This window comes from Antarctobacter aquimaris (genome assembly GCF_900184945.1).
Classification (GTDB): Bacteria; Pseudomonadota; Alphaproteobacteria; order Rhodobacterales; family Rhodobacteraceae; genus Maliponia; species Maliponia aquimaris.
In genome coordinates this window covers 1-57,543 of the sequence record NZ_FXYF01000021.1, presented here as the reverse complement: position 1 = coordinate 57,543, position 57,543 = coordinate 1, and the positions used below count along the sequence as shown (strand labels likewise).

The window sequence follows — 57,543 nt, the reverse complement described above, 5'->3', positions numbered from 1 at the left end:
GAGGCCGACAGCGGCGGCCAGACCCATCGCGTGCCGCAAGGCATCTCGCTCTGGGGCCGGCTGTTCGACGAAGGCACGATCCTGCGCCTCGGGCTTGCGCTCGAGGCCAGCCTGGGGGTGGCGGCCGAACGCCCCGCCCTGCCCGCCTGAAACGCGCCTGAAACGCGCCTGGAAACCGAAGACCAACAAGGAGCAAAGACAATGAAACGCAGAGACTTTCTGAAGACCACGTCTGCCCTGATGGGGAGCACGCTGCTCTATTCCCTGCCCGCTTTCGCCGCCTCGCACGGCGACCCGATCACCGGCGGCACGCTGATCTGGGGCCATTCCGAGACCACGCAGAACCTCGACATGCACCAGACCGGCACCGCCTCGACCGGGCGCGTGTTGCAGAACGTGCACGATTCCATCGTGACCGTGGACAAGGAGCTTAAGGTCATCCCGAGCCTCGCCGAGAGCTTTGAACAAAGCGCGGACGGGCTGGTCTACACTTTCAGGCTGCGCCCCGGCGTGATATTCCACAATGGCAAGACCATGACCTCGGCGGACGTGAAATACTCCTTCGACCGCTGCCGCGATCCGGCGACCGGGGCGGTGAACTTCGAGGTCTTCAACAACGTGGCCAGCATCGAAACGCCCGACGACCTGACCGTGGTGATCACCCTGGACAAGGTCAACGCGCCCTTCCTGTCGCGCCTGGCCGAAAACGGCGCCGGCGTGATCATGCCCGAAGGCTCGGGCGAGGTGCAGGGCACCACCCCCACCGGCTGCGGCCCGTTCAAGTTCGTGCGCCGCGAGTTCGGCAACGAGGTCGAGCTTGAGCGGTTCGACGACTACTGGGGCGGCCCGGCCTACCTGGACCGGATCATCGCACGCGAGATCACCGAACCCACCGTGCGCCTGACCGGCCTGCGCACCGGCGAGTTGCACATGATCAACGACGTCCCCGCCGACCGTGTCGCCGAGATCGAGGCCGATCCGAACCTGCAGGTGGTGGCTTGGTTCCCGCTGAACTGGGACTTCCTGAACTTCAACCACGACTACGAGCCGTTCAAGAACCCTAAGGTGCGCGAAGCCTTCGACTACATGATCGACAAGGAGGTGCTGCTGGAAGGCGCGCTGTGGGGCCAGGGCAAGACCACGGCCTCGCCCTCTTACCCGACCTCGGCGTCCTACAACGCCGCGCTCACCCAGCGCCCGCAGGACATCGAAAAGGCCAAGGCGCTGCTGGCCGAGGCCGGTTACGGCCCGGGTCAGCTGTCGGTCGTGTTCAAGGTCACGACCAACTATCCCTACCACGTGGAGTCCGCCCAGATCATGCTGGAATGGTTCCGCATGGCCGGCGTCGATGCCTCGATCGTGCAGCTGACCTGGTCGGACTGGCTGTCGCAATGCTGGGTCGACAAGGATTTCCAGATCACCATGATGAACTTCTTCACCCTGTGGGAGCCGGATTTCCTCTACTACTCGCTCTGGAACACCGAAGGCGCGTTCAACTACCGCAAGATCTCGAACGCCCGGGTGGACGAACTGACGGCGCAGGCCCGCGTCACCGTCGATCCGGCCGCCCGCGCCGAGGTCTACAAGCAGGTCCAGCAGGTCGTCCATGACGAGACGCTGGACGTGATCCTGTGGTTCCGCAACGGCACCATCGGTGCGCAGCCCCGGGTGATCGGGCTGGACACCGTGGTGCACCCCAACGGCTCCAACCTCAACTTCCACAAGGTCTGGCTGGCCGAGGCCTGACCGGACCATGGTGGCCGCCCCTCCCTTGGGCGGCCGCCTCCCTTTCCCCAGTTTCAAAGGATGCGCGCGTGAGTTTTGTCCTGAACCGCACGCTGTCGATGCTGCTGACCCTGTTCCTGATCTCCGCGATCACCTTTGCGGTCACCAACATCCTGCCCGGCGATGTGGCCATGATGATCATGGGCACGCAGTCCAACCCCGAAGCGCTGGCCGGACTGCGCGAGTCGCTGGGCCTGAACGACCCGCTGCTGGTGCAATACGGGCGCTGGATCGGCGGGATGGTGACCGGCGACTGGGGCACCTCGCTGGTCTTCAAGGAACCGATCGCGCCGCTGCTGGCGCAGAAGATGACCGCCAGCGGGCTGATCGTGCTGTTCTCGATGTCCATCGCCCTGGCCGCCGCCATCCCGCTGGGGGTCTGGGCGGCGGTGCATGCCAACCGCTGGCAGGACACGGCGGCAAGCTCGACCGCGCTGCTGGGCGTCAGCCTGCCGGATTTCTTCTGGGGGATCATGCTGATCCTGCTCTTTGCCCGGGGCCTGGGCTGGCTGCCCTCCTCGGGCTTTGTCGATCCGGGCGAGGACCTGTTCGCCGCGGTGCGCCACGCCCTGCTGCCGTCGCTGGCGCTGGGCCTGGGGCTGATGGCGCATCTGACCCGGATGACGCGGGCCACCATGACCGGCATCCTCAACCAGGAATTCATCCGCGTCGCCCGGGCCAAGGGCCTGGGCGAAGGCACCGTGGTCTGGCGCTACGGCCTGGCCAACGCGGTCGGCCCGGTGATGACCGTGGCCGGGCTTCAGGTCGGGTATCTCTTCGGGTCCATCATCGTGGTCGAGAGCCTCTTCAACTACACCGGCATGGGCTGGCTGACCTACCAGGCGTTGCTCAACCGCGACATCCCGCTGATCCAGGCGAGCGTCTTCGTCATCGCCGCCGTGGTGATGCTGGCGAACCTGATCGTCGACCTTCTGTACGTCGTCGTCGACCCGAGGATCCGCCTGTCATGACCCAAGCCGCACACCCCCTTGGAGCCAAGGCCCGCCGCCCGAAACTCCCCGCCGCCTTTCGCCGGTCCAAGGGGCTGATCGGCGCCGGCCTGGTGCTGCTGATCTTTGCCACCGCGCTGCTGGCGCCGGTCTTCATCCCCGATGACTGGGCGACGAAAATGGACATGCGCGCGCGCCTGTCGCCGCCCAGCCTTGCGCATCCGTTGGGCACCGACCAGCTGGGGCGCGACCTGATGTTTCGCGTGCTGCTGGGCGCGCAGACCTCGGTCTACATCGCCACGGCGGCGGTGTTCCTGTCGATGGTGATCGGCCTGCCGCTGGGGTTGATCTCGGGCTATGTCGGGCGCACCACCGACAACGTGCTGATGCGCCTGGTGGACACGCTGCTGAGCTTTCCCGCCCTGCTGCTGGCGCTGACCATCTCGGCGGTGCTGGGGCCGAACCTGCAAAACACCATCATCGCCATCGGCGTCGCCTTTACGCCCTTTCTCGCCCGCATCATCCGGGGTGAGACGCTGCGCGTCGCGCAGATGCCCTATGTCGAGGCCGCCCGCACCGCCGGCAATTCCGACCTGCGGCTGATCGTGCACCACATCCTGCCCAACATCATGCCCGCGGTGATCGTGCAGTGCACGATCAGCCTCGCCTTTGCGATCCTCGCCGAGGCCGGCCTCAGCTTTCTCGGCCTGGGCACGCAGCCGCCGGACGCCTCCTGGGGGCTGATGATCCAGGCTTCGCGCGACTACCTCGACCGCGCGCCCTGGACCGCGCTGGTGCCAGGCGCCGCGGTGGCGATCACCGTGCTGGGGCTGAACATGTTCGGCGACGCGCTGCGCGACGCGCTCGACCCGCGCAGCAAGGGAGGCGCGTGATGCACGACGACCTGCGCCCGCTTGTCTCGATCGAGGACCTGCGCGTCGAGTTCCGGGGCGAGGACGGCCCCATCGTCGGCGTCGAGAACATCAGCTTTGCCATCGCGCCGGGTGAAACCGTCTGCGTGGTGGGCGAAAGCGGGTCGGGCAAGTCCGTGACCTCGCTGTCGCTGATGCGGCTGGTCGAATTCGGCGGCGGCCGGATCACCGGCGGCCGGCTGGGCTTTGCCGGAAAGCGCGGCGAGATCGACCTTGCCCGCGCGGATGACGACACGATGCGCGCCATTCGTGGCGACGAGATCGGGATGATCTTCCAGGAGCCGATGACCTCGCTCAACCCGGTCTTCACCATCGAACGGCAGATGACCGACGGGCTGCGCCTGCATCGCGGCCTGTCGGCGCAGGAGGCCCGCGCCCGCGCCCTGGACCTGTTGCGCGAGGTCCGCATCCCCGAGCCCGAGCGCCGGCTGAAACAGTATCCGCACGAACTGTCGGGTGGCATGCGGCAGCGCGTGGTGATCGCCATGGCCATGGCCTGCAAACCCCGCCTGCTGATCGCCGACGAGCCGACAACCGCGCTGGACGTGACCATCCAGGCCGAGATCCTGGCCCTGATCGACCGGCTCAAGCGGGACACCGGGATGGCGGTCCTGTTCATCACCCATGACATGGCGGTGGTGGCGCAGATGGCGGACCGCGTCGTGGTGATGTACCGGGGCAACCTGGTGGAGGAAGGCCCGGTCGAACAGATCTTTGCCGCGCCCCGGCAGGACTACACCCGCGCGCTGCTGGCGGCGGTGCCGCGGCTGGGCGAGATGCGCGGCAAACCCGCGCCCGAACCCATGCGCCTGATCGGCTCTGCCCCCGTGCCCGAGCCGGTGCCCGGCCCCGAGCCGCAAAGGGACCCGCTGTTGCAGGTCCGCAAACTGACCACGCGCTTTCCGGTGCGCGGCGGCATCCTGCGCCGCACCATTGCCAACGTGCACGCGGTCGAGGACGTCAGCTTTGACATCGCCAAGGGCGAAACCCTTGCGCTGGTGGGCGAGTCGGGCTGCGGCAAGTCCAGCTGCGGGCGGTCGATCCTGCGCCTGTCCGAACCGACCTCGGGCCGGATCCTGCTCGACCAGACCGACATCCGCGCCCTGTCGCGCCGCGACCTGCGCCATCGCGCCTGGCGCGACATGCAGATGGTGTTCCAGGACCCCTTCGCCTCGCTCAACCCGTACATGCGGCTCAGCGCGCAGGTGGCCGAACCCCTGTCGAACTTCGGCCTCGCCTCGGGCCGCGAGATCGAGGACCGCGTGGCCGACCTGTTCGACCGTGTGGAACTGCCGCGCGCCTTCATGCGGCGTTTCCCGCACGAGCTGTCGGGCGGGCAGCGCCAGCGGGTCGCCATCGCCCGCGCGCTGGCCGTGAACCCCAAGCTGATCATCGCCGACGAGGCGGTGTCGGCGCTGGACGTGTCCGTCCAGGCGCAGGTGCTGAACCTGATGATGGAGTTGCAGGGCGCGCTCGGGATCTCGTTTCTGTTCATCAGCCACGACATGGCGGTGGTGGAACGCGTCTCGCACCGGGTCGGCGTGATGTACCTGGGCCGCATCGTCGAGATCGGCAGCCGGGCACAGATCTTCGAGGACCCACGCCACCCCTACACCCATTCGCTGCTGAGCGCGGTGCCGATCGCCGATCCCGCGAAACGGGTCATCCGCGAAGACCTGAAATTCCGCCCGATCCCCTCTCCGGTCTTTCCGCTGGACCACGCCCCCGCGCCATCGCTTTATGACGAAGTCGCCCCCGGCCACCTCGTGCTGCGCGACATCGCCTGAGCCAAAGGAGATCCCATGACCCAGCTTCTCAAAGCCAGCCCGGACACCTGCGCCTGGGGCTATTTCGACGCCAGCCTGCCGCCGGTCGCCGAGGTGGACATCGGCGACACCATCGTGATCGAGACGGTTTCGGGCAGCCCGGAGCATCTGCCGCCCGAAGGCTTTCACGTGCCGCCGGAATTGCTGGAGATCCACGCGCGGTCACCGCGCCAGTTGCCCGGGCATATCCTGACCGGCCCCGTCGCGGTGCGCGGCGCGCAGCCGGGCCAGGTGCTCGAGGTGCGGATCCGCGACGTTCAGCTGCGCCAGGACTGGGGCTGGAACATCATCCGGCCGCTGGCGGGCACCCTGCCCGACGAGTTCCAGACCGCCCGCAGGACCAACATCCCGCTGGATGCCGAGGCCGGTGTCGCGACTCTGTCCTGGGGGCTGAAACTGCCGCTGCGGCCGTTCTTTGGCGTGTTGGGCGTGGCGCCGCCGCCGAACTGGGGGCGGATCTCGACGATCCAGCCGCGCGCCCACGGCGGCAACCTGGACCTCAAGGAACTGGTCGCCGGCAGCACCCTGTATCTGCCGATCCACACCCCGGGCGCGCTGTTTTCCTGCGGCGACGGGCACGGCGCGCAGGGCGACGGCGAGGTCTGCGTGACCGCCATCGAGACCGCGCTGACCGGCACCTTTACCCTGCTCCTGCGCGACGACATGAGCTTGACCACCCCGCGCGCGGAAACGCCGACCCACCTGATCACCCTGGGCCTGCACGAGGACCTGAACCGCTGCGCCGAACGCGCGCTGCGCGACATGATCGGCTGGATCTGCACGCTGACGGGTCTATCGCGCGAAGATGCCTACATGCTCTGCTCACTCGCGGGGGACCTGCGGATCACGCAAACGGTGAACGGCAACAAGGGCGTGCACATGATGATGGAAAAATCCCTGCTGGGCATGGGAGAACCGGCGTGACGGTCAGGACGGCGATCATCGGGCTGGGCATCATGGGGCGACGGATGCTGGCACAGATGCAGGCGCACGACGGATATGACCCGGCCATGCTCTGGGACCCGGACCCGGACGCCTGTGCGCAGGCGGCCGCCCTGGCCCCCGAGGCGGCGATCGCCACGGATGCCTCCGCCGCCATCGCCGCCGCCGACCTGGTCTATCTCGCCTGTCCGCCCGTGCCCCGCCGCGCGCTGACGCTGGAGGCCGCCGCCGCCGGCAAGGCGCTGTTCATCGAGAAACCGCTGGGCGTCGATCTGGCCGCCTCCGAGGCGATGGTCGCGGCGATCGAGGCCAGCGGCGTGCCTGCGGCAGTCAATTTCACCCAGGCCGCGGGGGCGGCGCTGACCGGCGTCGCGCGCGCCGCCAAGGACGGCGCGCTTGGCGACCTGGTGGGGGTCGACATCGTGGTCACCTATGCCGCCTGGCCGCGGGCCTGGCAGGTCGGGGCCGACTGGCTGCGGTTTCGCGCCGAAGGCGGCATGACCCGCGAGGTGCTGTCGCATTTCCTGTTCTTTTCCGAACGCATCCTCGGGCCGCTGTCGGTCCGCTTTGCCCATCCGACCTACCCGCCCGATCCCGCGCTGTGCGAAACGCATCTGCTCGCGCGGCTGGAGAACGCGGCGGGGCTGCCGGTCAGCATTCTGGCCTCTGTCGGCGGCGCCCAGCCGGACCGGCAGGAACTGACGATCAAGGGCCGCGCCACCAGCCGCCGGATCACGGACTTCTCCGTCGACGCGGTTTCGGATGGAGGCCCATTCACGGAACTCGCCGAGCGCCCGGCCGATCCCCGCGCCACCGGCCTGCGGGCGCAGCTTGACGCCCTGCTCCTGTGCCTCGCGGGCCGGCCGCACCCTCTGGCCACCCCGCAAGAGGCGCTGCGCGTCCAGCGATTGGTGGAGACCATGCTCACGGCGTGAGTCTTGTCGGTCGGGGGTTGGCCGCTTTGCGCAAGGCATCCCGGGCTCCGGCGAGGCGCGGCGGCGTCCGGATCGGACCCATGGGGCGCCGCTTCTACCGCATTGAAACCGTTCGAAATCTCCCCCACTCCAGCACCAGCGCCGACGGGGTCTTTTCCTGCGTAGCAAACCGACACTTTGCACCCTCCCGGTTTGTCCCCCAATTCGGCGACCCCGAAACGCGGACCGCAAACCCGGTCCCTCTTAGCGCGGTCCCCGTCGCGGGCACTCAGTCACGGGAAGTTGCCGCACGGTCCTGCGGGAGTCATCGTTGAGGCAGGCCCGAAGATCGCCCGAGGCGACCGGACCGTCGGCCAGCAGGGCCATGATGTAGCAGCCAAAGAGGAGTGTCGAAATGGCTCTCTACGAGGAAGACATGCTCGACGATCTCGCCTACGAGGAGGCGGAAGGCGCTGCGGACGCCTTCGGCGACGAGTTCGATGACGAAGCCGAATTCGACGAGTACGACGAGTTCGACGACTATGACGAATTCGACGACTACGACGAATATGACGAGTTCGGAGAAACCGCCGAATTCGACGACTATGACGAGTACGACGACGAGTACAACGATTTCGATGAGTACGACGAATTCGACGAGTTCGACGAAGACGAGATGGACACGATGCTGGCCTACGCGCTGGCGGCCGAGGACGAGGACGAGTTCTTTGGCAAGCTGTTCCGGGGCATCAAGAAGGTCGCCAAGAAGGTCGGCCGCGGGCTCAAGAAGGCCGCGCCGGTCATCGGCAAGATCGCCCGCGTCGCCTCGCCGATCCTGTCCAAGATCCCGCATCCCTATGCCCAGCTCGGCGCCAAGGCGGCCAAGCTCCTGGGACGCTTGCGGATGGAGGGGGCGAGCGAGGAAGAGGCGCTGGAGGCCTTTGCCGAACTGGCGGCCCGCGATCCGCGCGCGATGCCCATCGTCGCCGCGATCGGCGCCCGCACGATCCTGAAGAGCAAGGGCAAGCGGATGAGCCTTGCGGCGCGGAAACAGGCCGTCAAGGACGTCAAGGCCGCGGCCAAGACGCTGGTCAGGGCGCAGGGCCGTCCGGCGGTGCGTGCGCTGCCCCAGCTGGTGCGGTCGGCCAAGAAGATCGCCGCCCGCAAGGGCACCCCGACCAAGCTGCGGACAAAGGTTGTCAAGTCCGCCGCCAGGAAGGTCGCGCGCAGCCCGTCGATGACCCGCAAGTTGGCCCGGCCCAAGGCAAAGGCGGTCATGACCGTCAAGAAGAGCGGTGCGGCACGCCCGGTTGGCGGATCGCGCAGCTACACGATCCCGGGTCCCACCCGGATCACGATCTCCGCCGCCTGACCGACGCAACGACAAGAGGGGATTCCGACCATGATCGCCGTCGCAACACGCGAGTTCATCGACGCCAAGGTGCGCGCGCTCGTCGCCCGTTCCCGTCGACTGACCAAGCTGTCGCCGCAGCGCGTCGGGATCCCCGCCAGACATGCGGGCTTTGCCCCCAGTGCCGCGCATTTCGCCGTTGCGAACAGCCGGCTCGCCCAGATCGACAAACGCATCGCAAGCCGGATCGCCCACCTCCGCCGCCACGCCAGCACCGCGCATCCGCGGCACGTGCTGGTGCCGATCGCGCTGGCCGAGCGCGAGGTGGACCGCGCGCGGCGCACCTTTGGCATGCTCTTCGAGATATTCAGTCAGCGCAACGGCGGCTTTGCCCCGGCCCTGGCGGCGCATGACGCCATCGCGGCCGATTGCTACGAGGCGGTCATCGCGGCCGCGCCGATGGTGTTCGACCACCGTCTGCTGCGTCCGCTGACCTACATGGAACACGGCTACTCTCCCGCCACCATGCGGCGCGGCGTGTCGCTTGCCCGGCTCCTGGGCGACGCCAACCCGTTTCCGGTGATCCGCATTCCCTGGGATCGCGACAACCCCTGGCAGTCGGTATTCCTGCACGAGGTGGCGCACAATCTGCAGGCCGATCTCGGGATCTGGCACGAAAACCAGCAGGCGGTGACCCGGAGGCTTGCCATGCGGCGCGAAAACCCGCTTGTCGCGACGATCTACCGGCGCTGGCACAAGGAGATATTCGCCGACCTCGCCGCGGTGTGCCTGGGCGGTACGGCGGCGGCCTGGGGGATGATGGAATTCCTCGCCCATCCGGCGCCGAAGGCAAAGACCTACAAGCCCGGCGGCGCACATCCGACCGGCCTGCTCCGGGTTCCGATCCTGGCCGAGATGCTGCGCCGCAAGGGGTTCGCCGACGACGCGGCCAAGGCGCGCGAGGTCTGGCGCGACCTGTACGGCACCGGCGGCGGCGGGCGTATCCCGCGCGTGCTGATGACCTCGGCCGACACCGTGATCCCCGCCATCGTCGACGAGATCGCCTTTCAGCCGCGCCGCAACCTGGCGCAGCGCGCGCTGGTCGATGTCATCCCGTTTTCGCGCGACGACGAGGCGCGCATTCGCCGCGGCGCGCTGGTGCTGGCCCATGGCAAGGTCCCTGACCTGCCGCCGCGCCACCTGGTCAGCGCGTCGCGCTTTGCCCTGACGATCGGCGCACCGGCCGGTCCGCTTTCGAATGCCGTCATCCATCATCTGTCCAGACACGCGGCGCGCGACCGGCAACAGCCGGTCCTGCACCAGCGGCGGGCGGCTTGAGTGAAATCGAAAGGTGACTGAAATGACCCAATCCAACGGCACTGGCCCCGTCAGCCCGCTGCGGTCGTCGACCAGCGTGACTGTCGACAACATCATCCGCCGGGCACTGCGGGTCTCGGACCCCACCGATCCCGAACAGATGGCGAAGGCGCTGCTCGACCGGTTCGCCAGCGATGCCGAGGCCCTGCGGCGCGAACGGGACGGAACGCCGGTCCAGTTGCGCACCATCGTCTCGTCCATCGCGGCCACTGACGGCGCCGAGCGGGTGGAACTGGCCGAGGCGAAAAGCGACCTCGACCGGGATCTCGACGCCTTGATCCACGAAAGCCAGTTGAAGGACATCCAGGCCGAGATGCGTGGCTGGGCGACCGCGATACGCCTCGCGTCGCGCAACGGTCTTGCCTCTGCCCGCCTTGCGCTGAGTTCCGGCGAGCGCGACCGCAGCTTTGCCGCGCGCCGCACCCTGACCGATTATGCACGGCTTTCGCGCTACCTCGCCGCGCTCACCAATGCCGAGGCCGGCCTGTTCTGCCGGCTCGCCCAGAGCTGCGACATCATGGGCGGGATGATCCTGGTCACCGCGGGCGAGGCGTTGGCCGCGAGCGGCGTGCGCGGCACCTCTGTGATCCTGCAATCCTCCTCGAACGAATTGCAGGTCCGGCGCGAGGCGGTGATGGCCGCCCTGCGCGGCCTGGTCGGGTCCACCCAGGAGGCGCATGCGCCCAACGAATGGGCCAGGGGGCTGACCGCCCTGCGGCAGCTCAGCCGTGCGCTCGAGAGCGCGGGCGCCGCCGATCTGCGCGCCTTTCTCGACGAGGGCTATCTCAGCAACCTCTTCGACGAGATGATCGCGCTTGTCTCGGGTCACACGCCGGACGGGATGCGGGCGCTGGGGGCGACGTCGATCGTCACCACCGCCCAGCTGGAGCGGTTCCTGCGGATATGCCGCCAGGTCGCCGAGCCCGAAAGCCCGCAGCTGACCAACTTCCTGACCAGCATCCAGTATTTCGTCGATGCCTTCGGCGCCGCCCGTTCGGGTTATCGCCTGGTGCATATCGCCCGGCCGCCGATCCTGTTCTACGGGCTCTACGGTGCCGGCGGGCCAGACCCGACGACCGAGCGCCTGTTGCGGCTGATCACCCTGCGTGGCCGGTTCGCCCAGGCGCTGGACTGCTTCTGCTGCAATTGCGAGGCCGATGCGGCCGAGATCCTGACGGTGGGCTGCAAGGCGCTGTACGACATCGACCGCGCGGTCGATCTGCTGGTCCAGGGACCCAGCGAGGGCGGGCTGAGCGAGGCGGAAATCCACGCCGCGGCCTTCCACTTCGTCATCGACGCGGCCCGCCACACGATCGAGAACGAAATCGAGACCGACCGTTCGGTCGACGCGCTGACCGGTCCGCTGGAAAGCATCGTCGATGAACAGCTGCTGCTGCCCGGCGGCGCGGCGTTCTTTACCGACAACCAGGACGAGCGCGCGCGGCGTGCCGACACCATGCAGGGCATCCTGTGCCTGCAACGCGCCTCCGAGCGCGAATGGATCGGGCTGCTGCGCAACCTGTCGTCCAGCTGCCGGCACGAGCTGCTGCTGGGAACCGCCGTCGGCACCGAGCCGGTCGTGCAGACCCTGCTGGACGATGCCGAGGTCCGCCTGGGCGAGATGTCCGGCGTCGAGCTGGAGCCCTGCGGCGACCTGGACATCTCGATCCCCGACCAGTTCGAGGTGTCGCTGGAGACGCTCGTGCACAACATCCCGTTCAAGGGTCTGCATCGCAACCGGCTCAAGAAATCGACCTGAGGAGGTGTCATCATGGCCCGCGTGCCCGTTACCGCTCTCCACGCCCGGCTGTCCGGCATCGGAACGACGATTTCGACCTCGGTCGACGCCACGGCCAAGGCAATCGCCGAGGCCGGCGGCAACGATGACTGGCTGAGGAAGCTCAACAGCCGGATCGATGATCTGGAAAAGGACGTCCAGCACCTGAAGAAGGCCCATTACCTGCGGATCTACCGATTGCTGGTTGTAGGAATCGACGCAAGGGACCGGAAATTCGTACAGGACGAACCGCTTGCGGCCTCCCTGATCGCGGCCGGCTACCCGGACGTCAAATCGGTCGCGATGATCTCGGCTGGCCGCGGCAAGAGACCCTCGCAGAAGCTGTCGGAGGATCTCGAGAAGATCCACAAGACGGATCCCGGCAAATACGGCCCGCCGCCAGCGCCCAACGACCTGGAACTGCTCTACGACATCTGCGCCGAAACCGAGAAATCGGCGACCTGACTGCCCCGCGGCTCGAACAACCTGAGGTTCCGCCATGCTACCTTTTGAAACAAACGAAACCCTGAAGCGGCTGTTCCAGCGGTTCTATCGCGAGGAACTGAACAACCTCAGCGCAGACGAGCGCGCCGCCTTCGAGCGCCAGTTCGAAGAGAGGTTCCAGGCGCTGCTGGAGGAAACCGGCGGTGAAAGCTTCGGCTTTGCCGATCTGATCGGCTTTGGCGGTGAAGGCGTCAAACCCTTCGGCGATCTGCCCTACCACCGGATCAAGCCCGATTTCGACGCCGCCGTCATTCCCAGCCAGCTGCATGCCACGGCCGAACTCTATTACATCTATCAGCACGAACGCATGAAGGTGTTCGAGGTGATCGACGTGCTGCGCAAGCTGTTCCAGTTGGGCCGCCTGCGGATTCAGCAGGGTCCGGGCGCGCGCAGCCTGTATATCCTGGAGAAATGGAAGCCGCTGCGCTATTCGCGCCGCGACCGGATGATCGCCTATCGGCGCGTGTTCAACTACGGCGCGGGGCCAGCCCCGGCCGGCGCCGTCGTCAACAAGAACTTTCACTACCAGTTCGTCGCCTTCATGTCCTCGATGGCGCAGTACACCCGGGACCTGACGGTCAGCGAGGTGATCAAGGGTTCGCAGCAGATCGACGACCGCCCCTACGGCAACATCGCGTCGATCCAGCGGCTCGGGACCGATCTGCGCTATGCCCTCGACCGGTCGAGCTATGGCAACATCCTGGCGCTGACCCACGAGGTCGGCCAGTACCTTCAGACCACGCTGGATCTGCTGGCGTCGCCGGACATCCTGAAAAGTTTTGACGCCAACAACAAATGGGACGTGATCGAACAGATCTCGCAGCGTCACCTGAAGGGTCATGCCCCGCTGTCGCAACGCTCGAAAATGGCCGAGGCCGGCCGGCGCGCCCTGGAATTCATCGCCGGCAACGATTTCAACACCTCCATCGACATCGAGGTGTTCCGCTCCGAAATCCGGCCGATCGCCGCCTTTGCCGAAGCCTGGATCGCGGCCTACCGGATGACCGCCGAAGGCCGGAGGTTCCCCGGCGTCACCGATCAGCTGCGCTGGTCGCAAGGGTTGCCCAAGCGCAGCGCGGCGCGGATCCCGGCATGAGGTTGACCGATGACACATTTGCCTTCGGCACGCAGCAGGCGATCCGCGACATCCCCTGACCTGATCATCGACGGGCGTCTTGCGTTTTCCGAGCACGGGCTGATGCTGTCGCTCGCCCTGGCCAGGGTGCGGCGGGTGTGGCTGGTCCAGGGGCTTTGGGCCCTGTTGCAACGGTTCGAGGTCATCGATTACCCCGAATTCGCCGATGAGGGCGAGGCCACCGAGGCGATGCTGCCGTCGCTGCGCCAATGGCACGCGATCTGGACCGGGTCGACCCAGTTGGAACAGTTCTGCTGGGTGGGTGACCTGCTGTTCGAAAGCCGCCTGCCGCCGGAATTCGACCAGTGCGCCGCCCGCCGCCTGCAGACATTCGCGACCTTGCTCGAACAATTCGCGGCCAGCGATGGGCCGATCTCGGCGCTGACGGTCTGCGCGCGCGACGCGGCGGCCCTGGCGGCGCTGAACATGGTCGAGGCACCGGTGATCCTGACCGACATCGGCGCGGACGACACGCCGCGGCTCGTACGGTTCCTGGACAGCGCATCCATCGACTGCCGCATGGTCGAGGGCGGCTCGGCCCGGCGGCTGTCGCAGGCCGCACTTGGCGCCGATCCACCGCCGGCGGTCGCGCTTGCACTGGACTGCGGGGTCCGCGTGGCGGCGCTGCAAGTGCTGGCGCCGCGGGCGGTCACGGCCGCGCTGGAGGACGACGCCGAGTACGAACCGGACGATGCGGTCTATTCCGACGAGCACGACCCCTGGAGCGGCGCGTCGGCGATCTGGTGCGAGGTGACCCCGTGACCGGGCGCGCGGTCGCCATAGACGCGCCGCGCATGAACCTGCGCGAATTGGCGCGGATCAGCGTCTCGGGCCGCATCGCCCCGCCGCTGACCAAGGGCTCGGCCTATCGCATCGGCCAGGATGGCGGGCTGCGGGTGCTGCCGGGATCCGGCGGTATCACCTACAGCCACCGCATCGGCGACCGCTGCGTCGGGCTTGCCGCCGATCACCTCGAACCGGGCGTGTCGATCCGGAACACCGAAAAAAGCAGCGGATCCGTGCGCGACGCCGCGAACCGGGCGCTGAACGCCCTGGCCTGCGTCGGCAACGTGGCCATGGTGACTGCCGGGCCGGCGGCCGGCGCAAAAGGCATCGTCACCGGCAAACATGGCGGGGTCGCGAACGTGCTGATCGACTTCCCGCTGGCGCAGATGCGAAGGATGCGGCTGGGCGATCCGGTCCAGGTGGCGGCGATCGGCCAGGGTCTGCGGCTGCTCGACTTTCCGGACGTGGCGGTGATGAACGCCGCACCCGACCTGATCGTGCGGCTGGGCGTGCGCGTCGATGGCGGACGGCTTTCCATTCCCGTCACGCACCTGGTGCCGGCCGCCCTGATGGGATCGGGGCTGGGCAAATCCTCGGCGGCGCGCGGCGACTACGACATCCAGCTGTTCGACCGGCGGGTCGTCGCGCACTACGGCCTTGACCGGCTGCGGTTCGGAGATTTCGTTGCGATCACCGATGCCGACGGGCGCTATGGCCGGTCCTTTTCCGGCGGGCACCTGACAGTGGGGGTCGTGGTGCACAGCGACAGCACCGTGGCCGGGCACGGGCCCGGGGTGACAACGATCCTCAGCGGGCCGGCCTCGAGACTCAAGCCACGGCTCGACCGCACCGCCAATCTGGCCCGCCTTTACGGCGTACGGCGTCTCGCCGCCGCGAAACCGCAGCGCACCTTCGTCGAGAAGACATCCCATCTTGCGCCCCGGATAACCGCCGACGTCGAAAAGCTGCCCAGGATAGCCAGGAGGTAGATCGATGAACATGCTAGCAACAAGGCTCCACCACGGCACCGCTGTCGGCCACAGGCCCTGCCGGTGCCGACGGTGCCGGGCGGCGGCCCGGATGGAGGCGACATCGGCGCCCGCGCTGCCGTCGTTCCCGCTCCACCCCGGCATTCCCGCGGCGCCGGGCACCCCTGCCGGGCAGCTGGTGTTGCGCGACTGGGGCGGCTGGGGCAACGGCGTCCGGCTGTCGAACCTGCTGCGGGCCGCCGCCTGGCTTGACGAGACGATGAAGCATGCCCGCCGCGCCAGGCCATCGGCGGAGATGATCCGTCGGCTGCCGGTGCGGTTGCGCCCGTTCTTTCGTCCCGGGTTGCGCCTCTACCGGATATCGCTGGGTGGACGCATCCGCCCGATCGACATCGGCATGACGACGATCCCGGCCGGGTTCCGGGTCCTGAAACATTTCACGCCGCCCTCGCAGATCCGGTCGCCCTCGATCCGCAAGGGCAAGGGCCGGTACAGCCAGATGAGCCCGCGGGTGCCCGACCGGTCCAAGGCCATGGTGCACCTCAGCACGTTCAAGAAACCGCTGCGCTACGGGACCACCGGCGACCGGCGCATGCTGCACGCCTACGAGATCGTTTTGCAGCGGCAGGAACGAACCGACACCTATGCGCCCAGAACGTGGACCTTCGAAGAGTGAACAGAGGAGACCCCGGGATGAAAGCCGATCATACCAAAGACATGGACGCGCTCGACCGGCTCGTCGACCGCGAGTTGCAGGCCCTGCTGGGTCGCTTTCCGCCGCGACCGCCAAAGTCCGGGCGCCGCAAGACGCCCGCGCCGCACAGGCAGATGGACGATCCCGACCCCGCGCCCGATCCGCCCCGGGACAACGTCGTGCGGGCACATCCCCTGGCGCGGCGTCCCGAGACAAGGGGTGACGCGCCGCTCGACGATCTCTTTGCCATCGACGAGCGCGCGTTTCTGACCAATGCCGCCGATTGGCTGCGCGGGCGGCCGAATGCCGACATCCTGCTGGACGCCTTGACGCGGCGCGTGCTGGCCGACAGCGCCGAAGACGACACCATCGACACATTCGCCCTGCCGGACGCCGGCGCGACCGATCTTTCGCTGCCCGACAGTGACGCCGCGCCCGGGGAAGACTGGGACGATCCGGACACCTTCGACATGGCCAGGGAGCCCGAGGGCGAACAGCCGCCCGACGATGCCTGGGACGCGGTCGATTTCGAGGTGCCGGAAGACCCCCCCGAAGACGACGGCGCGGCGGACGACCAGGGCACCAGGCCATGACGGTTGGCGGGGTCATACGGACCCCGCTTCCGCTCGACCGGATGGTCGAGGCGATGGACTACGCGGTACTCGGCCCCTTCGACGGCCGCTGGCGGGTGCGAAACGTCACCCCGCCCCTGTCGTCGGTGTGCCATGTCGAGCGGGATTTCGGCAGCGGCCGCCTGTCCGGCAGCACCGGGTTTCTGATCGGCGACCGGGTTGTCGTCACGGCGGGCCACTGCCTGTATTCGCCGCTGCGCCGCCGCGGCCCGCGCAGGATCCTGGTCACCGCCGGCCGAAATGGCCCGCACCGGCCCTTCGGCGCGATCTGGGCGCAGCGTTGGTATGCGCATCCGGCCTTTGTCACGCAGACGAACCCGCTGTTTGACTATGGCGTGATCATCCTGCCACGCGGCTTTCCCGGATTGCGCCCTGCCCTCCGCCTGACCGCGCCCGGCACGGCTGAACTGGTCCGCGCGCGGGACAGCCGCCTGGCGCACATCGCGGGCTACCCCTCGGACAAGCGGCGCGGCGAGCTTTGGTGCCACGCCGAACGCATGGACCGGATCGGGCGCCGGCTGATTGCCTACAGCGTCGACACCTGCCCCGGGCATTCCGGCGCGCCGGTCTGGTTGGACACGGGCGGTGGCCGCAGGGATGTCATCGCGATCCATACGCGCGGGCCGCGGCCCTCGGGCCGGGGACCCTGGGGCTGTCGCCCGGGCGCGCCGATGGCGCCGGTGGGGCACTTCAACACCGGCATCCGCATCACCCCGACAGTGCGCCGCGCGATCATCGACGCCTGCCACCAGCGCGGTGTTCTGCAAAGGATCACCAATTAGGATAACCAGAAGTTGAAACGCACCATGCCAGACAATCCAAAGATGTCAGACGACGGTTACGAATCGCCGCCCGCTGCGGTAAAATCGACCCGTTCGGCGGGCGTGCCAGATGCTGATGCGCAGGCCAGTGAAAGTAATAGATTGCATGGTTTCAACGCGTTGCCCAGGGGGACGGTGAATTTGCACACCGAAGCCAACAATCCTCGCGCGGTGCCACCCTATTCGGCCTTTGCCGCGATCTACGACAAGGCCATGGGCGAGGCCGTTCTGCCCAGCCTGATCGACGCGTTTTCGCAAAGCCATCGGCGGTTTTGTGCCGACCTGTCCAGCATCGCCGATGTCGGCTGCGGCACCGGGCGCTTCCTGCACTACCTCACGCGCTTTGGCGGGCAGCTTGTCGGAGTGGGCCGGTCCGCCAACATGCTGCGCCTGGCCGAACGCCGGCTGGCGGGCAAGCAGGTCGAGCTGATCCGAATGGACATTCGCAAGCTGCGGCTGCCGGCACCGGTTTCCACGCTGACCTGCACCTTTGACACGCTCAACTACCTGACCGAGCCGGGCGACCTGGCCGCGGCGTTTCGCGGGTTTTCGGCGGCGCTGCGTCCCGGTGGGACGCTGATGTTCGACTTCATCCCCGAGGGCGCGAACAAGGGGGCGAAAAGCGGACGCCAGCGCGTGCGGATTGGCGACATCCGTTCGGAATGGCGGGTGCACCTGGACCCGGAGGGGCGCGGCAGCGCGGTCGCGATCCTGATGCGGAAAGGCGTCCGAGGCGAGACGCCGGTGATCGCCGAAATGCATCGCCAGCGCTGGCATCCGGCCGACGAGATTCGCCAGGGGCTTTCGGCGTCGGGATTCCAGATCCTCGATTGGCGCCCGGCCGAGCCCGAGGGCAGCGGCGACTGGGTGCATGTCGTCGCCCGGCTCGCGCGCGGTCCGACGGAGCCGGGCGCGTGACTTCGCCTACGGCCGACAAGCGCACCACCGGTGTGCCGCTGCAAGCGGCCGGTTCCGGGTCGATGGCCGACAGGCTGTCGGACCTGAGCGAGGAGATCCTGGAGTTCCGGATGAAGGGCCGCCGGTTCGCCGCGATTCCCCAGGAAGACTGGGTGTCCGCCCCCGACGAGGCGGCAAGCGGCGCCCTGCGCGATCAGATCGCGGGCCGCATCGTGTGCGACGGCGATGTCTTTGTCGTCTTCGGCGACGCGCGCCGCCAGCCCAACATAGATGACCGGTCGTTTGCGCATCGCCTGACGCACCGCGAGCTCAAGGTTGCCTGCCTGATCTCCGAGGGCCTGACCGACAAGGAGATCGCCCGCAAGCTGGGGATCAGCGCCCACACGGTCCGCGAGCACTGCCGGCGTGCCTGCGCCAAGCTGAACATCTCCCGCAGATCGGCCCTGGTCCGCTATCTGTTCATCACGCGCGCGTCCGGGGAGACGCCGGCCGCCGAGGACTGATCGTTCACAGCGCCCCGATCCCCTGCCATAGGCGCGCGGAGCGGACCGCGTTGAAAAACGTCCAGGGCACCCTCAAGCATCGTCCCGAAAGTCCAGAGATCACGCACGAACATTCAGTCTGGATCACTCGGAGGGGGTCGACCAAACTAGATACTGTCCTTCACGCGGTCCCAGGTCTTCATGAGATGGCTTTCCATGGCTTGGCCAAGGCCCGGTCCATCCCTGTCTTTCAGCGCCTGCACCATTTTCTCGTGATCCGCCACCGCGCCGTCCCAGGAGTCAGGCTTCTGATTGCCGATGTATCGAATGCGTTTCAGCCTGGCCTGGATGTTCGACTGCATCTCTTTCAGCGTCTCGTTCTTCGAAAGCTCTGCAAGCCGCGAGTGAAACTCCTGGTTCAACTTGTAGTACGGCATCCGGTCGCGCTTGCGGTAGCAGGCCATCATGCGCTCGTGCAACTCGACCAATTCCCCGATCTCTTCGTCGCTCGCTCGCACGCAGGCGAGCTCACCGGCCAGCCTCTCAAGCTGGCCCAGCACCTCGAGCATCGAGAACACGTCCTCGGGGGTCAGTTTCCGAACGATGCTGCCTTTCGACGGGCGTACGATCACCAGCCCTTCGGCGGCGAGCGTGCGGAGCGCCTCGCGAAAGGGCGTCCGCGACACGCCCAGGTCCTCGATGAGTTGCGCCTCATCGATTCGGCTTCCCGGCTCCAGCTTGCCCTCGATGATCAGGTCGCGAACACGGGTCACAACCTGATCGTGGAGAGAGCGGTTGGTTATGGCGATAGATGGAGCCATGGGTAACTCTCTACTTATTATGGCTTATTTCAGACATCGGCGATGCGTGGACAAGGTATCCAGTTTTGGCTTGTCGGTCCATACTCTGCACATGTATACAAAATACATGTAGCGGAAATGCACGCCTGCATGCCGCAAGGAGAGGAGACCACTCAATGAAATCGCTTCGCAATGGTGTGTCCGCCAGCTTGATGGTTTGCGCCCTGTCACTGTCTGCGGCGTCGGTCGCCGCCGAGACATTCATCGTGGCGGTCGGTGCCGCGTCGAACAGCCTGCAGGGACGCAGCGCCGCCAAGTTCGCCGAAGACCTGCAGGCCGAACTCGGCGATGCCCATGTTGTCCAGTTCTACGCCGATGCGCAGCTTGGCGATGAAAAGGAGCTCATGCAGAAGCTTCGGCTTGGCACGGTCCAGTTCACCCTGATTTCATCGATCATGACCAACGTGGCGCCCGAATTCGCGCTGTTCGACATGCCTTTCCTTGTCCAGGATCGCGCCCATCTCAAGGCGATCGATACCGAGATCGTGCAAAGCGAACTCGCGCCCAAGGCCGAGCAGTCCGGTCTGAAGGTGCTGTCGACCTGGGAAAACGGGTTCCGCCAGATCACCAACAACACGCGGCCGATCAATACCCCGGCGGACCTTGAGGGTCTCAAGATCCGCACGCCGTCTTCGGAATGGCGCGTCGCCATGTTCAAGTCGTGGGGCGCCAACCCGACGCCGATGTCCTTTTCCGAGGTCTTCGTGGCCTTGCAGACCGGAACCATGGACGGCCAGGAGAACCCGCTGACCAACATCACCGGCGCAAACTTCCAGGAAGTTCAGAAATACCTGAGCATGACCGGCCACGTCTATTCCCCGGCCTACCTGACCACGGGGCTGGACAGCTGGAACAGCCTGCCGGAGGACGTGCAGGCCGCCGTCAGGACCGTCGCCGCATCGGTCCAGGACTGGGCCCTGGCCGAAGGCGCTGCCGCCGACAACGAACTGGTGGACAAGGTCAAGGCCGCCGGCATGGAGGTCAACGAGGCCGACAAGCAGGCCTTCATCGAAGCCTCGGCGCCGATCTACAAGGCCTTTGCCGAGCAGGTCGACGGCGGAGACGACCTGGTCGCCCGCGCACAGGCCCTGGCCAAGTAAGTCGCAGGACTGCGCCGGCCGGCGTTACCGCCGGCCGGCCGCTTCCGCATCCCGAGGACACATCCACATGGTCGCCAAGTTCGAGAAAGCCCTTTTGTGGGTTATTGAGACTGTTTGCCTGGCGCTTCTGGTCGCCCTGGCGTTGTCGGTCATCTATTCGACCACCATGCGCTACCTGGGGTCATCGCCGTCCTGGTACGATGAAATCGCTAGCGTGCTGCTGGCCTGGCTGACTTTTTTCGGCGCCACCTACGCCCTGTTCCTGCGCCAGCACATGAGCTTTGGCGGCCTCGTCACGGCATTGCCGAAACGCGCCGCGGTGGCGCTTGCGCTGTTCTCCGAACTCCTGGTGATCGGGTTTTTCGCCGTCGTCGCCTGGTACGGCAACGCCGTGCTGGCCGTCGCCAAGTGGGACTCGCTGCTCAGCATCCGGTGGATGACGCTGGACATCGTCCAGTCGGTCATCCCGATATCCGCAGTGCTGATGATCATCGGGACGTTGCTGACCATGCCGCGCGCCCTGGCGAACGCAGCGGCCGGGATCGACACGGAACACGCCGAGATCGAGCAGGCCATCGCCGAGGCTGAGCGCGAAAACGCGGACATCTCGCGGAAGGACGACACCCGATGATCCTTTTCATCACAACGGTTGCCTTGATCGGGCTGATCCTCATCGACGTGCCAATCGCCGTCGCCATCGGCATCGTCGCCCTGGGCGGGCTGCTGCTGACGCCGGGCGGCGCGACGCTCTACGACATGGTGATCGCGCTCTATTCGGGGTCCACCTCGTTCCCGCTGATCGCCATCCCGCTGTTCATCCTGGCCGGCAACCTGATGAACACCTCGGGCATCTCGGTGCGACTGATCAACTTCGTGTCCTCCCTGATCGGCTTTGTGCGCGGCGGTCTCGGCATGGTGAACATCGGCGTCTCGATGGTCTTCGCCGAGATCTCAGGCTCGGCCGTCGCGGATGTGGCGGCCACCGGCACCGTGCTGATCCCCGAGATGAAGCGACGCGGTTATTCCCGCACGCTGGCGGCCGCGATCACCTCGTCCTCGGCCTCGCTGGCGATCATCATCCCGCCGTCGATCCCGATGATCCTCTACGGCGCCATCGCCGAAACCTCGGTGCTCAAGCTGTTCGTGGCGGGCGTGGTGCCGGGCGTTCTGGGCGGCGTGCTGTTGATGGCGGTGACCTATGTCATGGCGATCCGCTACGACCTGCCCCGGGCCGAGGGCTTTGACCTGTGCCACGTCTGGCGCGCGTTCAAAGAGGCGATCTGGGCTCTGCTGATGCCGGTCATCATCCTGGGCGGCATCTTCTCCGGCATCGTCACGGCGACCGAGGGCGCGGGTCTCGCGGTGCTGGCGGCGCTGGTGATCGGTCTGTTCATCTATCGCGACATGGACGTGTCACGCCTGCGCAAGGTGATGCTGGAAGGCGTCAGCCAGACCGGCATCGTGATGCTGCTGGTGGCCACCTCGGCGGCGCTGGGGCTGTTCCTGACGCAGGCGCAGGTGCCGCAGCAGCTTGCCCAGCAGATCACGGAGTTCACGACCAATCCGCTGGTCGTGCTGGCGCTGCTCAACCTTCTGTTGCTCGTGCTGGGGATGTTCCTGCACGGCGCCGCCGCGATCATACTCGTGGTGCCGGTGGTCATGCCGCTGGTCAACGCCGTGGGGATCGATCCCATTCACTTCGGGATCATGGTCACGCTGAACCTGGCCATCGGCCAGCAGACGCCGCCCGTCGCCTCGGTGCTGATCACCTCGTGTTCCATCGCCAAGGCGGGCATCTGGGAAACCTCCCGCACCAACCTGCCGTTCATCGGCGTGCTCGCCTTCATCCTCTTGCTGGTGACCTACGTGCCGCAAGTATCTCTCGCTCTTACGGAGATCATCCAATGACCGATCCGAAACCGCGTATCGCACTCATTCCCGGGGACCCTTCCGGGATCGGACCGGAACTGATCGCCAAGCTGCTGAACGAAGAGGGCGTGAAGGACGCCGCCGACATCGTCCTGATCGGGGATGGACATGTCTGGCGGCAGGGCGCGGCCCAGGCGGGACTGGACATCGACCTGGTGCAGATCGACGAAGACGCCATCCCGACCCAGCAGGGCCTGGCCTGGCTGCCGATGGAGACCATCGCACCCGAGGACGTGAAGATCGCCGAGGTGACGGTCGCCGGCGGCACGTGCAGCCTGCGCTGCCTCGACAAGGCGCTTGATCTGGCGATGGCGGGCAAGGTGGACGGGATCCTGTTCGGGCCGTTCAACAAGGCCGCGTTGACCAGCGCGGGCCTGAACGCCGAGGACGAACACCGCTACATCGCCCGCTACATCGGCTTCACCGGCTACCACAGCGAGATCAACGTTCTGGGCGACCTGATGACCACGCGTGTCACCAGCCACATCGGCCTGAAGGAGGTCGCCGGGAAGATCACGACACAGGCGGTCGAACAGGCGATCGGCCTGGCCGAAGACACCTGTCGACGCGCGGGCAACGCCCGGCCGCATATCGCCGTGGCCGCGCTGAACCCGCATGCGGGCGACAACGGCAAGTTCGGCCGCGAGGAAATCGACGTGCTGAAGCCCGTCATCGACGCCGCGCAGGCGCAACAGAAGAACGTCACCGGCCCCTGGCCTTCGGATACCGTGTTTCTCAAGGCGCAGCGGGGCGAGGTGGATGCCGTCGTCACGATGTACCACGACCAGGGCCAGATCGCGATCAAGCTGATGGGGTTCGACCGCGGCGTGACCGTGGCCGGGGGGCTGCCGATCCCGGTGGCCACGCCGGCCCACGGCACCGCGTTCGACATCGCCGGACAGAACAAGGCGAACGTCGGCGCGACGCTTCAGGCGTTCAACCTGCTCGTCCGCATGGCCCGAAATCATCGCGCAAGCCGCGCGGCAGCCTGACAAGGAATTCCCCATGACCAAGATCAAATCCATCCGCACCCGCGTCTGGAACTGGACGGGGCCGACGGTGCCGCCCTCGGGCAACTTCTGCACCAATGCCTCTGACGCGCTCTGGATGAAGGGCGACGCGATGGCGTCGTTCCGGTTTCACCAATGGCTGACCTGCGAGGTCGAGACCGAGGACGGCACCATCGGCATCGGCAACGCCGCGCTGGCCCCGACCGTGGTCAAGAAGGCCATCGACGACTGGTACGCCCCCCTGGTGATCGGCGAAGACCCGTTCGACTATGCCTACATCTGGGAAAAGATGTATCGCCGCACCCATGCCTGGGGCCGCAAGGGGATCGGCATGACGGCGATTTCCGCCATCGACATCGCCATCTGGGACCTGATGGGCAAGCTGGTGGGCAAGCCGGTGTTCAAGCTGCTGGGCGGGCGCACGAAAGAGAAAATCCCGGTCTACTACTCCAAGCTCTATGCAGGTCCGGTCGAGACGATGCAGGCCGAGGCCGAAGAGGCGATGAAGAACGGCTACACCGCCTACAAGTCGCGGTTCGGCTATGGCCCCAAGGACGGCATGGCGGGGATGCGCGAGAACCTCAAGCGCGTGGAGGCCCTGCGCGAGGTGATCGGCTATGACAGGGACCTGATGCTCGAGTGTTACATGGGCTGGAACCTGGATTACGCCAAGCGGATGCTGCCCAAGCTGGCCAAGTATGAACCGCGCTGGCTGGAAGAGCCGGTGATCGCCGACGACGTGGCCGGATATGCCGAACTGAACGCGATGAACATCGTGCCCATCTCCGGCGGCGAGCATGAATTCTCGATCATCGGCTGCAAGGACCTGATCGAGAAAAAGGCGGTGAGCGTGCTGCAATACGACACCAACCGTGTCGGCGGCATCACCGCGGCGCAAAAGATCAACGCCATCGCAGAGGCCGCGCAGATCCCGGTGATCCCGCATGCCGGCCAGGTGCACAACTATCATCTGACCATGGCCAATACGAACTGCCCGATCTCCGAATACTTCCCGGTGTTCGATGTCGAGGTCGGCAACGAGCTGTTCTACTACATCTTCGAGGGCGATCCCGAAGCGGTCGACGGCTATCTGCAACTGGATGACGACAAGCCGGGCCTCGGGATCACCATCTCCGACAAACACCTCAAGCATTTCGAGATCGTGGAATGAGCTGGTCTGGGATCTGGCCCGTCGCGCCGACGCCGTTTCACGACGATGGCCCGCTCGACCTGGACGGCATGAAGCGTGTCCTGGACTGTCTGATCGACCAGGGTGCCGACGGCATCTGCATCCTGGCGAATTTCTCGGAGCAATTCCTGATCTCCGACGAAGAGCGGGCGATCCTCACGCGGCTCTGTCTGGATCATGTGGCCGGTCGCGTGCCGGTGATCGTGACCATCAGCCACTATGCCACGCAGATCGCGGTCGACCGCGCGCGGTTCGCCAAGTCGCTGGGCGCCGACATCGTGATGATGATGCCGCCCTACCACGGCGCGCTCCTGAAGGGCACGCCCGAGCAGACGTTCGAGCAGTTCCGCGCCGTCGGCGAGGTCGGCATCCCGATCATGGTGCAGGACGCGCCCCTGTCCGGCGTCGAACTGCCGGTGCCGCTGCTGGTGCGGATGGCGCGCGAGATCGAAGCGGTGCGTCTGTTCAAGATCGAATGCCCGCGCGCCGCGAACAAGCTGCGCGCGCTGATCGCCGAAGGCGGCGACGCGATCGAGGCGCCGTTCGATGGCGAGGAGGGCATCACCCTGCTGGCCGACCTGGACGCCGGCGCGACAGGGTCGATGACCAGCGGCATGATCGTCGACCAGATCAAGCCGGTGATCGAAAAGCACCGTGCCGGCGATATCGACGGGGCCACCGCGGCCTATGCGCGGGTGGCAATGGCGATCAACCACGAGAACCGGCAATGCGGTTGGCAAAGCTGCAAGGCGGCGATGGTGGAGGGCGGGGTGATCAAGTCCGAGTTCTGCCGCCACCCGATCCCGCCGCTGCACCCGGCAATCCGCGGCCGGTTGATCGACCTTCTGCGGCCTCTCGACCCCCTGGTCCTGAGGTGGGGCCGCTAGACCGCCCCATGTTGCGGAGCCTTGATCGAGGCGATGGATGCGCGGGCGCAGCCCGATTCCAGGCGTCTACCTGACCAGGCGCTCGGTCATGAGCGCCTGCCGAACACTAGGCGGGACCCGAGAGCGCCCCGTCGATCACCTCGCGCAGTTCCGCGCCGACCCGGGCGAAGCCTAGGAGCCGAGCAGTCGCCACGATCAACTCATCCCGGGGCATGTCCCCGCTTTCCTCGACCACCCGGGCCGCCGCTGCGCTGATCTCGATCGGTGGCAACTGACCCGCAGTGCCGGGCGCGTCTGGGGCGGACCGGTCCCGCACGGGCGGGTCATCCTGCTGCGCCTTTGTCATCGCGAACTCCCTGTCCGCGACGATCCCGCCCGAACGCGTGGCGTGGGCGAGCGCCCGGTCCGACGCCTCGCGGATGCGTCTGCCGGTCCGGGCCTTGCCGAACGCCTCGGCCACCCTCCGCGCAATCAGGTCGCGGTGGATCGGGCCCTCCGCCTGAATGACCTTCGTCACCAGGTCTGAAAGCAGATGAAGCGGCGCCTCATGCGGCTCGAAGCTCGCTTTTATGGTGAAGCTGGAGACTTCGTACGCGGGCGCGGACAACTCGGGTGGCGGGGGCAGCACGGTTTCAACGTCGTAAGCAGCGTCGAACTTTTCCTCAACTGGCTGCAATCCCTCCCGATTTGCTCCCGAATAATGGGGTCCATCGGCCTGTGCAGCCTCCCCAAGCGCGGCCCGAAGGCGGTCGATCTCGGCGTGGCGGCGATGGAACCAGTCCGTGCTCCAGACCCGGTGGAAGCGCCAGCCGAGCCCCTCGAGCACGTCCTGGCGAAGCCTGTCGCGTTCCCGCGCCCAGAGCGCCGAGTGGTAGGCAGAACCGTCGCACTCCACCGCAAGGATGTAGCGGCCCGGCTGGTCGGGGTGCCGGACCCCGAGGTCGATCCGGAACCCCGCCGCACCCACCTGGTGATCGCAGGGGTAGCCCATGTTTCGGATCACGCTGGCGACGTCATCCTCGAAGGGGCTGTCGGCGGGCGCCCCGCTCGCCTCCGGTTGCGCAAGTTGGCCGGAGCGGGCGAACTCGAGGAACCGCTTGAGCACCCGTGGCCCGTCACGGCTGGTTCTGGATGTGTCGATGTCGTTCGGGTCGAACGAGCAGAAGACGATGCAGCGGGTCCGTGCGCGGGAGAAGAGCACGTTGAGCCGCCGCTCGCCCCCCTCGCCGTTCACCGGGCCGAACGACATCGAGGCGAGCCGGCCGTTCGGCTCGGTGGGCCCGTAGCCGACCGAGATCAGGATCACGTCGCGCTCGTCGCCCTGCACGTTCTCGATGTTCTTGACAAAGACGTCCTCCGCGCGCCCCTCGCGCAGGAACGCATCAAGGATTTCGTCCTCGCGCCGGGCGATCTCCAGGACCTCCGTCAGCATGTCGGACTGCGCCTTGGAGAAGGCGACGACGCCCAGGGACAGGTCCGGTCGACTCCGCGCGTGCTCGGCCACGGCACGGGCCACCGCTTCGGCCTCGATCCGGTTCGTGCCGGGGCGTCCGCCGCCGCGAGAGCGGCTGGAATAGACCCCGGGCACCCGGCGGAAGGCGAGCCCGTAATTGGGGTCGTTCTGGACCGGTGACGGGGGAAGGATCAGCCGGTGCTCGTAGAACTCGGCATTGTTCACGGTGATCAGCGACGGGTCGCGGGACCGATAGTGCCATTCCAGCATGGTCGGGTTCAGCCCACGCGCCTCGCAGAGTGCCAGCACGCTTTCCATTTCGGTGGCAGAGGCGGTCCGGACCTCCTCCTCCTCCTCGTCCCCGTCGTCCCCCTCGTCAGAGCCGGCAACCCGGTCGAAGAAGCTGGTGGGCGGGAGCTGTTTCTGGTCCCCCACCACCACGATCTGGCGGCAGCGGGCAATCGCGCCCAGCGCGTCTTCGGGCCGGACCTGGCTGGCCTCGTCGATCAGCAGCAGGTCGAACTCTGTCGACCCGGGTGGCAGGTATTGTGCGATGGAGATCGGGCTCATCAGGAGGACCGGCTTGATCCGTTGCACCATCTGGCCCGCCGCGCGCATGATCTGCCGGATCGGCTTGTGGCGGCGTTGCTTGGCCATTTCGCCGCGCAGGAACCCCATCTGGCCCGACGCCCCGGTGGGCAACTGGGCGAGGTGCTTGGCGCGCACGAGCTGCCGCGTTTCCTTCATCCGGGCCTCCTCCAGCCCGCGAAATGTCTCCACCAGCGCGTGCCGGTCGAGATGGGCCAGCCCGTCGAGGTCTGGGAGCGCGGCGCGCGCCGCCTCCCAGCGGGCCTCGGCGCTGGCGTAACGGAACTCGTCCACCGCATGTCCCGGTTCGATCACCCCATCGTCGAGAAGGGCCAGCAGCGGGGCGAGCCCGTCCGCTTCGAGCCGCGCCGACAGGGAAGAGAGGCGCGACCATTCCCCGTAGCGGCCTAGCCCGTCGCGCATGGCGATGATCCGGGCCTCAATCCCGGCGAGGGTCTGTCCTTCCCAGCTGAGGGCAAGCCGGTCCTCGAGCGATTTGAGCGCCGCCCGTGCCGCCTCCAGCGCGGGGACCAGCTCCACCGCAGCCTCGGCCGCCCCGCAGACCCGGTCCAGCGCTTCGGACGTCTCGATCGGGGCGATCGCGGTGAGGCGGGCCAGCCAGGCGGCCTGCGCCTGCAACGCGGCGAAAGGGGTCCGCTCGCCGCGCCAGTCCGGCCCAAGCAGGGAGGACAGGAACCCTTCCTCTTCTGAGAGGGTCTTGCGGAGCCCTCGGACGGTGATCAGCGTGTCGACGAGCCTCAGCCGGTCGGCGGGCGATTTCGGCAGGGCCCCGGACAGCAGCGTCGCGAGCTCCCGGCTCGCCCCGCGATAGGGTCCGAACAGGCGGGACCAGAAAGAGCCGACCCCGGGTGCAAGCCGCGCCCTGAGCGGGGCCGGGTCCATCCCGAATGCGGCCTCGGTGAAGGTCGCGCCGGCGGCGTCGCGCGCCCCGGCCCAGGCGGACCCAGCCTCGAGTGCCTCGTCGAGCCGCAGGTCTCCGGCGCGGGACAGCAGCGCGCCAGTTGCCGTGCGGGCCTCATCGGGTCGGTCCCCGGCTGCGATCAGCAGCGCATGGAGGGTCGCGCATTGCTCAAGGCGTTCCGGAGCGGGCCGTCCGGCTGTGTCCGCGACGCGGGCCGCCGTCTCGCGCAGGGTCACGAGCGCATCGGCCGCGCGCGCAAGATCGGGTTCAAGCCGCTGGAGGTCCGTGGGCTGTAGCGTGGTTGCCCCGACCCCGAAAAACGGGTGCTGGGCGCGGGGGCCGGTCCGGGCCAGCAGCTCCGCAAAGGCCGCGATCCGCTCTGCAAGCTCCCGGCGCGTCGCATCGTCCATCCCGGCCAGCCCGTCGCGCGGGATCCGCGGCGGGGGTGCGTTCTTGCCGACGAAACGAGCGATCTCGGCAATCGCTCGGAACGGGGTGAACCCGTACCCCGGGACCGGCTGATGCAGCAGGTCCGCCACTCCGTTCAGGCGGTCGCGCGCCTCGCGCAGCGCGTCTGGCGGTCCGGGCATCTCGGGGGCAGCCGCACCGGCGGCCAGCGTGCGCGCCAGCTCGTCCAGAAATGCCCGCTTGTTGGCTGCGCGCGAGTGGATCTCGAGGCAGAGGTCGCCGAGCCCCACCTTGCGCAGGCGGTCATGCACGACGGAGAGAGCGGCCATCTTCTCTGCCACGAAGAGGACCCGCTTTCCGTCATGGGCCGCCGCGGCGATGATGTTCGCGATCGTCTGGGACTTGCCTGTCCCGGGTGGTCCCTGCACGACGAGATTGCGGCCCGCGCGCACCTCTTCGATCACCCGGGTCTGCGAGGCATCGGCCGGAACGACATGCAGCAGGTCGCCGGGCTCCAGCCGCGGGTCGAGCCGTTCCTGCGGGCCGAAGAGGGGTGTGGACCGTTCGAACCCGCCGTCAAGCAGCCCAGCCAGCACCGGGTGTGCCTCAAAGGCGTCCTCGGGCCAATGCTCCGGTTCGAGATCCCGCATCATCAGAAGCTTCGAGAATGAGAAGAAGCCCAGCTGCATCCCGTCCCGGTCGATCGACCAGCGCGCGCGCCCGTCGATCCGGTCCAAGAGCTCGTCGAAATAGGACTCGGGGCTGAAGCTCTCGTCATCGACGATTTCCGGCAGCTCGAACCCGAAATCCGCCCGCAGCCGTTCCTGAAGAGGCAGGTTGGTGACGATCTCGGTGTCGCGGGCGCGCAGGTTGAAGATGGCGCGCCTGTCATCCCGAACAAGTTCCACGGGCACCAGGATCAGGGGAGACTCGCGCATGACATCCGAACTGTCGCTCTCGTACCAGCGCAGGAACCCCATCGCGAGGTAGAGGATGTTGACACCCTGCTCTTCCTCCGCGGTGCGCGCGTCGGTGAAAAGGCGCAGGAGGCGGCGTTGCAGAGCCTCGGGACCGAGACGGGTTTCAAGCAGCAGGTCCCGATACCGCGCTTCGCGATCCTCAGGGTCTTCCGCATCATCGGCCAGCGCCAGCAGAAGCGGCTCCTCGTCGGGCTGATCCTCCTCTTCGTCGCTGGGCTGGAAACGCATCTTCTTGCCCTGCGTCTTCAGCAGGTCGAACACGTCCGCGCTCCGCTCCTCGATGATGTCGAGCACGTTGGCGCGTTTTGCGGACCGGTTGACATGGATGAGCCGATTCCTGGTCCCCGTCTCGACGAGACGGCGCCGGGCGTCCTCCAGGAGACCCGAGAAATTGGTGGAGCGGGACTGGTTTTCCAAAGGCATGTCTTCCAAAAAAACTCGCTACTCGTTCGGGCTCAGCGCTGCGCCCCGTTTCAGCAATTCGTGGATCACCCCTCGAGGATCGGCAGGACCTGCCTGTCCTTGCAGCGCAGGAGCGTGGCAAGTGAACCGTGCGAGGACATGGCACGAAATATGGCCGCCTGGGCGGCGCCGGGCAGGTTTCCCTACATCGCCTGATCTTTGTTGTTCTTGTCAACCTGGGCCATCACGCCAGGATTCACGCGCGTGATCGCGGCGACCTGGTTCATGAAAGCGGCCAGGTCTGAACGCCCCGGATTTGCCGGAGGCGGATTGCGGTGGGTTGCGCGGCCATGGCGCTGAAAATGGCCGCGCGCGCTCCACGACCCTGCCCCGTCCAAACGGAGAGGATGACCTGGGACCCTGGCAGTGATGCCCCAGGCCGGGCGGCGCGCGATTGGTTGTCGCGCCAACCATACCCGTGATCGAATCCCGCTGTTCTCTGCTGGTGAACCGTGATCACATGCAAACAGGCGCATACCGGGAAGAAAATCGTGCAGAACGCGGGCTTGCAGGTCGAGACGGAAATCACGCCGGAGGGCGCCCTGGTGCGCCTTGCCGGGCCGCTTACGATCCGAACTGTCACCGCCTTGCGTGACCAACTCTCCGCGCTGGACCAGGTGCCGAACCTGACGGTGGAGATCGACCCGCAGAGCCAGGTCGACACGGCGGGTGCCTGGGCGCTCTCGGTGCTGGAGCAGCGGATCACGGCCGCAGGTGGCGCGGTGGTCGTGCACACATCACGCGAGGACCTGCGGCTGCTGCTGGACACGGTGCGCCGCGCCATGCCGACGCCGGAAACCCCCGCGAGCCCGGAACGGGGTCTTGTCGCCTTTCTGGAGCGGTCGGGCCGCACGGTCGTGCATGGTGTTGCCTTCCTTGGCGATTTGACGGGCTATTTCGGCCTGTTCCTGATGCGCATGCTGCGATTCCTGCGGCACCCAGGGGAATTCCGGATGACCGCCTTCGTCGCGCATTGCGACGACGTGGGATTGCGCGCGGTGCCGATCGTGTCGCTGATGGCCTTCCTGATCGGTGTCGTGCTGGCCTTCCAGGGGTCGGCGCAGCTGCGCCAGTTCGGGGCCGAGGTCTTTGTGGTCGACCTGATCGCCATCTCGGTCCTGCGCGAGCTGGGTATCCTGCTGACGGCGATCATCGTTGCCGGCCGCACCGCATCGTCGTTCACCGCCGCCATCGGGTCGATGAAGATGCGCGAAGAGATCGACGCCATGCGGACGCTGGGGCTCGACCCGGCGGTCGTGCTGTTCGTGCCGCGCATCCTGGCGCTTCTGGTCACCTTGCCGATCCTCGGACTGATCGCCAATGTCACGGGGCTGCTGGGCGGCGCCATCATGTCCTGGATCGAACTGGGCATCTCGCCGTCGATGTTCCGCACCCGGCTGATCGAAGGCACCGACGTCAGCCATGTCTTTGTCGGTCTCGTGAAGGCCCCGGTCTTTGCGCTGATCATCGGCGTGGTCGGCTGCCAGGCCGGGATGCAGGTCAAGGGCAACGCGGAATCGCTGGGGCGGATGACATCCAATGCCGTCGTGACGGCGATCTTTGCCGTGATCGTCGCCGATGCGCTGTTTTCCATCTTCTTCGCGCAGGTGGGCCTGTGACGGAGGCGGCAGACAGAGAGGTCGTCATCCGCGTGCGCGGGCTGCGCAACCAGTTCGGCACGCACGTGGTGCACGACTCGCTGGACCTGGACGTCTACCGGGGCGAGATCCTGGGCGTGGTCGGCGGGTCGGGGACCGGCAAATCCGTGCTGCTGCGGTCGATTGCCGGGCTGCAACGGCCGGCGGCGGGCGGCATCGAGGTTCTTGGCGTCGACGTGTTCCGCGGCCCGGACTCGGAGCGCGAGACGCTTGGTGCCCGCTGGGGCGTGATGTTCCAGGACGGCGCGCTGTTCTCCTCGCTGACCGTGCGCGAGAACGTCGAGGTGCCGATGCGCGACATTCCCGGTCTTGCGCCGGCGATCCGGCGCGACCTGGCCGACCTCAAGATTTCCATGGTCGGCCTGCCCTATCTGGCCGGCGACAAGTACCCGTCGGAGCTGTCCGGCGGCATGCGCAAGCGCGCCGGGCTGGCCCGGGCGCTGGCGCTGGACCCCGAGATCGTGTTCCTCGACGAACCGACCGCCGGGCTTGACCCGATCGGCGCCGCCGCGTTCGACCAGCTGATCCGGACCCTCAGCCGCTCACTCGGGCTGACGGTGTTCCTGGTGACGCACGACCTCGACACGCTGCACGCCATCTGCGACCGGATCGCCGTGCTCGCGGATCGGCGGGTCTTGGTCACCGGGACCATGCGCGACATGCTGGACGTTGAACACCCCTGGGTTCACGAGTATTTCACCGGTCCCAGGGCCCGGGCCGCGCTCGATTCCAAGCGCGGCGACACCACTGGCGGAGACAACTGACCATGGAGACGCGGGCGAACTACATCCTGGTCGGCGCATTCACCCTTGCCGGGTTTCTCGGACTCATGGGGTTCTTCTTCTGGTTCGCCAACATCGAGTTGAATCGCCAGTTCGCCTATTACGACATCGACTTCACCTCGATCTCGGGCCTGAGCGAGGCGTCCGACGTGCGCTTTGCCGGTCTTCCGGTGGGCCAGGTCGTGTCTGTCCGCCTGTCGCCCGAAAACGACGGCCTGGTGCGTGTCCGCATCGAGGTCGACGCCGCGACGCCGGTCAGGGCCGACAGCGTTGCCACGATCGAGGCGCAGGGTGTCACGGGCGTATCCTTTGTCGGGATCTCGGCCGGCCGGCCGGAGGCCCCGCTGCTGACCGCCGTCTCGACCCTGGAGGTGCCAAGGATCGAGGCCGGTCAATCCGTCCTGCAGACCTTGTCCGAGGACGCCCCAAAGATCTTGTCCGAAACACTGGAACTGCTCAGCCAGCTCCGCGAGTTGATCGGTGAGGAAAATCAGGGAAAGGTCCGGACGATCCTTGCGAATGTCGAGACTTCGTCCGCCGCGTTTTCCGTAGCGCTGGAGGATTTCGCGTCCGTCACCGGGGCGGTCTCGGGGTTTGCCAAGCAGATCGACGAGTTCAACACCACGCTCAATACGCTGACGCAAGACCTGTCAGGGGTTCTCAGCGAGGCAGAGACGGCATTGAGCTCGATCACCGCGCTGACCAGCGACACCAGGGTTCTCGTGGGACAGGGGGGCGCGACGCTCGACCGGGTCGACTCGGCCCTCGTAGCCGCGCAAGGCTACATCTCAGACAGCCTGCGTCCCGCAACCGACAACCTCGAACTGGCGATCGCCGATATCCAGGCCACCGTTACGGCCCTCGGCGAAGATGCCAGCGGCCTGACCGCGGTCTTTGCCGATACCGGGGCGGCGGCGACTGCGCGCCTGACCGAAGCACGGGAAACCATCGCCGCGGCCAACGCGATGATCATCCGGATCGAGGATGCGATGCAGACGATCGATGACGCGGCAAGCCGGTTCGACGGCCTGTTGCAGGCGGATGCGCAGCCTTTGATCGCCGAACTGCGCAGCGCGACGGCGCTTGCCACCGATGTCATTGCCGATATGAGCGAGCTTGCCCAGGGTGATCTTGCCGCGATCTTCGAAGAGATCCGCACGGCCACCCGCTCCGCCTCCGACGTCGTCGCCACGGTTGGGGAAAACCTGAAGTCGGTCACGGCCAGGCTGAACGACCTTGCCGAGCCGGCCGAAAAAACGCTCGAGGCGGCCCGGGTCACTTTTGGCCGTGCCAACGAAACCCTGACCGCAGTCGAGGCAACACTTCAGACCGGGGACCGCGCGCTGATCGCTGCCGAACAGGCGCTTGCCACCGCAGACCGGGTCATGAACGAGGATCTGACCGAGATTGCCGGGCGTCTGCGCACCACGCTCGACAAGGTCGATGCCGCGGTCGCCGCGGTCGCCGACGAAATCCCCGTGATCACCGCCGACCTCCGGTCGGCGTCGAGTTCGGCCAAGGCCGCATTCGCCTCGGTCGAGAGCGTCTTGGGCGAAAGCGGACCCGCGTTCAGGGAGTTCGCGGCCACGACGCTGCCGCAATACGGACGGCTGGCCGCCGATACCCGCACGCTGGTCAAGAACTTCGATACGCTGATCGAGCAGATTCGCCGCGACCCCAGCCGTTTCTTCCTTGACCAGCGCGCTCCGGAATACAGAAGGTAGCAGGATGTCATTTCGCTCAAGACCGTTCGCCTGGCTTGTCTCGCTCGCATTTCTGCCTGCCCTCGCGGGTTGCAGTGCCTTGTCGGCGCTGAACAGCGCGTCTCAGCCACTGGACATCTACGAACTCCGGACGCCTTCGATCGACATCCGCGCCAGGCGCGGAACCGCTGAACTCGTGGTCGAAGAACCGGTTGCAAGCGGCGCCTTGTCCACCGAACGCATCATGGTCCGGACCGGGCCATTCGAGGCGCAGTACCTTCCGGGCGTTCGCTGGGCCGATCCGGTGCCGGCCATGCTTCAGACGCTTTTGGTCCGCAGCCTGGGCGAGACCGGGGCGCTTGGCTCGGTGGGCCGGGCGCCGGTGGGCGCAAGGCCGGATTTCGCATTGCTCGGCGAACTGACCGATTTCCAGGCAGAGATCACCGAGGACAAGAGCGCCGCCGTTGTCCGCGTGCGGATGATGGTGAGAATAGTACACGACGAGGAGTCCCGCGTCGTGGCCAGCCGAATCTTCGAAGCGGCCATGCCGGCGGACTCCACCGAGACACTGGCGCTGGTCGCAGCTTTCGACCGCGCCACGACGGGTCTTGTCGCCGACATCGTCCCCTGGGTCCTGTCGCAGGTTCGGTGACCGACGGCCGCGGCGATGGACGTGATGCTTGGCGGCGGCCTGATGCCTGTGCGCGTCCGGCCTTGAACCGATTGGGGGCTGCTCCGCTCTAGTGGCGATCACCAACCCGGGAACCGGGCGGTGTGCCTTGTCCCACGGCGTGATGCGGCCCGCGATGGGTCACGCGGGGTTTGGCGGACCGGGCGGGATGACGGCATGCTCCCTATCTCAAGCAAGACGCCGATGCCCTTTCTCGTCGACCGGTTTGGCGAAATTAGCCGCTCCGGTTAACGCTGTTCATCCAACATCATGCGTCCAATCGACGGCGCCGCCGTGGCCGATACGTTTGTCACGCACGGAGACCTCCGGGATGCCATGGATGCCCTCGGCCTTGTCGCGTTCGATGGTGCCAACCCGAACAACGACCAACATGGGACAAGTGTGCGGGGACCTCTGCGGGCTGCGTATGCGGCCGCAAACGCGCTGGGCCTGCCGATCAGGATTGAGCGTGCCGATGAGTGACAGGTAAGGATGGGGTGACAGAAAGGCGTTTGCACCGAAGCCATTCGCTGCAAGCAACGAGCTGTGAAAACCGCCGGGGCGACTTGTGGGACTTCATCTCCCAAAAATCCAGAGACCCACTGTACCTACGCGAAGGATTTCGAAAAATTGGTGCGGTCGAGAAGACTCGAACTTCCACGGGTGTTACCCCACAGCGACCTCAACGCTGCGCGTCTACCAATTCCGCCACGACCGCACTGTCAAGGCTTGGGTGGAGGCTCTCTAGCGAAGCACGGCGCGGATGTGAAGAGGAAAAAAGCCGGTCCAGGGCGGTTTGTCGCCCCGCCCCGGCAGGCAGCCGCGCTGGACAACCGGGCCGCCGCCGTGCCATGCCCCGGGGCACAGGATCAGCAGGCGGGAGACGCCGATGGAATGGAAGATCACCGACGGTCTGACCGACTATGACACCGCGCTTGCCTTCATGGAGGACCGCGCCGCGGCCATCGCCGAAGGCCGCGCAGAGGACTGCATCTGGCTGCTGGAACACCCCCCGCTCTACACCGCCGGCACCTCGGCGAAACCGCAGGACCTGAAGGACCCGGACCGCTTTCCAGTCTTCCCGTCCAAGCGCGGCGGCCAGTACACCTATCACGGGCCGGGACAACGCGTGGTCTACGTGATGATGGACCTCAACCGGCGCGGGCGGGACGTGCGCTGTTTCGTGCAGGACCTCGAACGCTGGGTCATCGCGACGCTGGGTGAATTCGGCCTGACCGGCCACATCCGCGACGGGCGCGTCGGCGTCTGGATCGAACGGCCGGATAAGCCGCGCCTGCCGGACGGGCGCCTGGCCGAGGACAAGATCGCCGCCATCGGCATCCGGCTGCGCAAGTGGGTCAGTTTCCACGGCCTCGCGATCAACGTCGAGCCGGACCTGTCGCACTTTGGCGGCATCGTGCCCTGCGGGATCACCGACTACGGCGTGACCTCGCTGGTGGACCTTGGCCTGCCGGTGACGATGGAGGACCTCGACGTGGCGCTGCGGGCGAGTTTCGACACTGTCATGGCGACGCCCGAACGCAGCTGTGGCGCCACCGGCTGAGGCGCGTTTTCCATGAAAGAGGCGCGCCTCCCGAGGGAGACGCGCCTTGCAGGGGCGGTGGGTTGGCGTGCCGCCCTGCGGGCAGAAAAATTGCCCAGTCGTCGTGTGACAATCGTTGCGTGCTCAAATCGTCCGTGTCGATCCGGTCCGCCGGGAGGAGCTGCGGGGCCGGACCGACAACTCAGTGCCGGCCCGAGAAGACCTCGAACAGGATGTCCTCACGGGCGAGGCCCAGGATCGCGAGATCCGCGTCCGACAGCGCGCGCAGCTGGGCGGCGCGGGCCGCACGCTGGCGGTAGCGGCGGTCAAAGGAGATCTCGCACATGCGGGCGATGCGCTGGCGCAGGGTGCTGCGGCTGGAAACAAAGCTGGTGTCGAAGCTGGACATTGGTCTGGTCTCCGCGTCAGGGGCTGCTGGTGTCGATGTCTCAAACCTGGTCGAAGCGGCGCGCGGTCATAAGTCGGACAAACCGGACCGTCCGGTATTCCGGACCTGCACCGAGGTTTGAGGCCTCTTGCCCCCTGCCCATCGCAGGACCGCGTTGCGCCCTGTTTGCACGATAAAAAAAGGGGGTGCGCCGAAACGCACCCCCGGGATCGAAAAGGTTGCCTGAAAGGTTCTGGTCATCGAATGGCCGGGCCCGGGGTCGCGTCCCGGGGCCGCTGTTTCGTCAGGCCTTGCCCGAAAAGACGTGGATCAGGATGTCGGTGCGGGCGATGCCACGGGCGGCCAGCTCGGCGTCGGACAGGGCGCGCAGCTCGGCGATGCGGGCGGTGCGCTGGCGGTAGCGGCGGTCAAACGGCGTGTCGAACAGCCGGGCCAGCCGCTGGCGCAGGGTGATACGGGTCGGAACGAAGCTGCTGTCGAAGTAGGCCATTTTCTGTCTCCCCCTCAGGAACTGGTCGGTGTCTGTTGACCTGAACCTAGGCAAAGCGGCCGCCTGCCATAAGTCGGGAAACCCCGACCGTAAGGTATTCCGGACCTGACAGGGCGCCCGTCAGTCGCCGTCGGGCCAGCGGATCGTGACCACGTAGCGATACAACTGCCCCTCGTGCAGCACCGCGAGGGTCAGGCTGCCGCCGAACATTGCGCTGTAGCAGCCAAAGCCCTCCGCCATCTCCATCCGGTAAGGCGGCAAGTCGAGAGACAGGGGCCCGTCACCGGCAGGGAAGCGGCCGAAAAACGAGGCAGAGCGGCAAATATCGACCCTCTCGGCGTTGCGCAGGAGGGCCGCGCGAAACGCGTCCGCGACCGGCAGGCTGTTTTCGCCCAGCAACGCGCCAACCCGGGTGGCCACCGCTTGCGCTATTCCTTCCTGGCGTCTGCGATGGCGATCGGCGGCGTCCGGGTCGGAGGCCGAAGGGGATAGCCGGTCAATGAAATAGGACGCATTGGCCGAGTCACGCCCGCCGCCCCTGGCGATCGCCTCGCCCACGCGCGGATACAGCGCGAGAAACAGCGCGCGGTAGGTGTCCGAGCCGATGGGGCTGTCCTCCAGCAGGCGGCAGCCTGCGCCCTCCGGATCGGAGACCAGAAGGCAGCTGGCGGGGCCTTCGTCCGGCGGCGCGACGCCCAACGTCACCGGCGGGTCGATGGTACAGGAACATATCGGCGCGACGGGGGCGGACCGGACCGGAGCCGCGAGAGTGAGTATGGCAAGCGCGGGCGCGGCAAGGCGTGAAAACAAGTGCAGTCCTCTCCTGATCGATCCGCCCGGTGCATTGCGGCTCCCGGCGGGAGTACGGAACCGCCGAATGCCCGACAGGTCAAGACGGATGGCCACGGCCGGGAGACAGGGCCTGTCCGGGGCAGAGCGCCGGTGGACCGGCGCCGCGACGCCAGGACGGGGGGCATTCGCCTGTTTCGGGCGCTGCCGGGTCCCGCCCAGGCCACCAGGGGCCTGCGGTCACGCCCCGCTGCGCCCTGCCCCAGCGCGCCGTCGCACAAGGCGCTGCGACAAAAAGGTTTGATCTGCGTCAAATCCGTCCATTGCCGCCCCGGGGGTCACATTCTAGAACGTGAAAGGAACCTAGGGCACGGGTGGATTCCCTTTCGTGCCCTTCGCGTAGAGATCAGCAGGAGGCAAACAATGGCAGACGCCGCCATTCACGGCCACGAGCACGAAGACAACCGGGGGTTCTTTACCCGCTGGTTCATGTCGACGAACCACAAGGACATCGGGATTCTGTACCTGATCGTCTCGGCAGCGGTCGGCTTCGTCTCGGTGGCCTTCACCGTCTACATGCGCATGGAGCTCATGGAGCCCGGCGTTCAGTACATGTGCATGGAGGGCATGCGCCTTCTGCCGACCGCGGTCGAGAACTGCACGCCCAACGGCCACCTTTGGAACGTGCTGATCACGGGCCACGGCATCCTGATGATGTTCTTTGTCGTGATCCCTGCGCTGTTCGGCGGATTCGGCAACTATTTCATGCCGTTGCAGATCGGCGCGCCGGACATGGCGTTCCCGCGCATGAACAACCTGTCGTTCTGGCTGTACGTCGCCGGCACCACGCTGGCGGTCTGCTCGGTCTTTGCCCCGGGCGGCAACAACCAGCTGGGTTCGGGCGTGGGCTGGGTGCTCTACCCGCCGCTCTCGGTCAACGAAGGCGGCATGTCGATGGATCTCGCGATCTTTGCGGTGCACGTCTCGGGCGCCTCATCGATCCTGGGCGCGATCAACATGATCACCACCTTCCTGAACATGCGCGCCCCCGGCATGACCCTGTTCAAGGTGCCGCTGTTCTCGTGGTCGATCTTTGTCACCTCCTGGCTGATCCTGCTGTCGCTGCCCGTCCTGGCCGGCGCCATCACCATGCTGCTGACGGACCGCAACTTCGGGACGACCTTCTTCGACCCGGCCGGCGGCGGTGACCCGATCCTGTACCAGCACATCCTGTGGTTCTTCGGCCACCCCGAAGTGTACATCATCATCCTGCCCGGCTTTGGCATCATCAGCCACGTGATCGCCACCTTCGCGCGCAAGCCCGTGTTCGGCTATCTGCCGATGGTCTGGGCGATCATCGCGATCGGCGCGCTGGGCTTTGTCGTGTGGGCGCACCACATGTACACCGTGGGCATGTCGCTGACCCAGCAGAGCTACTTCATGCTGGCGACGATGGTCATCGCGGTGCCCACCGGGGTCAAGATCTTCTCGTGGATCGCCACCATGTGGGGCGGCTCGATCGAGTTCAAGACGCCGATGCTCTGGGCCTTCGGCTTCCTGTTCCTGTTCACCGTGGGCGGGGTGACCGGCATCGTGCTGAGCCAGGCCGGCGTGGACCGCGCCTATCACGACACCTACTACGTCGTGGCGCACTTCCACTACGTGATGAGCCTGGGCGCGGTGTTCTGCATCTTCGCGGGGCTCTACTTCTACTTCCCCAAGATGACCGGCCGCATGTACAACGAGACCATGGGCAAGATCCACTTCTGGGCGATGTTCATCGGTGCCAACCTGACCTTCTTCCCCCAGCACTTCCTGGGCCGTCAGGGCATGCCCCGCCGCTACATCGACTACCCGGACGCCTTCGCGCTGTGGAACTATGTGTCGTCCTGGGGTGCATTCCTGTCGTTCGCCTCGTTCCTGTTCTTCTTCTATATCGTGTTCCACGCCCTGACCCGTGGTGCTCGCGCGACCGAGAACAACCCGTGGAACGAGTACGCCGACACGCTGGAGTGGACGCTGCCCTCGCCGCCGCCGGAGCACACCTTCGAGCAACTGCCGAAGCGGGAAGACTGGGACAAGGGCCACGCGCACTAGACGCAACGCTCACCAGACAGACGAAAGGCCCCGCGATCCGCGGGGCCTTTTTTCTTGGCGGCTGTCTCCTGGCGAACGACCGGCATGGCAGGTCAGTGCGCAGGGCGGTCGCAGACAGACGTCTCCCCGGTCGCCAGAGCTTTGACCCGCAAGACGGCCCCGGCCACCAAGGTTCCGCGCGATGGCCCAACGCCCGCCTCAGGGGCGCGGCGCAGCCCCACCCGGGGCAGCGGGAGGCGCCAGCGTCTCGCAGGCCCCGGCGAGGATCGGCCCGAGGTAGTGCAGCACAGCCGCCTTCTGCACCCGCGCCCGAGCCAGGTCCTCCAGCGCCATGGCCAGGTTCTCGGTGCGCACCTGCAACGCCTCGGTGATCCGCGCCGCGCGCGCGGCATGGGCGCTGGCCCGGTCGGCGCGGTACAGGTTGTCGATCTCGGCCTTGCGAAAGACCACCGCCGCGTCCTGCGGATCATCGTAGCGCCAATCGCCCACTTCCTGACGCAGATCGCGCTGCGCCTGCTGCCAACGGCCCTCCGCCTGTTCCAACCCCCGGCGAAAGCCGTCGTCGGCCGCCTCGATCCGGGTCCGGGTCCAGCTCTCGGTCGACCTGACCCACTCCAGCGCGCGCAGCGCGGCGTAGTCCAGCCGCGCCTCGGCGTGAACCAGCTCCGCGCCGTCCCAGCCGCTTTCCAGGCCCAGCGACACGACCTCCTGCACCCAGGCGTCGCGGTTCTCCGTCACCTTGCGCACCGCCCCGGCGACAAAGGCCTCGCGGGAGGGCAGCACCTCGTCGAGGCCAGCGACGGTAGTCCACAGGGCCGGGCTCCAGCCCCAGGCCAGCGGGTCGAAGACATCGCCGCCCTCGGGGTGCTGCCAGACCGCGCCGAGATCGGCCAGAAGCCCGCTGTCATAGCCGCGCCGCGTAACGACCTCCGCTGCGTCGGGCGCGCGCTGCGCGTCAAGGTAAAGCGCCGCCTGCACAGCGCGTTCGCAGGTGCCGCCCGGCGCCCCGCGGGTGATCGCCAAGGCCTGCACCAGGGCCGCGTCGCTGTAGCGGTCAAGGTCGGCATCCATCGGGGTCATCAACCCGGCGTCGCGATAGCCAGCCAGGGCCTGCCGCAGCGCGTCGCGGTCCTGCCACATGTCGGCCTGCGCCTGCGCCCCCGCCAGGGCCAGCGGCAGGATGGCGGCCAACAGCGGCGCGCGCAGATCGGTCATCACTCCAAGCATGTGCGGTGCCTCCCTCAATGCGATGAAAGCCTAGCGGGGTCCGCCCGGTGCGCCTTGACCTGTCGCAAGTCGGCACCCGCCCGGAGGCGTCGGCCTGACAACGGCCATGCTCACAACCCCCCCAGAGAATTGTAGTTGCCCCGCTCGACAGGCCCGGTGTCGGCCCAGTCGACTTGACCGGGCCGCTCTCCGTCCCTTGCGGCGCGGGTATGCCCCGGCGTCACTCGGGCACAGAAAGAAAGCGGTCCCCCGCACTCACGCAGACACGGAGTTCCAAACGGTTCGGCCCGCCCGGCCCGCTGTCGCCAAAGCCGCTGTCCGGCCGACGCCTCCGGGCGCGCGACCGCCAGCGGGTAGCCGAGGCCGGCATTGCCCCAGGCACCCTCGAACGCGTTGTCCCGCTTGGTGCTGCCTCGGATCGAGATACGTCGGCGGACGGCGCGGCCGACGGCAGCGGATCGAGCGCGGGTTGCGCGAGCGCGGTCCGGTCCGCGTCAAGGGCCAGCGCGGCTATTGAAACCGCGCCCGGGCAAGACCCTCCAGCAGGAATTTCAGCGGCTGGTCCCGCGCCTGCAACAATGGGCACGCTTGCCGCCATAGTCCCGCTGCGCGGCATTGAGGGCGTCCCAGCGGACCTGTCGATCCGCAGGGTCGTGACCTCCGGCGCGGGCATCCCTGTAGGGAGTCCCCCATGCCGGACGTTCCGCGCCCCGTGCGCGGCCTCCTTGCCTCTGCCCGGCCCGCGCCAGCCTGTCCGGCAGGTCGCACAGGGCCTTGACCTGCCTCAAGTTCCCCGCCGACCCGCCTGCGGCTTTGACCCCGAAACATTCTGAGGTATATCCCCACAGGCAGCGCCGGGCTCAGGGGGCCCGGCAGATGACGGAATGAACGGACCTATGCCTTACCAGTGGACACCCCCTTCCCTCGACGGCGCGCAGGAATTGCAGCTCTGGCCGCACAACTCGCTGTCGGCCGAAGGCTTTGCCGCGATGGTGATGGGGTTCTTCCTGTTCGCCTCGATCCCGCTGTACAGCGTGATCGGGACGGCGGTGCTCTGGGGTCTGCTGCCCTTCATGCTGATGGCGACGGCGGCGCTGTATTACGCGATCCGACGCAACCAGCGTGACCGGCGCATCCTCGAGGTGCTGACCCTCACCCCCGAAAACACGCGCCTGATCCGCACCAACCCGCGCGGCGAAACGCAGGACTGGGAAAGCAACACCTACTGGGTCAAGGTGGCGTGCCACGAGCGCGGCGGCCCGGTGCCCTACTACATCACCCTCAAGGGCAACGGCCGCGAGGTGGAAATCGGCGCCTTTCTCAGCGAGGACGAGCGCAAGGCGCTGTATTCAGACCTCAGCGACGCGGTCCGCCGCGTCGCGCGGCCCTGAGCGCCGCTGATGGCCCAGGCCCCCGCCACGCCGAAATGGCACCGCGCCGCAATGCGCCTGTCCGCGGCACTGGGCCGCGAGGCCTGGATCGACCGGCTGACCCCCGCCCCCAGCGAGGCCGCCGCGCTGCGCCTGCGCGACACGCTGTCCACCCGGGTGCCGCCACTGCGCAAGCAGGTGGTGTTCCTGATCCCGCTGGTCGGCCCCGACAACGTGGGGGACTGGGATGCGGTGGCGGCGCGGCTCTCGGCGACATTGGACTGCTTTCGCGCGCAGAACGATCCGCACTGGCGCGCGGTGATCTGCTGCCAGCAGCGCCCGCCGCTGCCGGACGATCCGCGCATCACCTTCCTGCCCTTTCGCGCGCCCGAACCCGGCAACGACAAATGGCTGAAGCTGGCGGCGCTGACCGCCCATCTCGACGCGATGGACCTGCCGCCCTGCTACGTCATGAGCTTTGATGCCGACGACCTGCTGCGCCAGGGCACGGTGCGCGAGATGCTGCGCCGCCAGGCTCCGGGCGGCTACCTCGTGCAGTCGGGCTACGTGATGGACGACGCCACGGGCGACATCGCGCTGGCCGATGGGCCCACACCGCGCCAGCCCCTGCGCAAGCCGTTCTGGAAGCTCTGCGGCTCCTGCGCGGCGGTGGCGCATGACCCGGACCTGCCGCAAAGCACCGCCTTCCTTCAGGCGATGACGCAGCACGAACACCGGATGTTCCCCTATCTCGCCGCGCTGGCCGGGCGCGGCCTTGCCCCGCTGTCGGAACCAGCGGTGCTCTACGTGCTGAACCATGGCGAAAACTTCGGCGCGCGGCGCGGCCGGGTCGGCTTCAAGACCCGCTTCGTGCAGCGTTTCCGGATCGACGATCCCGACGCGCTGGCCGCCATTGCTGCGGGCTTCCCGGCGCCTTCCGGCACCGAGGCCACGGACCTCGAGACCTTGGCCTGAGGCGCACGCCCAGGGTTTCTTCTGGCCAAAAATATCTCGGGGGTGATTGCGCGCACCGCGCGCAGAGGGGGCAGAGCCCCCCGCCCGGCCGCTCATCCGCGCCAGATCAGGCCGACAGGCGCTCCTTGACCTTCGGACCCACGGCGCCGAAATCCATCTGCCCGGTGTAGCGCGCCTTCAGCACGCCCATCACCCGGCCCATGTCGCGGATCGACTCGGCGCCGACCTCCGCCATGGCGGCCTCGATCGCGCTGGCCACTTCCGTCTCGGTCAGCGCGCGCGGCAGGAACTCCTCGATGACCTCGATTTCCGCCAGTTCGCGTTCGGCCAGGTCCAGCCGCCCGCCCTCCTCGTAGCTGCGGGCGCTCTCGCGGCGCTGCTTGACCATCTTGCCCAGGATGCCCAGCACCTCGGTGTCGTCGACCCCTGTGTCGTTGCCCTCGGAACGGACGGCGATGTCGCGGTCCTTGATGGCGGCGTTGATCAGGCGCAGCGTCGACAGGCGCGCCTGCGCCTTGTCGCGCATGGCCTGCTTGACCGCCGCGTTCACCTTTTCGCGCAATTCCATGAGCTTATCCCCAAAGCCTGTCCATGAAGGCGCGACACTAGCGCAGGTCGCGCCCCCGTGCAAGCGCAGCAATTTTCGCTCAACCCCCTGAAAAACATGCGTTTTTGTTTTTTCTCAAGCACTTGACCCCAACCCGCGCGGGCCGTAGGGTCCGGCCAATTTGCCAGCCTCCGGAGTCCCGCCCATGTCCGCTGCCCAGCCTCGCCCGACCGCCTGCCTTGCCCTCGCCGACGGTACGCTGTTCTACGGAACGGGGTTCGGCGCCACCGGCCAGACCACGGCCGAGCTCTGCTTCAACACCGCCATGACCGGCTACCAGGAGATCATGACCGATCCGTCCTACGCCGGGCAGATCGTCACCTTCACCTTTCCGCACATCGGCAACGTCGGCGTGAACCCCGAGGACGATGAAACCGCCGATCCGGTGGCCGCCGGCATGGTGGTCAAGTGGATGCCGACGCAGGCGTCGAACTGGCGCGCGACGCAGCAGTTGTCGGACTGGCTGGCCGCGCGCGGGCGCATCGCCATCGGCGGCATCGACACTCGCCGCCTGACGCGCGCCATCCGCCAGCTTGGCGCGCCGCATGTCGCGCTTGCGCATGACCCGGAAGGCAATTTCGACACCGCCGGTTTGATCAAGGCGGCACGCGGTTTTCCGGGGCTCGAAGGGCTCGACCTCGCGCTCGACGTGACCTGCCGGCAGAGCTACCGCTGGGACGAGATGCGCTGGGCCTGGCCGCAGGGCTACCAGCGCCAGACCGAGGCGCGGCACAAGGTCGTCGCCGTGGACTACGGCGCCAAGCGCAACATCCTGCGCTGCCTGGCCTCGGCCGGCTGCGAGGTGACCGTGCTGCCCGCCACCGCCACCTTTGACGAGGTCATGGCGCATGAGCCGGCCGGCGTCTTCCTGTCGAACGGCCCGGGCGACCCGGCCGCCACCGGCGCCTATGCCGTGCCGATGATCCAGCGCCTGCTGAACGACACGTCGCTGCCGATCTTCGGCATCTGCCTTGGCCACCAGATGCTGGCGCTGGCCGTCGGCGCCAGGACGATCAAGATGAACCATGGCCACCACGGCGCCAACCACCCGGTCAAGGACCTGGAGACCGGCAAGGTCGAGATCACCTCGATGAACCATGGCTTTGCGGTGGACAGCCAGACCCTGCCCAAGGGCGTGCTGGAAACCCATGTCTCGCTGTTCGACGGGTCGAACTGCGGCATGCGCCTGGCCGACCGCCCGGTGTTCAGCGTCCAGCACCACCCAGAAGCCAGCCCCGGGCCGCAGGACAGCTTTTACCTGTTCGAGCGGTTTGCCGCCTCGATGGACGCCGCCTGATCGGGCACCCGCCCGGTTTCGCCCCGCGCGGGTCCGGGCGCGCCTGCCGAAACGCCACAACAGGCTGATTTTCGGCAAATTTCAACCATTCCGTTAACACATCGTTTACCTTGGACGTGTCAACCTTTCGGTAACCGAGTTTATCGGACGGTGACATGTCGGAGCATCGCCTCCATCTGGCAGAGGCCAAGCTGGCGCAGGCCAGGGCCCGGCGCGGGCAAGCCATCAGCCATCTCCTGATGGAGGGGGGCCAGGTTGCGCCCAGCGCCATGCTGCGCGCCATGGCCGAGGCCGCGCGGCTGGACCAGCCCGTCCCCCAGGTGCTGGTGGCCGAGGCCATCGCCTCGCGCGAGGACGTGCTCGAGGCGCAGGCGCAGCACTTCGGCGCCCTGGTCCTGCGTCGGGCCGACTCTCCGCCCGACCCGGCGCTGATGGCGCTGCTGCCCGCCGAGTTCTGCCTGGCGCACGGCGTCCTGCCCTGGATGCGCGTCGGCGACACGCTGCTGCTGGCCACGTCGCGGCCGGACGACTTCCCGAAATTGCTGACCCTGCTGCCCGCCGACATCGGCCCGGTGGTCATGGCGCTCGCGCTCGAGTCGGACATCCACCTGGCCATCTCGGCCCGCGCCGGGGAACAGCTGGCCAAGGCGGCGGAAACCTGGGTCCCGGCCGAGGACAGCTGCCGCGACATGGACACCGTGACGCCCGCGCGGCGGTGGCTGGCGATCTGCGCCGGGCTGCTGTTCCTCGGGTTGCTGGCGGTCGCGCCCCAGCTGTTGTTCGGCGCCGCGCTGGCGCTGGCGCTGGGCTCGCTGGTGGTGTCGCAGGGCCTGAAGCTGGCGGCGCTGGCCGCCCTGCCCCGCCGGACGCATCCCGACCCCGTCCACCGCCCCGCGCAGCTGCCGCTGGTGTCGATCCTGGTGCCGCTCTTCCACGAGGGCGAGATCGCCCAGACGCTGGTGCGGCGGCTGGAACGGCTGACCTATCCCAAGACGCTGCTGGACGTGGTGCTGGTGCTCGAAGCCGAGGACAGGCAGACCCGCGAAACGCTGGCCCGCACGCGGCTGCCGCCCTGGGTCCGCACCGTCACCGTCCCGCCCGGGCGCATCACGACCAAGCCGCGCGCGCTGAACTACGCCTTCCGGTTCACCCGGGGACAGATCGTCGGCATCTGGGACGCCGAGGATGCCCCCGCCCCGGACCAGCTTGATCGCGTGGTCGGCCATTTCGACCGCGCCCCGCCCGAGGTCGGTTGCGTGCAGGGCATCCTGGATTACTACAACCCGCGCGCGAACTGGCTGTCGCGCTGTTTCACCATCGAATACGCCAGCTGGTTCCGGGTGCTGCTGCCCGGTCTCGCGCGCATGGGCCTGGTGGTGCCTCTGGGCGGCACGACGGTGTTCTTCCGCCGCGCGGTGCTGGAGGAGGTCTGCGGCTGGGACGCGCACAACGTGACCGAGGACGCCGACCTGGGCGTGCGCCTCGCGCGGCGCGGCTACCGCACCGAACTGGTCGCCTCGGTCACCCGCGAAGAGGCCAACAACTGCTTCTGGCCCTGGATCCGCCAGCGCTCGCGCTGGCTGAAGGGCTACGGCATCACCTGGTGGGTCCATTCGCGCCGACCCGTGCGGCTGTGGCGCGACCTGGGGCCAAGGCGCTTCACCGGCTTCCAGGTCCTGTTCCTGACGACGCTGATCCAGTTCGCCTTTGCCCCGGTGCTGTGGTCCTTCTGGCTGATCCTCGCCGGTCTGCCGCACCCGCTGGATCCCTGGCTCACCCGGCCCGTGGTGCTGACCCTGACCGGGGTGTTCCTCAGCGCCGAGGCGGTCTCCATCGTGATCGGCCTTGCCGCGCTGGCGCGCAGCCCGCACCGATTCCTGTTTCCCTGGGTGCCGACCCTGTTCGCCTATTTCCCGCTGGGAACGCTGGCGATCTACAAGGCGCTGTGGGAGACGATCAAGAGCCCGTTCTACTGGGACAAGACGCAGCATGGCCGCTCTGCGCCCGATGCCCCCGGCGCCGACGTGCCGCCGGAGCACTGACTCGTCACCGCCTTGCCAGACCTGATGTTGAAGGGGGCTCTGCCCCCGTCTCCCTTCGGTCGACTCCCCCGAGGGTATTTGGAAAACCAAAGAAGCAGGGGGCGCGCTGAGGGTTTCTTCTGGCCGAAAATACCGCGGGGGTGAATGCCCCGCAGGGGCAGAGGGGGCGGCGCCCCCGGCCTGCCCGCTGATACCGACGTGAGTCAGACCGACATGTGCTCGGCGTTGTCCTGCTTGAGCCGCGTGATGAAGGCCACCGAGATATGGTCGCGCAACGCCTGGTAGGCCGCATCCTCGTCGCGTCGCGAGATCGCGTCGACGATCGCCTTGTGTTCGGCCAGCGCCACCTCGCCGCGGCCCTGCGCAGCCAGCGAGGTCGTCGCCATCAGCGCCATCGAGCGATAGACCAGATCCAGCTGCTGCACCAGGTAGCGGTTGTGCGACGCCAGGTGGATCATCCGGTGGAACCGCCGGTTGGCCCGCGCCATGGCGGGCGGGTCGTCCAGCAGGGCGCGGTCTTCCTCGATCATGTCGTAGAGCACCTTGACCTCTTCCTCGGTCGCGTGCCGCGCGGCCAGCCGCGCCGCCAGCCCCTCCAGTTCCGACCGCACGGCGTAGAGCTCGGCCATCTGGTTGTGGTCCAGCGAGGCGACGATCAGCGACCGCCCGTCGCGCGACAGCAGCGACTGCGTCTCGAGCCGTTGCAGCGCCTCGCGGATCGGCGTGCGCGACACGCCGAAGCGTTCGGCCAGTTCGCTTTCCACCAGGCGATCCCCCGGCCGGTAGATGCCCTGGTCGATCGCATCGAGGATCATCGTGTAGGCATCTTTCTGAACCGGTTTGACCTGAGCCATGCGCGCCTCTCCTTGCGTCCACCGCGCAACGTTAGCCCTACCGGCGTGACAGGATCAACCCGCGCCGATTGCCGAGCGCCTCGTGCCGTCCTAGATTGGATGGCATGAAAGACGATCGGTTCTCGGCTGCCTTCGCCCACGTGCGCGCCTGGGTCTTTGACCTGGACAACACGCTGTATTCGCCCGCGGTCCGCCTCTTCGACCAGATCGAGGTGAAGATGACCGCCTATGTCATGCGCACCGCCGGCGTGGACCACGCCGAGGCCGAACACCTGCGCAAGGCCTACTGGGCGCGCTACGGCACCACCCTGGCCGGGCTGATGGAGCACCACGAGATCGACCCGCAGGACTATCTGCACGACGTGCACGACATCTCGTTCGACGCGCTCACCCCCGATCCGCACCTGGCCGAACTGATCGAGACCCTGCCGGGGCGCAAGATCGTCTATACCAACGGCAGCGCGCCCTACGCGGCGCAGGTGCTCAAGGCGCGCGGGCTGGAGGCGGCCTTTGACGCGATCTACGGCGTGGAACACGCCGCCTATGCGCCCAAACCGCGCGCCGAGGCCTTTGAACGGGTCTTTGCCCGCGACGGCATCGACCCGGCCGCCGCGGCGATGTTCGAGGACGACCCGCGCAACCTGGCCGCGCCCCATGCCATGGGCATGCGCACGGTGCATGTCGCGCCCGACGCCGCACCGGCGCGCCATATCCACCACCATACGGACGACCTGCCCGGATTCCTGCGGCTGCTGCGCTGACGCCGGCCGTCACCAGGCAAATATACATCCGAAATGCGACATTATGCGCCTGTGACCGCGTGCAGGCCTCCCTATCTCTGTCCTGTAACACACGCATGCAGGAGTCAGAGCCATGTCCATCGCCGACGCCACCGGCCCCGCCGGGGTTGTGCCCAGCCCCCTTTCGGGCGAGCGGATCGCCTACCTGGGGGCGGCGTTGATCGTCGCCTTCGGCGCGACCATGACCGGAATGTTCGGGCTGCCCGGCCTGGCGATGACCGCGCTTGCGCTGGTGCCGGTGGTGTTCGTGGTGCTGCTGATGATCACCGTGGGCAAGTGACCTTGGGGGGCGCGTTGCCGGTGCGCCGGATCGCCGCTCTGCGCCGGATTGCGTCACAGACCCCTTCCACTTGCCCGGCTCGGCCCTAGGATCGGTGCAAAGGAGTCGACCACATGGACTACGATATCGTCGTATCGGGGGGCGGCATTGCGGGCCTCAGCGCCACGGCGGCCTTTGCCGCCGCCGGGTTCAGCACGCTCTGCGTCGATCCGGCCCCGCCGGTGACCGAGCGCGAGGCGGACGGCGCGGACCTGCGCACCACCGCCTTCCTGCAGCCTGCGCAGGCCTTCCTGGACGAGATCGGGCTGTGGCCGCGCCTCGCCGGCCATGCGACGCCGCTGCAGATCATGCGGATCGTCGATGCGGGGGGGCCGGTGCCGGAGCCGCGCGTGACCAGGGATTTCGACGCCGCCGACATCTCGGACAAGCCGTTTGGCTGGAACCTGCCCAACTGGCTCTTGCGGCGCGAGATGGCGGCGCGCCTGACCGACCTGGCCAAGGCGGATTTTCGCCCCGGCATCGCTGCCACCGGCCTGTTCACACGCGACGGCGAGGCGCGCGTGTCGCTGTCCGACACCACCCGCGTGCGCTGCCGCCTTGTCGTGGCGGCAGACGGGCGCGGCTCGCCCATGCGCGCGGCGGCGGGCATCGGCGTGAAGACCACGCGCTTTGGCCAGAAGGCGCTGGCCTTCGCCGTCACGCATCCGATCCCGCATGGCAATGTCTCGACCGAGATCCACCGCACCGGCGGTCCCTTCACGCTGGTGCCGCTGCCAGATTACGAGGGCCGCCCCTGTACCGCTGTGGTCTGGATGGAGGACGGCACCAAGGCGGAACGCTTGTTCGCGCTCGACCCGGCGACCTTCGAAGCCGAGATGTCAGAGCGGTCCTGCCATCTGTTCGGCCCGCTCACCCTCGCCTCGCGCCGGACGATCTGGCCGATCATCGCGCAGGAGGCCGAGCGGCTGTCGGGTCAGCGGCTTGCGCTGGTGGCCGAGGCGGCGCACGTGGTGCCGCCGATCGGGGCGCAGGGTCTGAACATGAGCCTGAAGGACATCGCCTGCCTGCGCGACCTCGCCTTGGCGCGGCCCGAGGGGCTGGGCGATGTGCAGATGCTGGACGCCTATCACAAGGCGCGGATCGCGGATATCCGAACACGGGTGGCCGGGATCACCGCGCTGAACCGCATTTCTCAGATCTCGTCCGAACCGTTGCGCGACATCCGCGCCAAGGGGCTGGATGCGCTCTACAGCCTGAAGCCGGTGCGGACCACGCTGATGCGGCTGGGACTGGGCGCCAGCGGATAGGGCCGATGGGGGCGCTGCCCCCGTCTCCCTGCGGTCGACTCCCCCGAGGGTATTTGGAAAACCAAAGAAGTGGTAACGATTCGCTAACCTTCTTGCCGCAGCCTGACGAGGCGGTACAGGCTGAGGAGCCGATGACCGCAAACCGAAGAAGCCCCCTGTCGCACACCGGCAGGGGGTCATCTTTTTCAAGGATGCGCGCCCGGCCCGCGCACCATGGTTTCTTTGGTTTCGAAAATACCTCGGGGGTGAATGCGCGGAACGCGCAGAGGGGGCAGCGCCCCCTGCCCCGGTTGCCTCAAAGAACCTCGTCGACCACCTTGCGCAGGCGCGCCACCGTGCCCTCGACGTCATAGAGTTTGTCGAGGCCGAACAGGCCGATGCGGAAGGTCGAGAACTCCGGCGGCTCGTCGCATTGCAGCGGCACGCCGGCTGCGATCTGCATGCCGTGCGCGGCAAAGGCCCTGCCGGTCTTGATGTGCGGATCGGTCGTGTAGCAGACCACCACGCCCGGCGCGCCGTATCCTTCGGCAGCCACGGATTTCACGCCCTTTTCCGCGAACATGGCGCGCACCGCGTTGCCCAGCGCCCATTGCGCGTCCTTGAGCCTGTCAAAGCCGTAGTCGCGGGTTTCCAGCATGGTGTCGCGGAAGGCGCGCAGCCCGTCCGTCGGCATCGTCGCGTGGTAGGCATGGCCGCCGTTTTCATAGGCCATCATGATCTGATACCATTTCTTCAGGTCGACGGCGAAACTGTCCGAGGTCGTCTCGTCCAGCCGCTTCAGCGCGCGGTCCGACATCATCACGAGACCGGCACAGGGGGTTGAGGACCAGCCCTTTTGCGGCGCCGAGATCAGCACGTCGACGCCGGTGGCCTTCATGTCGACCCAGACGCAACCGCTTGCGATACAGTCCAGCACCATCAGCGCGCCCGCGTCATGCGCGGCCTTCGCCAGTCGGGTCAGGTAGTCGTCGGGCAGGATCACCCCGGCGGAGGTTTCCACGTGCGGGGCAAAGACCACGTCGGGCTTGACCTCGGCGATCTTGGCCTCGACCTCGTCGATCGGCGCGGGGGCAAAGGGGGCGTCGACCGCGTTGCCGGTGCGGCGCGCCTTCATCACCGTGGTTTCGCCGGCAAATCCGCCCGCCTCGAAGATCTGCGACCAGCGGTAGGAGAACCAGCCGTTGCGCACCACCAGCAGGTCGGCGCCGCGGCCGAACTGGCGCGCCACCGCCTCCATGCCGTAGGTGCCGCCGCCGGGCACCAGTGCCACGCCGTCGGCGTTGTAGACCTGTTTCAGCATCCCCGAGATATCGCGCATCACCTGCTGGAACTGCGCGCTCATGTGGTTGAGGGAGCGGTCGGTGAAGACGACGGAAAACTCTTCCATCCCGTTCGGGTCGATCGTGTCGAGAAGCGCTGCCATGGGATCCTCCAGTGTTTGCCCCCTGCTCTAGCGCGGGACGGGCTTCGGGAAAAGGCCAACCAAGGCCGCGGTCATGAAAAACGGCGGCGCAAGGGGCGCGCCGCCGTGTCGGATGTGGCGTCGACCTGCGGTCAGTTGGTCAGCGGTGCGCCGTAGGCATGGGTGGAGACCATGACCTGGTCGCCGCTGCGCTGGAAGGTGAAGTGATAGCCCGGCGCGCCCGGCAATCCGAGGGTCGCGCGGTCGCCGTCCTGCATCAGCAGGACGAGACGGGCGGGTTCCTCGCCTCGGAGGCCGGTTAGATAGGTCGCGACGACCTCGTAGACTTCGGCCTTGTCGGTCCAGTAGACGCTCATGTCGACCGGGCCCTCGTGCAGGGTGGCCCCGGTCAGGGGCGCGGAAAGAGTGACGTCGTCGGCAAGGGCGGCGCCAGAGGTCGCGGCCAGCAGGGCAGCGGCTAGGATCGTTTTCATGATGGTCCTCATGGCAGTGTTCGTTTCCTTTGGGGCACGGATCGCGCCCCTCTGTTCTCACACTGACCAAGTAAGAGGCAGAGCGTCGCTCCACCACGCACAAAACCGCATAGCCGCCATGAGGGAACCGCCCAAGCCGCTGGAGTCACGATGAATTTGACGCAAGGGAATGCTGCCGCTCGATCGGCTTTCCTGCCACCCTCCCAAGGCGTTACCGCAAACACCTGCTCGCCAGGACTATCCCAGCGGCCCCGGCCGCCGCTCCTCGCTGAGCAGGACATTGGCCTCCAGGTTGCCGACCCCGGGCAGCGTCATGATGCGCCGCCGCAACACGCGTTCGAAATCGGCGATGTCGCGCGCCACCACCCGCAGGCGATAATCGTACATGCCCAGCACGTGCTCGACGGTCTGCACCTCGGGGATGGCGCAGACCGCGCGTTCGAAATCCTCCAGGCTGACGCGCCCCTTGGTGGCCAGCTTGACCCCCAGGAAGACGGTCACGCCAAAGCCCAGCGCCGGGGCGTCCACGTCCAGCCGCGCGCCCCGGAACACCCCGGCCTCGCGCAGCCGCCGGATGCGCCGCCAACTGGCCGGCTGCGACAGGCCCAGCTGCCGCCCCAGCGCGCCCGCCGAGGCGGTGGCATCCTCCGCCAGCGCCCGCACCAGCGCGCGGTCGATCTCGTCCAGCGCGATCACAGCGGCAGCGCCTCCTGTTCCTTGACCCGGGCGACATGCATCAGCGCCTCGATGTCGGCGATGTGCGGCAGGGTCAGCAGGCGTTCGCGGTAGAGCTGCTGGTAGTGCGCCATGTCGCGCGCGATCACCGACAGGCGCACGTCCACCTGGCCGAGGAAGGTCTGGATCTCCAGCACCTCCGGCACCTCGCGCGCGGCGGCGATGAACTCGTCGAAGGCGCGGCTCTGCGTCTTGTCCAGCGTCACCCGCAGCGACACCTCCACCTCGTAGCCCAGCGCGCGCCAGTCGATCACCCCGCGCACGCCGGTCAGCACGCCGCGGTCGCGCAGCCGCTCCAGCCGCCGCGCCAGGGTCGAGGCCGTCACCCCGGCCCTTTCGGCCAGCGCGCCGCCCGCCATCCCGGGCTCTGCCATCATGTGGCGCAGGATGCGCCGGTCCGTGTCGTCGAGCATGATTTCACCGCGTTTCCCCACACTCGCGAATACTTCAGCTTCTTCTCTGTGAAAATACCCAAAAAACGCAAACACTCTCGCGCCGCCCGGCGTATGGTGCCCGCCACAACAACAAGACCATGGAAGGAACGCCAAGATGCGCGTCTACTACGATCGCGATTGCGATGTGAACCTCATCAAGGACAAGAAATTGGCCATCCTGGGCTACGGCTCGCAGGGCCACGCCCACGCGCTGAACCTGCGCGACTCAGGCGCCAAAAACGTCGCCGTCGCGCTGCGCGAAGGTTCGCCCAGCGCCCGCAAGGCCGAAGGCGAAGGGCTGAAGGTCATGGGCATCTCCGAGGCGGCCGCCTGGTGCGACGTGCTGATGTTCACCATGCCGGACGAATTGCAGGCCGACACCTGGAACCGCTACGTCAAGGATCACATCCGCGAAGGCGCGGCCATCGCCTTTGCCCACGGGTTGAACATCCACTTCGGCTTGATCGAGGCGCCCAAGGGTGTCGACGTCATCATGATGGCGCCCAAGGGCCCCGGCCACACCGTGCGCGGTGAATACGTCAAGGGCGGCGGCGTGCCCTGCCTCGTGGCGGTGCACAACGACGCCTCCGGCAAGGCGCTGGAAATCGGCCTGTCCTACTGCTCGGCCATCGGCGGCGGCCGTTCGGGCATCATCGAAACCGACTTCAAGGAAGAGTGCGAGACCGACCTCTTCGGCGAACAGGCCGTGCTCTGCGGCGGCCTGGTCGAGCTGATCCGCATGGGTTTCGAAACCCTGGTCGAGGCGGGCTATGCCCCCGAGATGGCCTATTTCGAGTGCCTGCACGAGGTGAAGCTGATCGTGGACCTGATCTACGAAGGCGGCATCGCCAACATGAACTACTCGATCTCGAACACCGCCGAGTACGGCGAATACGTGTCCGGCCCGCGCATCCTGCCCTACGACGAGACCAAGGCCCGAATGAAGGCCGTGCTGACCGACATCCAGCAAGGCCGTTTCGTGCGCGACTGGATGGCGGAATGCGCCGTCGGCCAGCCGTCGTTCAAGGCGACGCGCCGCAACAACGACGCGCACCAGATCGAGGCCGTGGGCGAAAAGCTGCGCGCCATGATGCCCTGGATCACCGCCGGCAAGATGGTCGACAAGTCCAAGAACTGAGGTCGCCCATCGGGCACATGGCCCCATGCGAGACGTCCGGAAACGCCCCCCTTCGCGGGGGCGTTTTCCTTTGACGGGTTGCAGACCCCCCTGTCTGCCCCGGACGGCGGCGACGCCCCGTACCGCTATCTCCGGGCGACTCGCCGACCGTCACGGCCGTGGAAACCAGCCCCCGGACACCCGCCCCGAACCGGACGATCGACGCCGGAGATCACGCGCGAAAAACGCAGGCCCGACGGCGGACCCGGCGTTGCGGACCGGCGGCTTCGTCACGCGACACAAGAAACGTATTGCGTCACGAAACCGCCTGTGCCGATGCTGAGGTGACGTTCCGGAAATGCCCCGCATCGTCCGGTCATTCGGGAACGGATTTCGAGCCAGAGGACAGTCAGCATGGCAATCGTCTTCCCCACGACCAGCAGCATCGGCGCCGGCGACCGCATCACCACGACCACCACGCCCGCCATTTCGAGTGGTGATTTGCTGATGATCGACGACGGCATCAGCATCGTCTCGACCGTCGGCTACGGCGTCCGGACCAATGGCGCGACCAACAACCTGTCTCAGCTTTCGATCGTCAATTACGGTCTGATCGCCGGTTCTTCGGGCGCTGTCGCGATACTCGATGCCCCCTCGACTTATACGTATGACATCTACAATGGCGAAACCGGCCGTGCGACAGGTCGGGCCTTTTACACCTTCTATATCGGTTCGGATCTCCTGAGCGATTTTTCGGCCGCAAAGACCAAATTCGTGAACGCCGGCGAGATCACGAGCATGGGACCCTATGGCACGGTCTTTCTCTTCAAGGCCGGCCTTGTCACCTTTGAAAACAGCGGTCTCATCACCTCCAGCAGCACCACCGCTTTCTATACGTCGGTCTATTTCTACAACGTCGACGTGGTGCGCGCCTCCAACACGGGCACCATCGTCGGCGCCAGCACCCTGTTCACCGGCGCCAACCATGAGCAGATCGCGGCCATAGCTTTCGGCTCGGATACCGACGACGTTGTCTTTCGCAATTCCGGCACCATCACCGCCCCGCTCTATTCGATCGGGTCCACGGCGCTGACAAGCGAGGTGATCGTCAATTCCGGCACGCTCAACGGGTCGGTTGTCCTGTCGGACACCATCGGCGGCGTTCTGCAGAATTCCGGAGCGATCTTTGGCGACATCCTGCTGCGCGGCGGCGCGGACATCTATCGCGGCCTCGGCAACGGGATCGTCTCGGGCACCGTGTCGGGCGGGTCGGGCAATGACACCCTGATCGGTGGCGAGGTGGCCGACCTCCTGGACGGCGGCAACGACGACGACACCGTCCTTGGCCGCGGCGGCGACGACGAGCTGACCGGCGGTGCCGGCAACGACTTCATGCTGGGCGGCGGCGGCAACGACTCGATGCTGGGTGGCACCGAGAACGACACGATGAACGGCCAGGACGGCGACGACACGATGCTGGGCGATGACGGCAACGACGGCATGACCGGCGGCGCCGGGGCGGACGTGATGTTCGGTGGCATCGGCAACGACACCCTGAACGGGCAGGACGGCGAGGATAACCTGGAGGGCGAAGGCGGCAACGACATCCTGCGCGGCGGCAACGGCGACGATGCGCTGGCGGGCGGAGAAGGCTTTGACCTGCTGACCGGCGGCGCGGGCGCGGACAGTTTCGTGTTCCGCGCGCTGTCGGAAACCGTGGTCGGGGCCAACCGCGACCAGATCCTCGACTTTGAACAGGGCGTGGACATCATCGTGGTGGCGGGGCTGTCGCCGGGTGTCTTCGAGTTCCGCGGCACGGCGGCATTTGCCCCCTCCGGCAATTCCGAACTGCGGCTGT

Annotated in this window: 52 protein-coding genes, 1 tRNA gene and 1 pseudogene (1 of these 54 only partly in view); 40 read left to right on the top strand and 14 right to left on the bottom strand. The window is 67.1% G+C overall.

Annotated features, from left to right (window positions below):
• The 19 genes from MAA8898_RS23405 to MAA8898_RS23315 form a co-directional block, all read left to right on the top strand.
• Positions 1-150, top strand: partial view of an amidase gene (locus MAA8898_RS23405; RefSeq protein WP_094023445.1) — the 3' portion only. It extends 1,503 nt beyond the left edge of the window; only the last 150 of its 1,653 coding nucleotides appear in the window; its start codon lies off the left edge, out of view; its stop codon occupies positions 148-150.
• Between the two features lie 51 nt (positions 151-201).
• Complete coding sequence (locus tag MAA8898_RS23400) at positions 202-1,746, top strand: ABC transporter substrate-binding protein (RefSeq protein ID WP_094023444.1); 1,545 nt, start codon at positions 202-204, stop codon at positions 1,744-1,746.
• 68 nt (positions 1,747-1,814) lie between these two features.
• The gene (locus MAA8898_RS23395) at positions 1,815-2,756 is read left to right on the top strand and encodes an ABC transporter permease (RefSeq protein WP_217900532.1); all 942 of its coding nucleotides are present in this window, start codon (positions 1,815-1,817) and stop codon (positions 2,754-2,756) included.
• A complete protein-coding gene (locus MAA8898_RS23390; protein ID WP_094023443.1) occupies positions 2,753-3,628 on the top strand; it encodes an ABC transporter permease in 876 nt (291 codons plus the stop codon). The genes MAA8898_RS23395 and MAA8898_RS23390 overlap by 4 nt, the downstream gene beginning before the upstream one ends.
• Positions 3,628-5,454, top strand: a complete 1,827-nt coding sequence (locus MAA8898_RS23385; RefSeq protein ID WP_094023442.1) for an ABC transporter ATP-binding protein — start codon at positions 3,628-3,630, stop codon at positions 5,452-5,454. Before MAA8898_RS23390 ends, MAA8898_RS23385 begins: the two co-directional genes overlap by 1 nt.
• A 15-nt stretch (positions 5,455-5,469) precedes the next feature.
• The gene (locus tag MAA8898_RS23380; protein WP_094023441.1) at positions 5,470-6,417 is read left to right on the top strand and encodes an acetamidase/formamidase family protein; all 948 of its coding nucleotides are present in this window, start codon (positions 5,470-5,472) and stop codon (positions 6,415-6,417) included.
• Positions 6,414-7,370 (top strand): Gfo/Idh/MocA family protein, encoded by a 957-nt coding sequence (locus MAA8898_RS23375; RefSeq protein WP_094023440.1) that lies wholly within the window; start codon positions 6,414-6,416, stop codon positions 7,368-7,370. Before MAA8898_RS23380 ends, MAA8898_RS23375 begins: the two co-directional genes overlap by 4 nt.
• A 394-nt stretch (positions 7,371-7,764) precedes the next feature.
• Positions 7,765-8,721, top strand: coding sequence for a hypothetical protein (locus tag MAA8898_RS23370; protein ID WP_094023439.1), 957 nt, complete (start codon positions 7,765-7,767; stop codon positions 8,719-8,721).
• Between the two features lie 30 nt (positions 8,722-8,751).
• Entirely contained in the window at positions 8,752-10,038 is a 1,287-nt protein-coding gene (locus MAA8898_RS23365; protein ID WP_094023438.1) for a hypothetical protein, read from the top strand.
• Between the two features lie 22 nt (positions 10,039-10,060).
• Entirely contained in the window at positions 10,061-11,836 is a 1,776-nt protein-coding gene (locus MAA8898_RS23360; protein WP_094023437.1) for a hypothetical protein, read from the top strand.
• Between the two features lie 12 nt (positions 11,837-11,848).
• Entirely contained in the window at positions 11,849-12,319 is a 471-nt protein-coding gene (locus MAA8898_RS23355) for a hypothetical protein (protein WP_094023436.1), read from the top strand.
• Between the two features lie 34 nt (positions 12,320-12,353).
• Positions 12,354-13,454, top strand: coding sequence for a hypothetical protein (locus tag MAA8898_RS23350; protein ID WP_094023435.1), 1,101 nt, complete (start codon positions 12,354-12,356; stop codon positions 13,452-13,454).
• 9 nt (positions 13,455-13,463) lie between these two features.
• Positions 13,464-14,255: a hypothetical protein gene (locus MAA8898_RS23345; protein WP_094023434.1), complete on the top strand. Its 792-nt coding sequence runs from the start codon at positions 13,464-13,466 to the stop codon at positions 14,253-14,255.
• Positions 14,252-15,268, top strand: a complete 1,017-nt coding sequence (locus tag MAA8898_RS23340; RefSeq protein WP_217900531.1) for a DUF4438 domain-containing protein — start codon at positions 14,252-14,254, stop codon at positions 15,266-15,268. The genes MAA8898_RS23345 and MAA8898_RS23340 overlap by 4 nt, the downstream gene beginning before the upstream one ends.
• 91 nt (positions 15,269-15,359) lie before the next feature.
• A complete protein-coding gene (locus MAA8898_RS23335) occupies positions 15,360-15,944 on the top strand; it encodes a hypothetical protein (RefSeq protein WP_094023433.1) in 585 nt (194 codons plus the stop codon).
• A gap of 17 nt (positions 15,945-15,961) precedes the next feature.
• Complete coding sequence (locus MAA8898_RS23330) at positions 15,962-16,555, top strand: hypothetical protein (RefSeq protein ID WP_094023432.1); 594 nt, start codon at positions 15,962-15,964, stop codon at positions 16,553-16,555.
• Positions 16,552-17,376 (top strand): trypsin-like serine peptidase, encoded by an 825-nt coding sequence (locus tag MAA8898_RS23325; RefSeq protein ID WP_094023431.1) that lies wholly within the window; start codon positions 16,552-16,554, stop codon positions 17,374-17,376. Before MAA8898_RS23330 ends, MAA8898_RS23325 begins: the two co-directional genes overlap by 4 nt.
• A gap of 174 nt (positions 17,377-17,550) precedes the next feature.
• Positions 17,551-18,333 (top strand): class I SAM-dependent DNA methyltransferase, encoded by a 783-nt coding sequence (locus MAA8898_RS23320; RefSeq protein ID WP_176445297.1) that lies wholly within the window; start codon positions 17,551-17,553, stop codon positions 18,331-18,333.
• A gap of 62 nt (positions 18,334-18,395) precedes the next feature.
• Positions 18,396-18,836, top strand: coding sequence for a response regulator transcription factor (locus tag MAA8898_RS23315; protein WP_094023456.1), 441 nt, complete (start codon positions 18,396-18,398; stop codon positions 18,834-18,836).
• A gap of 146 nt (positions 18,837-18,982) precedes the next feature.
• Here MAA8898_RS23315 and MAA8898_RS23310 read toward each other — a convergent pair whose 3' ends face one another.
• Positions 18,983-19,636 (bottom strand): GntR family transcriptional regulator, encoded by a 654-nt coding sequence (locus MAA8898_RS23310; protein ID WP_094023429.1) that lies wholly within the window; start codon positions 19,634-19,636, stop codon positions 18,983-18,985.
• Positions 19,637-19,791: 155 nt separating this feature from the next.
• On the opposite strand from MAA8898_RS23310, the gene MAA8898_RS23305 reads away from it, so the two are divergent.
• The 6 genes from MAA8898_RS23305 (at position 19,792) to MAA8898_RS23280 (ending at position 25,790) form a co-directional block, all read left to right on the top strand.
• Positions 19,792-20,775, top strand: a complete 984-nt coding sequence (locus tag MAA8898_RS23305) for a TRAP transporter substrate-binding protein (protein ID WP_094023428.1) — start codon at positions 19,792-19,794, stop codon at positions 20,773-20,775.
• Positions 20,776-20,842: 67 nt separating this feature from the next.
• On the top strand, positions 20,843-21,406 hold the full coding sequence (locus MAA8898_RS23300) for a TRAP transporter small permease (RefSeq protein ID WP_094023427.1): 564 nt from the start codon (positions 20,843-20,845) through the stop codon (positions 21,404-21,406).
• Complete coding sequence (locus MAA8898_RS23295; RefSeq protein WP_094023426.1) at positions 21,403-22,683, top strand: TRAP transporter large permease; 1,281 nt, start codon at positions 21,403-21,405, stop codon at positions 22,681-22,683. Before MAA8898_RS23300 ends, MAA8898_RS23295 begins: the two co-directional genes overlap by 4 nt.
• On the top strand, positions 22,680-23,696 hold the full coding sequence (locus tag MAA8898_RS23290) for a 4-hydroxythreonine-4-phosphate dehydrogenase PdxA (RefSeq protein ID WP_094023425.1): 1,017 nt from the start codon (positions 22,680-22,682) through the stop codon (positions 23,694-23,696). Before MAA8898_RS23295 ends, MAA8898_RS23290 begins: the two co-directional genes overlap by 4 nt.
• 13 nt (positions 23,697-23,709) lie before the next feature.
• Complete coding sequence (locus tag MAA8898_RS23285; protein WP_094023424.1) at positions 23,710-24,885, top strand: L-rhamnonate dehydratase; 1,176 nt, start codon at positions 23,710-23,712, stop codon at positions 24,883-24,885.
• Complete coding sequence (locus MAA8898_RS23280) at positions 24,882-25,790, top strand: dihydrodipicolinate synthase family protein (protein WP_094023423.1); 909 nt, start codon at positions 24,882-24,884, stop codon at positions 25,788-25,790. The genes MAA8898_RS23285 and MAA8898_RS23280 overlap by 4 nt, the downstream gene beginning before the upstream one ends.
• A gap of 106 nt (positions 25,791-25,896) precedes the next feature.
• Here the strand turns inward: MAA8898_RS23280 and MAA8898_RS23275 are convergent, their stop codons facing one another.
• Positions 25,897-30,564: a DUF3320 domain-containing protein gene (locus tag MAA8898_RS23275; RefSeq protein WP_094023422.1), complete on the bottom strand. Its 4,668-nt coding sequence runs from the start codon at positions 30,562-30,564 to the stop codon at positions 25,897-25,899.
• A 530-nt stretch (positions 30,565-31,094) separates the two neighbouring features.
• Here MAA8898_RS23275 and MAA8898_RS23270 point away from each other — a divergent pair.
• The 4 genes from MAA8898_RS23270 to MAA8898_RS23255 all read left to right on the top strand — a co-directional run bounded on the left by MAA8898_RS23270 (position 31,095) and on the right by MAA8898_RS23255 (position 35,398).
• Positions 31,095-32,222, top strand: a complete 1,128-nt coding sequence (locus MAA8898_RS23270) for an MlaE family lipid ABC transporter permease subunit (protein ID WP_245853593.1) — start codon at positions 31,095-31,097, stop codon at positions 32,220-32,222.
• Positions 32,219-33,025: an ABC transporter ATP-binding protein gene (locus tag MAA8898_RS23265; protein WP_094023421.1), complete on the top strand. Its 807-nt coding sequence runs from the start codon at positions 32,219-32,221 to the stop codon at positions 33,023-33,025. The genes MAA8898_RS23270 and MAA8898_RS23265 overlap by 4 nt, the downstream gene beginning before the upstream one ends.
• A gap of 2 nt (positions 33,026-33,027) precedes the next feature.
• The gene (locus MAA8898_RS23260) at positions 33,028-34,767 is read left to right on the top strand and encodes an MCE family protein (protein WP_094023420.1); all 1,740 of its coding nucleotides are present in this window, start codon (positions 33,028-33,030) and stop codon (positions 34,765-34,767) included.
• 79 nt (positions 34,768-34,846) lie between these two features.
• Complete coding sequence (locus MAA8898_RS23255; RefSeq protein WP_245853592.1) at positions 34,847-35,398, top strand: ABC-type transport auxiliary lipoprotein family protein; 552 nt, start codon at positions 34,847-34,849, stop codon at positions 35,396-35,398.
• A gap of 276 nt (positions 35,399-35,674) precedes the next feature.
• Here the strand turns inward: MAA8898_RS23255 and MAA8898_RS27130 are convergent, their stop codons facing one another.
• Together MAA8898_RS27130 and MAA8898_RS23250 are read right to left on the bottom strand one after the other, a co-directional pair.
• A complete protein-coding gene (locus MAA8898_RS27130) occupies positions 35,675-35,809 on the bottom strand; it encodes a hypothetical protein (RefSeq protein ID WP_281252913.1) in 135 nt (44 codons plus the stop codon).
• A gap of 238 nt (positions 35,810-36,047) precedes the next feature.
• A tRNA-Leu gene (locus MAA8898_RS23250) sits at positions 36,048-36,134 on the bottom strand.
• A gap of 150 nt (positions 36,135-36,284) precedes the next feature.
• On the opposite strand from MAA8898_RS23250, the gene lipB reads away from it, so the two are divergent.
• A complete protein-coding gene (gene lipB / locus MAA8898_RS23245) occupies positions 36,285-36,980 on the top strand; it encodes a lipoyl(octanoyl) transferase LipB (protein WP_281252914.1) in 696 nt (231 codons plus the stop codon).
• A 181-nt stretch (positions 36,981-37,161) separates the two neighbouring features.
• On the opposite strand, the gene MAA8898_RS23240 is transcribed toward lipB, so the two are convergent.
• The 3 genes from MAA8898_RS23240 to MAA8898_RS23230 form a co-directional block, all read right to left on the bottom strand.
• Entirely contained in the window at positions 37,162-37,368 is a 207-nt protein-coding gene (locus MAA8898_RS23240; RefSeq protein ID WP_094023417.1) for a hypothetical protein, read from the bottom strand.
• Between the two features lie 283 nt (positions 37,369-37,651).
• Positions 37,652-37,858, bottom strand: coding sequence for a hypothetical protein (locus tag MAA8898_RS23235; RefSeq protein ID WP_094023416.1), 207 nt, complete (start codon positions 37,856-37,858; stop codon positions 37,652-37,654).
• A 120-nt stretch (positions 37,859-37,978) separates the two neighbouring features.
• Positions 37,979-38,764, bottom strand: a complete 786-nt coding sequence (locus tag MAA8898_RS23230; RefSeq protein ID WP_141194932.1) for a hypothetical protein — start codon at positions 38,762-38,764, stop codon at positions 37,979-37,981.
• Positions 38,765-39,070: 306 nt separating this feature from the next.
• Between MAA8898_RS23230 and ctaD the strand changes: the two genes are divergently transcribed.
• Positions 39,071-40,744: a cytochrome c oxidase subunit I gene (gene ctaD, locus MAA8898_RS23225; protein ID WP_094023414.1), complete on the top strand. Its 1,674-nt coding sequence runs from the start codon at positions 39,071-39,073 to the stop codon at positions 40,742-40,744.
• Positions 40,745-40,942: 198 nt separating this feature from the next.
• Here the strand turns inward: ctaD and MAA8898_RS23220 are convergent, their stop codons facing one another.
• Positions 40,943-41,971: a hypothetical protein gene (locus tag MAA8898_RS23220; protein WP_176445296.1), complete on the bottom strand. Its 1,029-nt coding sequence runs from the start codon at positions 41,969-41,971 to the stop codon at positions 40,943-40,945.
• Between the two features lie 896 nt (positions 41,972-42,867).
• On the opposite strand from MAA8898_RS23220, the gene MAA8898_RS23215 reads away from it, so the two are divergent.
• Positions 42,868-43,362: a DUF2244 domain-containing protein gene (locus MAA8898_RS23215; RefSeq protein ID WP_094023412.1), complete on the top strand. Its 495-nt coding sequence runs from the start codon at positions 42,868-42,870 to the stop codon at positions 43,360-43,362.
• A 9-nt stretch (positions 43,363-43,371) separates the two neighbouring features.
• Complete coding sequence (locus MAA8898_RS23210; protein ID WP_094023411.1) at positions 43,372-44,316, top strand: hypothetical protein; 945 nt, start codon at positions 43,372-43,374, stop codon at positions 44,314-44,316.
• 106 nt (positions 44,317-44,422) lie between these two features.
• Here MAA8898_RS23210 and MAA8898_RS23205 read toward each other — a convergent pair whose 3' ends face one another.
• Positions 44,423-44,884: a GatB/YqeY domain-containing protein gene (locus MAA8898_RS23205; RefSeq protein WP_094023410.1), complete on the bottom strand. Its 462-nt coding sequence runs from the start codon at positions 44,882-44,884 to the stop codon at positions 44,423-44,425.
• A gap of 184 nt (positions 44,885-45,068) precedes the next feature.
• On the opposite strand from MAA8898_RS23205, the gene carA reads away from it, so the two are divergent.
• Positions 45,069-46,220, top strand: a complete 1,152-nt coding sequence (carA, locus tag MAA8898_RS23200) for a glutamine-hydrolyzing carbamoyl-phosphate synthase small subunit (protein WP_094023409.1) — start codon at positions 45,069-45,071, stop codon at positions 46,218-46,220.
• 155 nt (positions 46,221-46,375) lie between these two features.
• A complete protein-coding gene (locus MAA8898_RS23195; protein WP_245853591.1) occupies positions 46,376-48,262 on the top strand; it encodes a glycosyltransferase in 1,887 nt (628 codons plus the stop codon).
• A 203-nt stretch (positions 48,263-48,465) separates the two neighbouring features.
• Here the strand turns inward: MAA8898_RS23195 and MAA8898_RS23190 are convergent, their stop codons facing one another.
• Entirely contained in the window at positions 48,466-49,116 is a 651-nt protein-coding gene (locus MAA8898_RS23190; RefSeq protein ID WP_094023408.1) for a GntR family transcriptional regulator, read from the bottom strand.
• Between the two features lie 104 nt (positions 49,117-49,220).
• Between MAA8898_RS23190 and MAA8898_RS23185 the strand changes: the two genes are divergently transcribed.
• From MAA8898_RS23185 to MAA8898_RS23175, 3 genes are all read left to right on the top strand, one after another.
• Positions 49,221-49,877, top strand: a complete 657-nt coding sequence (locus tag MAA8898_RS23185; RefSeq protein ID WP_094023407.1) for a pyrimidine 5'-nucleotidase — start codon at positions 49,221-49,223, stop codon at positions 49,875-49,877.
• A 112-nt stretch (positions 49,878-49,989) separates the two neighbouring features.
• On the top strand, positions 49,990-50,196 hold the full coding sequence (locus MAA8898_RS23180) for a hypothetical protein (protein WP_094023406.1): 207 nt from the start codon (positions 49,990-49,992) through the stop codon (positions 50,194-50,196).
• Positions 50,197-50,309: 113 nt separating this feature from the next.
• A complete protein-coding gene (locus MAA8898_RS23175) occupies positions 50,310-51,503 on the top strand; it encodes a UbiH/UbiF family hydroxylase (protein ID WP_094023405.1) in 1,194 nt (397 codons plus the stop codon).
• A gap of 295 nt (positions 51,504-51,798) precedes the next feature.
• On the opposite strand, the gene MAA8898_RS23170 is transcribed toward MAA8898_RS23175, so the two are convergent.
• The 4 genes from MAA8898_RS23170 to MAA8898_RS23155 all read right to left on the bottom strand — a co-directional run bounded on the left by MAA8898_RS23170 (position 51,799) and on the right by MAA8898_RS23155 (position 54,547).
• Positions 51,799-52,926 carry an aminotransferase class V-fold PLP-dependent enzyme gene (locus MAA8898_RS23170; protein ID WP_094023404.1) on the bottom strand — a complete coding sequence of 376 codons (1,128 nt, stop codon included), beginning with the start codon at positions 52,924-52,926 and terminating at the stop codon, positions 51,799-51,801.
• 131 nt (positions 52,927-53,057) lie between these two features.
• On the bottom strand, positions 53,058-53,399 hold the full coding sequence (locus MAA8898_RS23165) for a hypothetical protein (RefSeq protein WP_141194931.1): 342 nt from the start codon (positions 53,397-53,399) through the stop codon (positions 53,058-53,060).
• A 237-nt stretch (positions 53,400-53,636) separates the two neighbouring features.
• A complete protein-coding gene (locus MAA8898_RS23160; protein ID WP_094023402.1) occupies positions 53,637-54,095 on the bottom strand; it encodes an Lrp/AsnC family transcriptional regulator in 459 nt (152 codons plus the stop codon).
• Positions 54,092-54,547, bottom strand: a complete 456-nt coding sequence (locus MAA8898_RS23155) for an Lrp/AsnC family transcriptional regulator (RefSeq protein ID WP_094023453.1) — start codon at positions 54,545-54,547, stop codon at positions 54,092-54,094. Before MAA8898_RS23155 ends, MAA8898_RS23160 begins: the two co-directional genes overlap by 4 nt.
• 136 nt (positions 54,548-54,683) lie before the next feature.
• Between MAA8898_RS23155 and ilvC the strand changes: the two genes are divergently transcribed.
• On the top strand, positions 54,684-55,706 hold the full coding sequence (ilvC, locus tag MAA8898_RS23150; protein ID WP_094023401.1) for a ketol-acid reductoisomerase: 1,023 nt from the start codon (positions 54,684-54,686) through the stop codon (positions 55,704-55,706).
• 393 nt (positions 55,707-56,099) lie between these two features.
• Positions 56,100-57,543: pseudogene (locus MAA8898_RS23145) on the top strand (hypothetical protein); the annotation flags it as partial.

Coding starts and splice junctions, on each gene's coding strand:
- MAA8898_RS23345 (WP_094023434.1), top strand. CDS start 13,464: ATGACACATTTGCCTTCGGCACGCAGCAGGCGATCCGCGACATCCCCT.
- MAA8898_RS23190 (WP_094023408.1), bottom strand. CDS start 49,116: ATGGCTCAGGTCAAACCGGTTCAGAAAGATGCCTACACGATGATCCTC.
- MAA8898_RS23260 (WP_094023420.1), top strand. CDS start 33,028: ATGGAGACGCGGGCGAACTACATCCTGGTCGGCGCATTCACCCTTGCC.
- MAA8898_RS27130 (WP_281252913.1), bottom strand. CDS start 35,809: ATGTTGGTCGTTGTTCGGGTTGGCACCATCGAACGCGACAAGGCCGAG.
- MAA8898_RS23390 (WP_094023443.1), top strand. CDS start 2,753: ATGACCCAAGCCGCACACCCCCTTGGAGCCAAGGCCCGCCGCCCGAAA.
- MAA8898_RS23380 (WP_094023441.1), top strand. CDS start 5,470: ATGACCCAGCTTCTCAAAGCCAGCCCGGACACCTGCGCCTGGGGCTAT.
- MAA8898_RS23275 (WP_094023422.1), bottom strand. CDS start 30,564: ATGCCTTTGGAAAACCAGTCCCGCTCCACCAATTTCTCGGGTCTCCTG.
- MAA8898_RS23180 (WP_094023406.1), top strand. CDS start 49,990: ATGTCCATCGCCGACGCCACCGGCCCCGCCGGGGTTGTGCCCAGCCCC.
- MAA8898_RS23170 (WP_094023404.1), bottom strand. CDS start 52,926: ATGGCAGCGCTTCTCGACACGATCGACCCGAACGGGATGGAAGAGTTT.
- MAA8898_RS23360 (WP_094023437.1), top strand. CDS start 10,061: ATGACCCAATCCAACGGCACTGGCCCCGTCAGCCCGCTGCGGTCGTCG.
- MAA8898_RS23185 (WP_094023407.1), top strand. CDS start 49,221: ATGAAAGACGATCGGTTCTCGGCTGCCTTCGCCCACGTGCGCGCCTGG.
- ctaD (WP_094023414.1), top strand. CDS start 39,071: ATGGCAGACGCCGCCATTCACGGCCACGAGCACGAAGACAACCGGGGG.
- MAA8898_RS23385 (WP_094023442.1), top strand. CDS start 3,628: ATGCACGACGACCTGCGCCCGCTTGTCTCGATCGAGGACCTGCGCGTC.
- MAA8898_RS23300 (WP_094023427.1), top strand. CDS start 20,843: ATGGTCGCCAAGTTCGAGAAAGCCCTTTTGTGGGTTATTGAGACTGTT.
- MAA8898_RS23220 (WP_176445296.1), bottom strand. CDS start 41,971: ATGCTTGGAGTGATGACCGATCTGCGCGCGCCGCTGTTGGCCGCCATC.
- MAA8898_RS23215 (WP_094023412.1), top strand. CDS start 42,868: ATGCCTTACCAGTGGACACCCCCTTCCCTCGACGGCGCGCAGGAATTG.
- MAA8898_RS23310 (WP_094023429.1), bottom strand. CDS start 19,636: ATGGCTCCATCTATCGCCATAACCAACCGCTCTCTCCACGATCAGGTT.
- MAA8898_RS23355 (WP_094023436.1), top strand. CDS start 11,849: ATGGCCCGCGTGCCCGTTACCGCTCTCCACGCCCGGCTGTCCGGCATC.
- MAA8898_RS23325 (WP_094023431.1), top strand. CDS start 16,552: ATGACGGTTGGCGGGGTCATACGGACCCCGCTTCCGCTCGACCGGATG.
- MAA8898_RS23205 (WP_094023410.1), bottom strand. CDS start 44,884: ATGGAATTGCGCGAAAAGGTGAACGCGGCGGTCAAGCAGGCCATGCGC.
- MAA8898_RS23290 (WP_094023425.1), top strand. CDS start 22,680: ATGACCGATCCGAAACCGCGTATCGCACTCATTCCCGGGGACCCTTCC.
- MAA8898_RS23280 (WP_094023423.1), top strand. CDS start 24,882: ATGAGCTGGTCTGGGATCTGGCCCGTCGCGCCGACGCCGTTTCACGAC.
- MAA8898_RS23315 (WP_094023456.1), top strand. CDS start 18,396: ATGGCCGACAGGCTGTCGGACCTGAGCGAGGAGATCCTGGAGTTCCGG.
- MAA8898_RS23240 (WP_094023417.1), bottom strand. CDS start 37,368: ATGTCCAGCTTCGACACCAGCTTTGTTTCCAGCCGCAGCACCCTGCGC.
- MAA8898_RS23165 (WP_141194931.1), bottom strand. CDS start 53,399: ATGAAAACGATCCTAGCCGCTGCCCTGCTGGCCGCGACCTCTGGCGCC.
- MAA8898_RS23235 (WP_094023416.1), bottom strand. CDS start 37,858: ATGGCCTACTTCGACAGCAGCTTCGTTCCGACCCGTATCACCCTGCGC.
- MAA8898_RS23295 (WP_094023426.1), top strand. CDS start 21,403: ATGATCCTTTTCATCACAACGGTTGCCTTGATCGGGCTGATCCTCATC.
- MAA8898_RS23330 (WP_094023432.1), top strand. CDS start 15,962: ATGAAAGCCGATCATACCAAAGACATGGACGCGCTCGACCGGCTCGTC.
- MAA8898_RS23370 (WP_094023439.1), top strand. CDS start 7,765: ATGGCTCTCTACGAGGAAGACATGCTCGACGATCTCGCCTACGAGGAG.
- MAA8898_RS23285 (WP_094023424.1), top strand. CDS start 23,710: ATGACCAAGATCAAATCCATCCGCACCCGCGTCTGGAACTGGACGGGG.
- MAA8898_RS23155 (WP_094023453.1), bottom strand. CDS start 54,547: ATGCTCGACGACACGGACCGGCGCATCCTGCGCCACATGATGGCAGAG.
- MAA8898_RS23175 (WP_094023405.1), top strand. CDS start 50,310: ATGGACTACGATATCGTCGTATCGGGGGGCGGCATTGCGGGCCTCAGC.
- MAA8898_RS23305 (WP_094023428.1), top strand. CDS start 19,792: ATGAAATCGCTTCGCAATGGTGTGTCCGCCAGCTTGATGGTTTGCGCC.
- MAA8898_RS23335 (WP_094023433.1), top strand. CDS start 15,360: ATGGAGGCGACATCGGCGCCCGCGCTGCCGTCGTTCCCGCTCCACCCC.
- carA (WP_094023409.1), top strand. CDS start 45,069: ATGTCCGCTGCCCAGCCTCGCCCGACCGCCTGCCTTGCCCTCGCCGAC.
- ilvC (WP_094023401.1), top strand. CDS start 54,684: ATGCGCGTCTACTACGATCGCGATTGCGATGTGAACCTCATCAAGGAC.
- MAA8898_RS23400 (WP_094023444.1), top strand. CDS start 202: ATGAAACGCAGAGACTTTCTGAAGACCACGTCTGCCCTGATGGGGAGC.
- MAA8898_RS23195 (WP_245853591.1), top strand. CDS start 46,376: ATGTCGGAGCATCGCCTCCATCTGGCAGAGGCCAAGCTGGCGCAGGCC.
- MAA8898_RS23350 (WP_094023435.1), top strand. CDS start 12,354: ATGCTACCTTTTGAAACAAACGAAACCCTGAAGCGGCTGTTCCAGCGG.
- MAA8898_RS23210 (WP_094023411.1), top strand. CDS start 43,372: ATGGCCCAGGCCCCCGCCACGCCGAAATGGCACCGCGCCGCAATGCGC.
- MAA8898_RS23365 (WP_094023438.1), top strand. CDS start 8,752: ATGATCGCCGTCGCAACACGCGAGTTCATCGACGCCAAGGTGCGCGCG.